This is a genomic window from Candidatus Amarolinea dominans, assembly GCF_016704685.1.
Taxonomy (GTDB): Bacteria; Chloroflexota; Anaerolineae; order SSC4; family Amarolineaceae; genus Amarolinea; species Amarolinea dominans.
Genome location: NZ_JADIZS010000042.1, coordinates 1 through 44,977 on the forward strand (window position 1 = coordinate 1; position 44,977 = coordinate 44,977).

The 44,977-nt window shown below is 64.4% G+C and carries 30 protein-coding genes and 2 pseudogenes; 13 read left to right on the forward strand and 19 right to left on the reverse strand.

Translation table 11 applies throughout. The features are described from left to right. Positions 1-1,453 precede the first annotated feature (1,453 nt). Positions 1,454-1,945 (forward strand): hypothetical protein, encoded by a 492-nt coding sequence (locus tag IPF85_RS20945; RefSeq protein ID WP_343410007.1) that lies wholly within the window; start codon positions 1,454-1,456, stop codon positions 1,943-1,945. 85 nt (positions 1,946-2,030) lie between these two features. Here IPF85_RS20945 and rsmI read toward each other — a convergent pair whose 3' ends face one another. Both rsmI and IPF85_RS20955 read right to left on the reverse strand, forming a co-directional pair. Then, entirely contained in the window at positions 2,031-2,900 is an 870-nt protein-coding gene (rsmI, locus tag IPF85_RS20950; protein WP_343410008.1) for a 16S rRNA (cytidine(1402)-2'-O)-methyltransferase, read from the reverse strand. Positions 2,901-2,911: 11 nt separating this feature from the next. Then, positions 2,912-4,045, reverse strand: coding sequence for a hypothetical protein (locus tag IPF85_RS20955; protein ID WP_343410009.1), 1,134 nt, complete (start codon positions 4,043-4,045; stop codon positions 2,912-2,914). A gap of 718 nt (positions 4,046-4,763) precedes the next feature. On the opposite strand from IPF85_RS20955, the gene IPF85_RS20960 reads away from it, so the two are divergent. From IPF85_RS20960 to IPF85_RS20970, 3 genes are all read left to right on the forward strand, one after another. Next, a complete protein-coding gene (locus IPF85_RS20960; protein WP_343410010.1) occupies positions 4,764-7,709 on the forward strand; it encodes a hypothetical protein in 2,946 nt (981 codons plus the stop codon). 155 nt (positions 7,710-7,864) lie between these two features. Next, positions 7,865-9,286 carry an SH3 domain-containing protein gene (locus IPF85_RS20965; protein WP_343410011.1) on the forward strand — a complete coding sequence of 474 codons (1,422 nt, stop codon included), beginning with the start codon at positions 7,865-7,867 and terminating at the stop codon, positions 9,284-9,286. A gap of 9 nt (positions 9,287-9,295) precedes the next feature. Further along, positions 9,296-10,702, forward strand: a complete 1,407-nt coding sequence (locus tag IPF85_RS20970) for a cellulase family glycosylhydrolase (RefSeq protein ID WP_343410012.1) — start codon at positions 9,296-9,298, stop codon at positions 10,700-10,702. Positions 10,703-10,918: 216 nt separating this feature from the next. On the opposite strand, the gene IPF85_RS20975 is transcribed toward IPF85_RS20970, so the two are convergent. Further along, positions 10,919-11,749: a hypothetical protein gene (locus tag IPF85_RS20975; RefSeq protein WP_343410013.1), complete on the reverse strand. Its 831-nt coding sequence runs from the start codon at positions 11,747-11,749 to the stop codon at positions 10,919-10,921. Positions 11,750-11,861: 112 nt separating this feature from the next. On the opposite strand from IPF85_RS20975, the gene IPF85_RS20980 reads away from it, so the two are divergent. Then, entirely contained in the window at positions 11,862-13,778 is a 1,917-nt protein-coding gene (locus IPF85_RS20980) for a hypothetical protein (protein WP_343410014.1), read from the forward strand. A 178-nt stretch (positions 13,779-13,956) separates the two neighbouring features. Here the strand turns inward: IPF85_RS20980 and IPF85_RS20985 are convergent, their stop codons facing one another. Then, positions 13,957-14,100, reverse strand: coding sequence for a hypothetical protein (locus IPF85_RS20985; protein WP_343410015.1), 144 nt, complete (start codon positions 14,098-14,100; stop codon positions 13,957-13,959). A 564-nt stretch (positions 14,101-14,664) separates the two neighbouring features. On the opposite strand from IPF85_RS20985, the gene IPF85_RS20990 reads away from it, so the two are divergent. The 4 genes from IPF85_RS20990 to IPF85_RS21005 all read left to right on the forward strand — a co-directional run bounded on the left by IPF85_RS20990 (position 14,665) and on the right by IPF85_RS21005 (position 18,742). Further along, complete coding sequence (locus IPF85_RS20990) at positions 14,665-15,471, forward strand: hypothetical protein (protein WP_343410016.1); 807 nt, start codon at positions 14,665-14,667, stop codon at positions 15,469-15,471. A 75-nt stretch (positions 15,472-15,546) separates the two neighbouring features. Next, a complete protein-coding gene (locus IPF85_RS20995; RefSeq protein WP_343410017.1) occupies positions 15,547-17,619 on the forward strand; it encodes an SPFH domain-containing protein in 2,073 nt (690 codons plus the stop codon). Positions 17,620-17,645: 26 nt separating this feature from the next. Continuing rightward, on the forward strand, positions 17,646-18,302 hold the full coding sequence (locus IPF85_RS21000) for a hypothetical protein (RefSeq protein WP_343410018.1): 657 nt from the start codon (positions 17,646-17,648) through the stop codon (positions 18,300-18,302). Beyond that, positions 18,293-18,742 carry an ion channel gene (locus tag IPF85_RS21005; RefSeq protein WP_343410019.1) on the forward strand — a complete coding sequence of 150 codons (450 nt, stop codon included), beginning with the start codon at positions 18,293-18,295 and terminating at the stop codon, positions 18,740-18,742. The genes IPF85_RS21000 and IPF85_RS21005 overlap by 10 nt, the downstream gene beginning before the upstream one ends. A gap of 363 nt (positions 18,743-19,105) precedes the next feature. Here the strand turns inward: IPF85_RS21005 and IPF85_RS21010 are convergent, their stop codons facing one another. From IPF85_RS21010 to IPF85_RS21025, 4 genes are all read right to left on the reverse strand, one after another. After that, on the reverse strand, positions 19,106-19,387 hold the full coding sequence (locus tag IPF85_RS21010; protein WP_343410020.1) for a hypothetical protein: 282 nt from the start codon (positions 19,385-19,387) through the stop codon (positions 19,106-19,108). A gap of 15 nt (positions 19,388-19,402) precedes the next feature. Further along, positions 19,403-20,017: a hypothetical protein gene (locus IPF85_RS21015; RefSeq protein ID WP_343410021.1), complete on the reverse strand. Its 615-nt coding sequence runs from the start codon at positions 20,015-20,017 to the stop codon at positions 19,403-19,405. A gap of 89 nt (positions 20,018-20,106) precedes the next feature. Further along, on the reverse strand, positions 20,107-20,694 hold the full coding sequence (locus tag IPF85_RS21020) for an SRPBCC family protein (RefSeq protein WP_343410022.1): 588 nt from the start codon (positions 20,692-20,694) through the stop codon (positions 20,107-20,109). A 250-nt stretch (positions 20,695-20,944) separates the two neighbouring features. Continuing rightward, positions 20,945-21,160, reverse strand: coding sequence for a hypothetical protein (locus tag IPF85_RS21025; protein ID WP_343410023.1), 216 nt, complete (start codon positions 21,158-21,160; stop codon positions 20,945-20,947). Positions 21,161-21,505: 345 nt separating this feature from the next. Here IPF85_RS21025 and IPF85_RS21030 point away from each other — a divergent pair, with 345 nt between their 5' ends. The 3 genes from IPF85_RS21030 (at position 21,506) to IPF85_RS21040 (ending at position 31,790) form a co-directional block, all read left to right on the forward strand. Next, positions 21,506-29,110, forward strand: coding sequence for a NosD domain-containing protein (locus IPF85_RS21030; RefSeq protein WP_343410024.1), 7,605 nt, complete (start codon positions 21,506-21,508; stop codon positions 29,108-29,110). Positions 29,111-29,217: 107 nt separating this feature from the next. Next, positions 29,218-30,852, forward strand: a complete 1,635-nt coding sequence (locus IPF85_RS21035; RefSeq protein WP_343410025.1) for an ATP-binding protein — start codon at positions 29,218-29,220, stop codon at positions 30,850-30,852. Then, a complete protein-coding gene (locus tag IPF85_RS21040) occupies positions 30,849-31,790 on the forward strand; it encodes an NAD(P)H-binding protein (protein ID WP_343410026.1) in 942 nt (313 codons plus the stop codon). The genes IPF85_RS21035 and IPF85_RS21040 overlap by 4 nt, the downstream gene beginning before the upstream one ends. Positions 31,791-31,834: 44 nt before the next feature. On the opposite strand, the gene IPF85_RS21045 is transcribed toward IPF85_RS21040, so the two are convergent. From IPF85_RS21045 to IPF85_RS21060, 4 genes are all read right to left on the reverse strand, one after another. Beyond that, complete coding sequence (locus IPF85_RS21045; protein ID WP_343410027.1) at positions 31,835-33,148, reverse strand: M1 family metallopeptidase; 1,314 nt, start codon at positions 33,146-33,148, stop codon at positions 31,835-31,837. A 246-nt stretch (positions 33,149-33,394) separates the two neighbouring features. Continuing rightward, entirely contained in the window at positions 33,395-33,724 is a 330-nt protein-coding gene (locus IPF85_RS21050; protein WP_343410028.1) for a cupin domain-containing protein, read from the reverse strand. 124 nt (positions 33,725-33,848) lie between these two features. Continuing rightward, the gene (locus IPF85_RS21055) at positions 33,849-34,235 is read right to left on the reverse strand and encodes a DoxX family protein (RefSeq protein ID WP_343410029.1); all 387 of its coding nucleotides are present in this window, start codon (positions 34,233-34,235) and stop codon (positions 33,849-33,851) included. A 332-nt stretch (positions 34,236-34,567) separates the two neighbouring features. Next, positions 34,568-36,028, reverse strand: coding sequence for a hypothetical protein (locus IPF85_RS21060; RefSeq protein WP_343410030.1), 1,461 nt, complete (start codon positions 36,026-36,028; stop codon positions 34,568-34,570). A gap of 118 nt (positions 36,029-36,146) precedes the next feature. Between IPF85_RS21060 and IPF85_RS21065 the strand changes: the two genes are divergently transcribed. Then, a complete protein-coding gene (locus tag IPF85_RS21065; protein ID WP_343410031.1) occupies positions 36,147-36,317 on the forward strand; it encodes a hypothetical protein in 171 nt (56 codons plus the stop codon). On the opposite strand, the gene IPF85_RS21070 is transcribed toward IPF85_RS21065, so the two are convergent. From IPF85_RS21070 to IPF85_RS21100, 7 genes and pseudogenes are all read right to left on the reverse strand, one after another. Beyond that, the gene (locus IPF85_RS21070; protein WP_343410032.1) at positions 36,256-37,020 is read right to left on the reverse strand and encodes a methyltransferase domain-containing protein; all 765 of its coding nucleotides are present in this window, start codon (positions 37,018-37,020) and stop codon (positions 36,256-36,258) included. The two genes, IPF85_RS21065 and IPF85_RS21070, sit on opposite strands and share 62 nt — an antisense overlap. A 257-nt stretch (positions 37,021-37,277) precedes the next feature. Next, a complete protein-coding gene (locus IPF85_RS21075) occupies positions 37,278-38,540 on the reverse strand; it encodes an MBL fold metallo-hydrolase (RefSeq protein WP_343410033.1) in 1,263 nt (420 codons plus the stop codon). 54 nt (positions 38,541-38,594) lie between these two features. After that, entirely contained in the window at positions 38,595-39,500 is a 906-nt protein-coding gene (locus IPF85_RS21080; RefSeq protein ID WP_343410034.1) for a DinB family protein, read from the reverse strand. A 39-nt stretch (positions 39,501-39,539) separates the two neighbouring features. Continuing rightward, a pseudogene (locus IPF85_RS21085) lies at positions 39,540-39,634 on the reverse strand (alpha/beta hydrolase); the annotation flags it as partial. Between the two features lie 17 nt (positions 39,635-39,651). Continuing rightward, a complete protein-coding gene (locus IPF85_RS21090) occupies positions 39,652-41,607 on the reverse strand; it encodes a hypothetical protein (RefSeq protein WP_343410035.1) in 1,956 nt (651 codons plus the stop codon). A gap of 254 nt (positions 41,608-41,861) precedes the next feature. Next, a complete protein-coding gene (locus IPF85_RS21095) occupies positions 41,862-44,375 on the reverse strand; it encodes a hypothetical protein (protein ID WP_343410036.1) in 2,514 nt (837 codons plus the stop codon). 41 nt (positions 44,376-44,416) lie between these two features. Continuing rightward, positions 44,417-44,977, reverse strand: a pseudogene (locus IPF85_RS21100) (hypothetical protein); the annotation flags it as partial.

Sequence of the window (44,977 nt, forward strand, 5' to 3'; positions counted from 1 at the left end):
ACCTCTCAGGTTCCAAGTGAATCCGACAGGACATTGCATTGATGGCATCTCGACGATAGCATGCGTAGCAGTGGCGGGTTTCATCGCCGGTGGCGTTGTCGACTGGGGCAGCCATTGATCGTGGATCGAAAGGACATTCGGGATGTCAACTGGGCTAGAGTAGGGGAGCGGCTGTTGGGGGTCTTGTGGCGGGGCAACATTGGGCTTAGGCTCCAGCAGGTGCTTCTCTGCTTGGAGTGGCTCTCGGTGGCGTTGGCCGCTGCCGGAGGTCAAGTTCAAGCACTCCACTCAAGCTGGCATTGAGCAGCTTATGGGCAAGAACCACAAAAATCGGTCGTGGAGCAAGCACGGCAGCTAGGACTAGTTGATACGGGGCCATAGCAGCAGATATGACTGCAGGTGTGGTTATGGGCGGCTTGAGGTGGCAAGTTCGCAGGATGGCTAGTGCCAACTCCTTTACGCCAGGGTCAGCAAGTGCGATAACGCTCGAAGCGACATGCCTATGGCTCGTTGGCAGTTGCGCCTTGATCAACCCGGTATATGGACCGTCAAGATGGAAGGCGAGTTCTCAATATAGACCGGATGTCTTTGAGAAATCGTACGTAGTATTGCAATAGGCGGCTGTGATGCCTGGAGAACAAGATCTTGCAGGAGGCGATACAGCAAGGCTTGGTGGATGGTTGAGTAGACTGCCCAACCATGAGGGATCATATCTGGCGGTCTATGAGGTCATTTGTCTAGTACAAGGGATTGCTAACCGCTTTGAGTCCTTATGCAGGTATGGTGGCGGGATTGTTCGTAGCGATTTACTTGAGTCGCTTTTGGTTTTGTTGATCATCCCGTGATCTTGGTGTACGATTTAGTGTTCTATGTCGTATTATTGGTGGTAGCTTTCTGGGAGCGGTAGTATATACTGGAATTTGCTATGCCTTGCCGACACTGAGTAAGACACAGGACTTGTTTAGTCCCTAGATTTCACGCACGTACTATGCTTGCATGCCTTCTGGATACTAGGATCTCTCATCGGAGGGCTCCTATGGCTCTCGCTTCGCACCTAGGTCCAGTGGAAACTCAGATATCGCTAAATAATTGCACCCCATTGTGCCGATGAAGCCTGAGATACTTCCGTGGCCGAATCTAATGTGCAGTCCAGGCAGGGTGAATGCCGACGGCGAGTAAGTCCAGTGTGTGGGGAGTTATGTGTACGGTGCTTCGTCGCCGGGAATTGCGCCGGGCAGGGACGCCGGCGACGAAGCTGCATGCGGTGGCAGGCTGGCAGCAGCAACGTCTCAGCTGTGATTGCAACGGCACAGCATGACCGGGCGCACGGTGGGCGGCGTGACCTACACGCCGCCGGTCTACGATGTGGAGAACCTAGCGATGCAGCGCAGGTGGAAGCAGGAAGCACGGGTGCTACGCAGCTACACCTATGACGCGGACGGGAACCGGGTGAATGGCCGACTCCCCGCGGCGCGTGACGGTCTATATCGGCGCCAATTACGAGAAGATGACGAGCGGCAGCAGCACGACGATCACGAAGTACTACCAGGCCGGCGGTCAGCGCATTGCGCTGCGGGTCAACGGGGCGGTGCGCTGGCTGGCGACCGATCATCTCGGCAGCACGGCGCTGACAGTCAGCGAGACCGGCGGCCGGCTGTCGGAGATTCGCTACAAGCCGTGGGGCGAGAGCCGCTACACCTTCGGCGCGACGCCGACGCAGCGCCGCTTCACCGGGCAGGTGCAGGACGACGTGGCAGGCGGCACGGTGGGCTTCAACCTGACGGGGCTGGCGCAGGAGTGGATGCGTAGCTACGTCGGCAACCGGGGCGAGGAACACAAGGGAGCGGCAGGAGCCATCGCGTCGTCGCGTCTACTCCAACCGCCCCTTGCCAGCCGCCGCCTCGCTTTCACTGGGGAGACAGTGTGCGGCTACTGCGTCGTGTAACGGGTAAACCAGCGCTGCAGGTCGGCCGGCTCGGCGAAATCCAGCAAGTCGTCGGCCAGCCGGTCGAGCGTATAGCGGTCAGGCGTCACCCCTGGGGGTCAGCGGCATCCCTGTCTGCCACCAGCAGGCGGTAGACGTCCTTTTTGCGCCAGCCGGCCAGCCGCGCGACCAGCCGCGGCGCTGTCTGGGTGTCAATCCCTTCCTGCGCCAGGATGGCGAGCGCCTCGCGCACCTGACCAACCGGCCAGGCGCCGCTCTCCGCGGCCGGCGCGGGCGGCGCGCCTTCGATGACGATCACATATTCCCCACGCGGGGCCTGGGTTTGCGACCGTGCCAGCGCCTCGCCCAAGCGACCGTGCCAGATCTCCTCATGCTCCTTGGTCAATTCACGCGCCAGGGTCACGCGGCGGTCGCCCAACACCGCAACCAGGTCTTGCAGGCAGTCCAGCAGGCGATGCGGCGCCTCGAAGCAGACCAGCGCGCCCGGCTCGTCCGCGGCCTGACGCAGCAGCTGCTGCCGTTCGCCGCGCTGACGGGGCAGGAAGCCCAGGAAGAGGAAACGTTCGCCGGGTAAACCCGACGCCGCCAGGGCAGTTACCGGCGCCGAGGGACCGGGCACCGGCACGATCCGATGCCCGGCCGCGATGGCCGCCTGCACCAGTTCGGAACCGGGATCGGCAATGCCCGGCATCCCGGCGTCCGACACCAGCGCGACATCGCCTGCCTGCAGGGCCGCCAGCACTTCGGCCTGGCGCTGCGCCTTCTTGGGCGCAAAGGCGTCGGTGTAGGTGAGCAGCCGCGGCCCGCTGATGCCGCAGTGGGCCAGCAGCCGCGCGGTGACGCGCGTGTCCTCGGCCGCAATGACCGGCGTTGCCGCCAGCACCTGCTGCGCTCGCAGCGACCAATCGGCCGCGTTGCCCAGCGGCGTGCCCACAATGTACAATGTATGTGGCATTCTCTTGGGTCCTACCGGGTTGCCAGTGTGAAGATCAGGTGTTCATCCACCTTGCGCAGGGCGACGTGCGGGCCGAGGCCTGGCTCCAATCCCGCCTGCGCCTCATTCAGTCGCGCGACCAGCTCATCCAATGGATAATCGGGATACAGCCCCAGGCGCCCGCGCAAAATTTCGGCGCGCAGCACCTCCAACCGCGCCCGGCTGACGGTATCGCTGTCGGGCAGCGCGCTGGCCAGGTCGCGGTAGAGGGCAAACAGGTTGGCGTTGGCCTCCACCAGTTGCGCCTCGATCTCATCCCGCTGCGCCTCCCAGGCGGGCGCCAGGCTGACCTGCAGATCCAGCCGCGCCACCCGCCACTTGAAGGTCAGCCAGTTGGTCAGTGCCAATTGCGCCGCGGCCTGGGTTTCCGGCGTCTGCGCGGCATCGCTTGCGATCTGCCGATAGAACGCCGTGCGCTGCTCGTCTTCTGCCACCAACTGCGGCTCCAGGCGGATGACATCCGCATCGGTCAGTTGACGGCCCGCCAGCAGCCCGTTGATGAGGCCATCCACGGTCGCGCGCCGCGCCTCGATGGTGGCGGTCAGGGTCTCGGAAATCGCCAGCGGCGCGCGCCAGCGGTCAAGCGCCAGGTCAGGCGGACGCTGGGGCGGGGCGCTGCGCGGGGGTAGTTTGCTCGCCAGTTGGCGCAGCGCCTGCGCCTGCGGCTGGTCTTCCATTTTAATGTACGCGGCAGCCAGACGCGTCAGGATGTCCACACGCTGCGGGTCGAGCAGATAGGTGCTGCTGATGGCGAGGGTTTCGGCCAAATCCAGGCTAACCCGTGCCAGGCTCGGCTGCTGCAATTTGCGCCAGCCCTCCGCGACCTGCAGGGCGGTCTCCGCGCGTGCGATGTCGGGCAGCGCGGGGCTGAGCGCAATCACCTCCTGGGTCAGGCGCAAGCAGAGCGCTGACTTGGCGGGCTGCTGGCTGGTCATGAAAGACCTGCTCAGGAGCAGGAGATGGCCGGCGCGCTGAGCATCGGTCAGTTCAGGCGACTGCACCACCAGGGCGTAGCCAGCATCGAGTTCATTAGCCGCGAGCGCCCGGCGCACGGCGTCATCCACCGCATCGCCGGCCAGGGGCAGCAGTCCCAGGTCTGGCGGCACGAACGCGCCATCCACCCGCGCCACGGTTCCTCCCAGGTCAGGTCCGGTGCGTTGGCGGGCGTCGTATCAAGGCTGAAATAAGCATAGAGCGAGATCAAGCCCAGGCCAAGCAAGAAAACCAGGCCCACACCCAGGCCGATGAACGTCCAATCGAATTTACGCGGCATGCACAACATCCTGTAGCGGTATCATCTCAAAAAGCGTACCTACTGCTCAACCTGCCCCCCGGCATCGGATGAATCCGGCGGAAACCCCGCGAAGCGGGTGCGGCGGTTCGATCGCGGTTCCGTTTCGGATTTCGGGTTTCCATCGTTTCTGATTTCCATCGGATTTCCATCGGTGGCTGCCGGATCCCAAGTATACTGCAAAACGGGCGAAATCTGGAATTGGGGCGGCGCCGTCACATTCGTCTGTCACTTTGCCAAATCCCAATCGCTATGCTAGAATGTCAACCATGTTGGAGTACGCCGATGTGAGACGTACAAGTAGGCGCCCAGTTCCCTGTGTTGCTCTGCCGAGAGGGCTGTGCGCCGAACCTATTCAAACGTGGACGGGCAGTCATCGTCCTTCGTCTGATGAGCGCCTCGACCAGAGACCGCTGTTCGTCACGCCGGCCGCGTCGTACCCTATGGAGTGCGCCGGGGTGTTGGCACACGCACTGGTATGAGGCATTTTTCATATCTGACTACAAATTTACGAAAGGAGTGGCGTTTTGTCAATGCAGCAAACCGCGAACTCGTCTGACCTCTATCCAAACCTGACCCGGTGGTTCAACAGCCGCAACGGAAGCTGGTTGTTGAATCTCGCTATTGCCGGGCTGGTCATTTTCAGCCTGATTCTCCCCCCTGTTTCTCTCATCGAGCGCACCCAGACCCGAGGCTTCACCCGCGTGGGCGAGCAGGGTGGCTCGGTGGTTGACTCCGATGGCACCTCGGTCACGGTGCCTGCCGAGGCCATGACGCAAGGCACGACGCAGATACGCCTGACCAGCATCTCGCGCCAGCCCTTCATGGCCGGTGAGGGTGGTGCGGAACTGCGCAAAGCGGCCGAGCAACTGCCAAACACGGTCAACCCGCGCAGTCCGCTTTATCAGACCAGCGTGCGCGGCGCCAAGCCGCCCCAGGCTGTCATTCACGTACCGATCCCCAACGACTCCGAACCTTATGAAACGCTCGACCTCTACGGTTACGACCCGAAGGCTGCTGCCTGGTCTTACATCCCCAGCCAGATTGTGCCGCAGGATGACGCGATCGAGTCGAAGCTGACGGCCGTCCCCGCGGCCTTCATGGTGATGCAGACCACCGCGCAGCCGCCGGTTGCCGCCGCACTGGTCACCGCGGACAATCCGCTGCCAGACGCCGGCAAGGGCGCGCTGGTGGAGGTCAACCCGGTGGGCCTGCGCCTGGCCGGTGACGGTGGCATCGAGGGCAGCATACAGGGCCTGCCCGCCGACGCAGCCAGTTCCTTTGCGGTGGTCCCCACCCTGCGTAACTTTGGCGATGACGGCTCCATCCGCACCGATTTGATCGCCAACTTGCTGGTCAGCGCGGAGCAGCAGGAAAAGCAGATCAGCGCCATCGAGCAGTTGCTGGTGAGCAACCTGTACAAGGGCATTGACCTGGACTACCGCGGGATCAACGCCGAACTGGCGGGGGACTATGTCGCCTTTGTGACCAAACTGGCCGCAAGGCTGCACGCCCAGGACAAGAAGGTCTCTGTGCGGGTGGAGGAGCCGCGCCAGGTGGCGGCGGATCGCTGGGAAACCGGGCCGTACCTCTGGCGTGAGCTGGGCGCGGTGGTGGACACCTTCCGCATCCCGGCCATCAGCAATCCGCAGGCCTATGCGCCAGACGGCCAGATGCACACCCTGCTCAAATGGGCCGTGGGCGAAGTCAACCGCAGCAAGATTCAGATCGTGCTGCCCGGCCGCAGCATCGAGCGTTCGGGCAACTACTATCTGCTCAAGGCTTACGATGAAGCCCTGCAGCCGCTGGTCGGCCAGGTGCAGGCCACCAAAGGCGTGGCCGCGCCGGGCGAACAGATTGATCTCAAGGTCATTGCCGAGCGCGCCACCAGCCAGTTGACTTTCGATGACGCCATCGGCGCCTACACCTATCGCTATCGCGACGATCAGGGCTATGAGCGGACGGTCTGGCTGGAAAATGCCGCCAGCCTGAGCCACAAGTTTGCGCTGGTCAATCAGTATCACCTGCAAGGCGCTACCCTGGACTATCTGCCTGCAACCGATCCGGAACTGTGGCGCATGCTGACCACCTTCCAGCAGGGCGCGCCATCGGCGCAGCAGAGCGAATTCGGCATCAGTTGGACCGTCAAGGGCGCTGATGGACAGGTGACCGATGTTTCCAGCCAACCGCTGAGCGAAAACAGCGTCTACGCGTTCAAGGCGCCGGATAGCCCAGGCGCGCAGTATCAGATCAATGCAGTCATTGTGGAAAACGGTCGCCCCGTCAGCCCGGCCGGTGAAGTCGCGCTGCTGGTCGCCACCTACACCCCGGTGGCAACCGACACGCCGGAACCGACCGCGACCCCCACGCCGGCCCCGACCGCGACGCCCGCGCCCACCCGGCCGCCTGCGCCCGCGGCGCCGCCGGCGGCCAACAACCCGCCCGCGCCGCGCCCTAGTGGCGGCGCCGGGTTTGGCTACGGCGTGCAGGCGCAGGTCTACGGCGGCGCCGACCTGGGTTATGTGGTCAACGCCACCCGCAACATGGGCTTCGACTGGGTCAAGTTCCAGGCGCCCTGGAAGGACTTCGAAGGCGGCGGCAAGGGCGACTACGGTTGGGGCGGTATGGACGACATCGTCAACACCCTGGCGGGCGGCGGCATGAAGATCCTGGCCAGCATCGTCAAGGCGCCCAACTGGTCGCGCAACCCGGCCTACGGCTATTCGGATGAAGGCCCGCCGCAGAACTTGCAGGACTACGCCGATTTCGTGGGCGCGTACGCGGGGCGCTACTGCGGCCGCGTGCAGGCCATCGAGGTGTGGAACGAGCAAAATCTGCACTACGAGTGGGGCAACGAGCCGCTCGACGCCGGCCGCTATGTGGAGATGTTGAAACTGGCCTACCGCGCCATCAAGGGAGCGTGTCCGGGCATGATCGTGGTCAGCGGCGCGCCAACGCCCACGGGCGGCGGCGGCGGCAAGGCCATTGATGACATCGAGTACCTGCAGGCGATGTACCGCGCCGGCATGAAGAATTACGCCGACGCCATCGGCGCCCACCCAAGCGGCTACAACTGCCCGGCTGACGGCGACTGGCGCACGGTGCAAGACCCGAGCGCCTCCTTCCGCGGCCCGTTCGACAACCATCATCATTCCTGGTGCTTCCGCGGCACCATGGAAGGCTACCGCAACGTGATGATCGCCAACGGCGACGGCGGCAAGCGCATCTGGCCCACCGAGTTTGGCTGGGCGATCGGCCCGGCCTTCAACAACAACTACGGCTATGCCAACGACAACACCCCCGAAGAGCAGGCCGCCTGGCTGGTGCAAGCCTACCAAATGGCGCGTGGCTGGGGCTGGGTTGGCCCCATGTTCCTCTGGAATATCAATTTTGGCATCACCAACCCGGGCACGGAGCTGGCGCAGTTCGGCATCGCCGGGCGGCCAGCCTACGATGCCCTGGCCCGCATGCCCAAGTGAATCCGAGCAGGAGAGGCGCTGATCCGATGCGCCTCTCCTGCTGCTCGTGTACTAATCTATGGCCTGGCCGTCACGCCCTTCAGGTGCGATCTCAATCTCTCAATCTCTCAGTCTCTCAGTCTCTCAGTCTCTCAGTCTCTCGTGAGGAGGACCCTATGTCTCGTCTGTTCGTGCTGCGTCGTGCCCTGTTTCTCACACTGATTCTGCTCACCGCGCTCCCGGCCGTGTCATTGGCCGCGCTTCCCCAACCGGCGCCGGTCGCCCGCCCCGCCCTTGCCCCTGGCCCCACCGCCACCGTCACCGGCGATCTGGTCAATATACGCTCTGGTCCCTCCACCGCCTACACGATCCTGGGCCGCGTCACGCTCGGCCGTTCGCTGGAAGTGATCGGTAAGAACAAGGGCGCCACCTGGCTCAAGGTCTGCTGCACCACCGGCGACAAGCAGGGCTGGGTCAGCGCCTCCCTGGTGAAAGCCAACAGCAGCCTGAGCGCCGTACCCGAGGTAGCTGCGCCCGCGCCGCCGCCACAGACGACGGTCAAACGCACCAACGTGTCCGCGCCCGCGCCCAACGTGCGCGCGGCCGGCTTCTTTGGCTATGGCATCCAGGTAGAGACCAGCGCAGACAAGGGCTTCATCATCGGCGCGGTCAAGAACATGGGCTTCAACTGGATCAACTTCCAGCTTCCCTGGAAGGATTTCGAGGGACAGCCGGGCCAGGTGGACTTCGGCGGCCTGGACGACATGATCGGCCAGTTCAACGGTAACGGGCTGAGCATCCTCGCCAGCATCGTCAAGGCGCCGCAGTGGGCGCGGGCTGGCAACAGCAACTTCGATGTCGAAGGCCCGCCGGCCGACCCGGGCACCTATGCCAACTTCGTGCGCGGCTTTGCCAGCCGCTACTGCGGTCGCGTGCAGGCCATCGAGGTCTGGAACGAACAAAACCTGTGGTACGAATGGGGCGGGGAACCGCTTGACCCAGGCCGTTACGTGCAGCTCCTGGCCGCGGCCTACCGCGCCATCAAGGGCGCATGCCCGGGCATGATCGTGGTCAGCGGTGCGCTGACGCCGACCGGCGCGCCCGCGCCGCTGGCGATGGATGATGTCGCCTACCTCTCGGCCATGTACCGCGCCGGGCTGCGCAGCTATTCCGACGCCATCGGCGCGCACCCCAGCGGGTTCAACTGCCCGCCGGACGGCGATTGGCGCTCGGTCTCCGATGCCGGCGCCATCTATCGCGGCCCCTTCGACAACCGACACCACTCCTGGTGCTTCCGCGGCACGATGGAGGGCTATCGCAATGTCATGTTGGCAAATGGCGACGGCGCCAAGCGCATCTGGCCCACCGAGTTTGGCTGGGCCGTTTCCGGCAACCCGCATCCTGGCTATGAGTATGCAGCCGACAACACGGCCGACGAACAGGCCGCCTGGACTGTGCGCGCCTACGAGCTTGCCCGCTCCTGGGGCTGGGTTGGCCCGATGTTCCTGTGGAACTTGAACTTCGAATCCGGCGAGCAAAGCGCGTTCAAGATCTATGGCAGGCCCACCTATGATGCGCTGCGCAACATGCCGAAGTAACGAGGAAAGATGAGGCAATCCAACAGGTACCGACGATTCTTGCGCCTGCTGACCGGAATCGTTGTTGTCACACTGATTTTGTCGGCCTGCGGCCCCGCGTCACCGCCGCCAACCCCCACACCAACGAAGACGCCAACCGTGGCCGCGACCAACACCCCCCTACCGCCGACCGCTACCCCTGTGCCGCCGACGGCCACGCAGGCGCCGGTCACTGCCACCCCCACCGCGGGCACGGGAGCGACAGTCACCCCGGCGCCCAATCAGGCGACCGTCACGCCCGCGCCGGTCAAACCGACGGCCACCCCGCCCCCGGCCGGCGGTGATTCCAGCCGCGGCTTCAAATCGCCCGATTACGGCGTGCAGGCGTTCCTCTGGTGGCGACCGGAGATTGCCGACCGCGACCTGGGGCTGGTCGAAGCCGCCGGGTTCACCTGGGTCAAGCAAAATTTCCCCTGGCGTGAGATCGAGGGCGCGGGCAAAGGTCAGTTCGACTGGAGTACGACCGACCGCATCGTGCAGCAGGCGATCGAGCACAATCTCAAGCTGATCGTGCGTGTGGACAGTCAGCCCAAATGGGCCGGCGGCGGTTTCCCGTGCAATGGGCCGCCCGACAACTACAAGGACTTCGAGGATTTTCTGTCGGCAGTGGCCAAGCGCTACACCTGGAAAATTCAGGCCTATCAGATCTGGAATGAACCGAACCTGAATCGGCCCGATGGCGGCGGTGAATGGGGTTGCCGACCGCCCAACGCGGCCGAGTATACGCGGCTGCTCAAGTCAGCCTACGCGGGCGTCAAGAAGGGCGCGCCGTTGGCCCTGGTCATCTCGGCCGGTCTGACGCCCACCGGCTCCTGCTGCGATATCGCCATTCCCGATGACAAATATCTGGAGCAGATGTACCAGGCCATGGGCGGCAACAGCGCGGGTTACTTCGATGTGCTCGGCGTGCATGCGGCCGGTTTCCGGGCCGCACCCAGCATCGGCCCGGATGAGGCCGCGGGCAACAAGGCGGAGTACGGCGGCGAGCGTTTCTTCACCTTCCGCCGTGTCGAAGACCTGCGCAAGATCATGGTGAAGTACGGCGATACCAACAAGAGGGTGGCCGTGCTGGAATTTGGCTGGAGCACCGATTCGCGGCCAGACTCACCTTACCACTGGCACGCGGTGACGGAGGAGCAGCAGGGCGATTACCTGGTGCAGGCCTTCGAATGGGCCAAGACCCACTGGCAGCCCTGGATCGGTCTCATGGTCGTCGTTTACATGCCGGACGTGGATTGGACCGAGGCGCAGGAGCAATACTGGTGGTCCATCATGAAGCCAAGCCAGATTGACGAACTGCACTGGCGCCCCGCCTATGCCAAACTGCGCATCTACATCCGTCAACAGCGCGGCCTGGCCCCAAACTGGCCGCCGTAAGGGAAGTGCAAAGTGCAAAGTGCAAAGTGCAAAACGCTGAATGTGGAATGCTGAATGCTCAGAGCTGAATGCTGAATGCTCAGAGCTGAATGCTGAATGCTCAGAGCTGAATGCTGAACGTCCTATGCACTATTCAGAATTCAGCATTCATCATTGACAACAGGGCGGAACGTCGTCTGCACTTTGCACTATGTACTTTGTACTTTGCACTTTGCACTACCCCCTCACCAACGTATACACCGCCAGCGATTCTGGATGCTCGGCATCGGCGGTGACGTTGACGGCGGTGTAGCCGGCGCGGAAGGCGTTTTCGAAGAGGGCGCGGGTGCCCAGGCGCCAGTGGCTGGCAGCCTCGACATTCTCCCGCTTGACGCGCTGGAAACTGGCGGGGATTTGCACGCCGATGATGTCATCAGCAGGAAGCGGCCCGGTGGCGGCCAGGAGCGGCAGGTCGCCTTGCATGATGACCCGCGTCAGCATCTGCTCGGGCTGGCCGGCGACCGGCGCCATCACGCGCTGACCCGTATTCACACAGTGCAGCGCGCGGTCGCTGCTTACTTCCCAGCGCACATGAAAGCGGTCCGTGGGCAAGGCCGCATTGAGACCGCCCAGGCGCTGGCCGTAGATGTTACGCTTGTAGATGCGCGCCGTGGCCCCTAACTTAGCGATGTTGAGCACCGCGTTGCGCGCCTCCAACGGATCGTAGGTCCACGTGCAGATCTCCAACCCCTGTTCCAGCATCAAGCTGCGCTGAGCCAGTTTCAGGCGGTAGCCCAGGTTATGATCGCGATAATACGGATGGACCGCGGCCATGTGCGAGCAGTGCTTGAGCACATCGCCTTCACGGCCCAGGAAACCGAAGACAAAACCGATCAATTCGCCCTGCGGCGTGAATGCGCCCAGTACCAGCCCGGCCTCGTTCTGAATGGTCAAGAGCAGATGGGCCGGCACCGCGTCGATCGGGTCGGTCTGCCAGCAGACCTGCTGCAGCTCCTCGGCCGCGATATACTCCTCGAACGTCGAAAGACGGCGAATCGTGATCTCCATGCGTATCCGTGCTCCCTATCCTGCAGAGTGAGGTTCGATTTCGGAATTGATCACCATTTTACACCCGTCAGCCCGACACAAGAAATCTACGAATTTGGAGAAGCGTTTTCAGATGCGTCGTAATTTTCTCGTTCCCTGGGCCATCGTTGCCCTCTTGATGGTTGGCGCATGGACCAGCCGTGGATTGGCTTCCCCTCTCACTCAGCCAACATCCCCGCCGTCCGGCCCCCTGCTGCCGCCGGTTGCCACCGAGTTGATCGGCCAGATCGGCGGCGCCACCTATGCCCTCGATTCCTCCGGCCCCTACGTGTACCTCGGCGTAGGGCCGCGCGTGCTGGTGTTGGATGTCACCGACCCGGCCGCACCGCAGCAGGTCGGCCAGAGCGCCGCGCTGCCGACCGTGGTGCAGGACGTGCAGCTCAGCGGCAGTCTGTTGATCGTCGCCCTGGGCGAGGCTGGAGTGCAGGTGCTGGATGTCAGCACACCCGCGGCCCCTACGCTGGCCGGCAGACTCGACACCAGCGGTGATATTCGCCGGCTGGCCCTGGCGCCCGGCCGTATCTACGCCACCGACAGCACGGGCAGCCTGCAAATCATCGGCCTGACTGATGCCGATCACCTGACCTGGTTGGGCGCCTATCCAGGCCAGGCGCGCCAGGTGGCAGCGGTCGGGACGATGGTCTACCTGCTGCGCGGGACAAGCATGCTGCTGCTCGACGCGGCCAATCCGGCCAACCCTGTCCTTATGGGCGCCTACCAATCCACGGCCTACCTGGAAGCGGTCACGGTGATCAATGGCCTGGCCTACCTGGCCGCGGGCGCGGACGGCATGGAGATCGTCAGCGTGACCGACCCGGCCGCGCCGGCGCAGATCGGCCACCTGCTGACTCCCGGCGCCAGCAAGGGAATTGCCGTGGACGGCGCGTTCGCCTACCTGGCCGCGGATCAAGATGGGCTGCAAGTGGTTGACATCCAGGACGCCGCCGCGCCGACGCTGGCAGGCAGCTACGCCTATGCCGCCATCGGCAGCGCGCTGCGGGTGAGCAGCGGTCACGCCTTCGTCGCAGGCAAGGATCAAAACCTGGTGATCGTGGATGTGTCGCAGCCGGCCGCGCCGGTGCGCGAGAGTTCCTTCGATCTACCGGCCGCGGTCCGGCGCACGCGTGTTGACGGAACTCGCGCCTACCTGGCCGATGCCGATGACGGCCTGTGGATCATGGACATCACCGATCCGGCCAACCCGGCGCCGCTCGGCCTCTATCGCACGCCCGAATCGCCGCTCAATGTCACGCTGGATGGATCTCTTGCCTATGTCGCGGTCGGCGACAGCGGTCTGCAGATTCTCGATGTCACCGACCCCGGCCAGCCAACCCTGCTCGGCAGTTACGACACGATCGGCTATGCCTTCGACGTGGCGATCAGCAACACCCTGGCCTATGTGGCCGACGGGCCGCGCCTCTCGGTCATCAACGTCAGCCAACCGGCCACGCCGACCCTCGTCACCGTGCTCGGTCTGCGCGATGCGCGCAGCGTGGACATCGTTGGCGATCTGATGTACGTGGCCGATTTTCGCTCCCCGCGCGGGCTGCGCATCTTCAGCCTGGCGAATCCGGCGGCGCCTCTGCTGCTGGCAACCTACCCGTATGACGGCGCCGCGGGCGAAGCGCGTGTGCGCGATGGCGTCGCGTACATCGCCCAGACGGTCGGTCTGGAGACAGCCACGGTCATCAGCCCCACCGCGCCCGCGCGCCTGGCGAGCATGCCGCTGCCGGGCAATTCCTACAGCCTGGCTCTGGCGCAGTCCTGGGCCTTTGTGGCCTGCGGCAGCGGCGGCCTGCAGATCGTGGACGTGAGTGATCCGGCGCAGCCGTTGGTTGCCGGCCTGTTTGCTGCGCCCGGTTCTGCGCGCGGCGTGGACGTGCAGAACGATCTGGCCTATGTGGCGGCTGACACCGGCGGCCTGATCGTCGTGCGCATCACGCCGCTGGTGCAGGCATCGCCCTGGTTCTTCCCGTTCATGCGGCGCTGAGCAGCCCGTTTCCGCAACAGCAACCACCAGTCAGGTCCCAGCCACGTTGGCGGGTGGTTCGCCAGGCACGCTTGTTGAGATACCATGAACCTAACTCTAACCGGGAGAACACTGGCCGTCCAATCTGGCCCTATGTTAAAAGTGCAAAACTACTGAGGAATGAAATGAAGAAGGAATTTCACTGTAACTGCAAATCCGGCTGCCGCAACAGGCGCTGCGCGTGCTTGAAAAACAACGAGCCATGCGACGAGAACTGCACCGGCGCCGACTGCCACAATCCGTTGAACGGCGTGGACGTTGACGCCCTTTCTGTTTGCGCCATCCAGAATATCGAGGAGTTCCAAGAGCTGTCGGAGGAGGAGCTGGCAGAGGAACACGAACTGCCGTGCGGGTGTGAGCGCGTACCGCTCAGGTCGCTGCTCGATGACTATACCTGCCAGGGGTGCAGCGAGGTGTACTGGTACTCTTTTTGCTGGCAGAGTGTCGTCCAGGATAGCTGCACCTGGCACTGTGAGGTCTGCGGCCAGTGTCGGGATTGGCGGGAATGGCACTGCGAACGCTGCAACAAATGCACCTATGGCGTCTCGCTACCCTGCAAGCACTGCGGGGCCGGAGGGCCTTACCAGGGGATGTTTGAAAGGGGACTGAGTTGAACTAAAACGGAGCGTCTACAACCGAACTCATCAACGTGCTGTGCAAACAGGAACGCCGGCGGTCTGCGCACGTATGCCACGGCACGCGGGGACATCGTCCGCTGGCTCAACTCCGCGCTCGTTCTCAACTTGCCTTGACGGCTGCGGTGACCTGGTGGTAAAATGCGGTCTGTAATCGGCGTCGAAACTCTGTCAGTCGGCGCGGACGGGGTCTGCTGTGCCTGAGGTGTGCAATGCTGCGTGATCTTCTCGCTTTTGCCTTTGCCTGGTATAACCTGCCTTTCACGGTGCTGTTCGCCATGGGGATTCTGCTCGCCGGCCTGCAGTTGACCGGGCTGGGCGCGGGCGATGACGCGCACGGGGATGCAGACCACGACGCGGACGTCGATCAGGGCGCGGACCTCGATCACGATGCCGGCCTGGACCATGACGTTCATCTCGATCATGATGCCGGCCTGGATCACGACGCTCACCTCGATCATGGCGCAGACCTCGATCACGCGGCGGATGGCGGCCACGCGGCCGAGCATGAGAGCGGCGCCGGCGCGTCCGGCAGTTTTTCGCTGCTGGCTTTCCTGGGCGCGGGTAAGGCGCCGCTGCTGGTGGTCTTACTGATCCTGTTCGAATCGGTGGCCCTGCTGGGTTGGCTGTTGAACGGCCTGCTGGCTGGCGCCATCGGGGTGTACCCCGGCCCCGCGCTGTTCGCGGTGCTGCCGACCGCGCTGGTCATAGGCAGCCTGGTGACCGCACGCATGGCGCGCTGGGTGGGCCACGCGCTGCCGCCCATCAGCACCACGGCCAGTCGCGCGCAGACTCTGGTGGGTACCCACGGCACGGTCATCAGCCCGTTCGTGGACGAGCAGTATGGCATGGTGCATCTGCGCGACGCGGGCAACACGTTGATCACCATTTTCGCGGTCGTGCAGGGCGAAGCAGCCATCAAGCGCGGCTCTGAGGTGATCCTGTTGACTTACGACCCGGTTCACCGCCGCTACATCGTCACGCTGGCGCAACCCCCGCTGCGCGACGCGGGTCGCTGAACGTTTTTCTTTGACAGCTTCCGCCAGGCCGGCGCACCTCACCCCACCGGCCCCAGTTTCAGGGAGATTCCGACGATGCAGATAGCCGTTGTCTATGGTTCCGTGATTCTTGCAGTTGTGCTCCTGCTGCTCTTGGTCCTCGTGCGCTCCATCATGCGCTCTTATGTCAAAACGCCGGCCAATCGTTCGTTCGTGCGCACGGGCGGCCTGTCGCAAAAGGTCAATAACCCGCCCAAGGTGGTGATGAACGGCGGCGCCTGGGTGTTCCGGGCCATCCATGAAATCACCTGGGTTGACCTGGGCACGATGGCGATTGACATCGAACGCACCGAAAACAACGCCCTTCTCACCAAAGACCCGCAGTACGCGGACATCAAGGCCATCTTTTACGTCAAGGTCAACCCCACCGTCGAAGGTATCATTGACGCCGCGCGCACCATCGGCAGTAAGCAGGTGGATGTCAACGCGGTCAAGCAGCTGGTCGAAGCCAAGCTGGATGGCGCGCTGCGCGACGTGGCGGCCTCCTTCACGCTGATGAGCCTGCACCAGGAACGCGAGAAGTTCATCCAGGAGGTGCAGAATCGGCTCAAGACCGACCTGGAGGAAAACGGCCTGGTGCTCGAATCGGTGTCGGTGCTGACCCTGCGCGCCGCGCGGCAGGGATCGTTCGGCACCGATGATGTCTTTGGCGCCCAGGTGGCGCGCGCCAACGCCCAGGTCATTCAGCAGGCGCTGCGCGAGCGTAACGACATCGAACGCACCGCGGAGATCGAGATCAAGCAGCGCGATACCGACACCGCGCGGCTGCGACTCAACCTGGATCGTGAACTGGCCCTGGCGTCCGCCACCCAGTCACGCGAGGTGCGGACAAGCCAGGCGGTGGAAAAGGCGCAGGCCGAGCTACGCGAGTACGAGGAAATACAAAAATCGGAAGCGGCGCGCGTGGCCAAGGAACGGGCCGTGGCGCTGATGGAAATCGAGCGCGACCAACAGCTTGCCATCCAGAATGAGCGCAAACAGCAAGAGGTGATGGGGGCCGAGGTGACGCGACGCCAGGCCATCGAAATGGCAGAACAGCAGCGCCAGATCATCGTTCTGACCGAGCAGCAAAAACGCGAGGGCGCCGAGAAGGATCGCCTGCTGGTCTCGGCCGCGCGCGAAGAGGCGGCGCAGGCGGTGGTGACGGTGCAGGCCACGCAGACAGCGCAGCGCGAAGCCAGAATCCGTGTGATCGAGGCCGAGCGCGAGGCGCAGAAAGCGGTCATCGAACAGAAGAATCGCATCGAGCTGGATGCGCTGCGCAAGCAGCGCGAGGCCGAAGCGCAGGCCAAAGCCTTGAAAGAGATCGCCGCGGCCGAGGCCGAAGCGGCGCTCAAACAGGCCGACACGCTGCGCACCCAAGCCCAGGCCGAGGCGGAGGCGTCGAAGTTGCGCGCGGAGGGCACGAAGGCGACCTCATCGGCGGTCGGCCTGGCGGAGGCCGACGTCTTGAAGGCCAAGGCCGATGCGGCCATGCGCGAGGCCGAGGCGGTACGCGCCCGCGGCCTGGCCGAAGCCGAGAGTGCCAAGGCCAAGGCCGAGGCGCTGGCCGCGTTCGACGGGGTGGCGCAGCGCGTGGAAATGCTGAAGCTGCAACTGGATGCCCAAGTACGCATCGAGATCGCCAAGGCCCAGGCGCTGGGCTCGGCCCTGGCGTCCATGAATATCAAGCTGATCGGCGATCCGAATGCGGCCGCTTCCCTGCTGCGCCTGGTGACGCTGGCCGACGGCATCGGTGAAGTGATCAGGGCCGCGCCCGAGCCGGTGCGGGAGATTGGCCAGCAGTTGATCAACCGGGCGACTGGCGACCCAGCCGGCGATAGCCTGGTGCGCATGGCGGCTACGGATGGCGGCAAGACCGCAGCGTCGGGCACCAGCATCGAAGAACTGGCGGCCCTGGTGCCTGAGGTGATGCGTGTGGCCGAGAAGAGCGTGGACTTGAACAAGGTCAAGGGCAAGAGCCTGGGTGAGATTCTAGCCCTGGTGGGTCAGAAGGTGTCCGGCGACGAACGCACGCTGGTTGAGAAGGCGCAGCGGGCGTTGGCGCAGCTGCCGGTGCTCAACGACCTGCCCTTCGAGGACCTCTATCTGCGCATGGCAACCCATTGACCGGTCGCTGCAGGAGGTCATGAGCGATGAAGTTGAGGGCATGGCTGGCCGCGTGGTGGCAAACGATCCTGCGGGACCTGTTCGGCGAGGGCGATGAGGCCGGGGCGGACAGGCCGCGGGGATCAACGTCGCGCGAGCGGGCGGCTGACGATCGCCTGAACGCCCTGCTCGCTGAGGCGCAAACCCGGCTGGATGACCTGCAGACGCAGCGCCGCGCGGCCGTGGCCCGGCGCAAGCGCGTGGAGTTAGCCTGGCAAGCCGCCCTGGCCGAGGTCAACCGCCTGGATGCGGCCGTGGATGCTGCGCTGCTGGCGGGCGAGGAGGACCAGGCGCGCCGGCACCTGGCCGCACGGCAACAAAGTCAGGCCCGCGTACAGGAGTGGGCAGAGCTGCAGCGGGCCTGCACCCAGGTTCTGGACGAGCTGACCGCGACGGCCCAAACTCAGGAGGCCCGCCTGCTTGAGGCGCGGCGACAGCGCTCTGCCCTGGAAACGTGGGAACGCACGGCCGGCGCCGTGGAAACGCTGACGCGGGCACAGCGCGAGCAGGATCATCGGACCGCGGAAATCCAGGTCGAGCTGCGCCGGCGTCAGGAGCAGATCGCCCAGGCTGAGGACCGCATTGCAGCCCGCCGCGAAGTGGCGCAGACGCGACCGAGGACCGAGGAATCATCATGGCGCTGACCCCAGAACAAGAGCAAGCGCTGACCGATTTACTGCGCCGGCTGCCGGCCGCGCCCGCCAGCACGCCATCGCCGGCGCCAGACCTGCTGCAGACCTGGCTGGGCGTGTCGGGCGCTGATCTCGGCGCCGGCTTACAGGCTCTGCTGGCGCGCAAGGCGCAGGTCGAGGCGCGCGTCTTGGACTGGGCCGAGAAAAACCCACTCGATGCAGCCGTGCAATTCCTCGGCGCGGCCGCGTGGGCCTTTTACCGCGCCGAACAGAACGCCAACCCCAGAATCGCCACCTACACCGATGCCTTCTATTACATCGCCACCTGCGCCTCGGTGGGCTACGCCGACATCTTCGCGGTGACTCAGACCGGCCGGGCCATTGCTGCGCTGGTCATGATCATCGGCCCCGCGCTGACCAACCGCCTGCTCGACCGGCCGCGGCGCGATTGAGGCGCGTCGGCCAGCGCACGGTTGGCGCTGTGCGCGGACAGGCGAGGTATACTGCAAGTGGGAATAGACTTCACTCTTCTGCCGGCGGAAACAGGCGCAATTCGTGCCCGCTTGCAGCATAGTTCAGCACTCTTTCGGTCAATCAATGGCTGATGCTCATCGTGCGCTCGCCTGCGGCCGCCGCCGGCTGAGCAGTTGCGTTCTGTCAGTCCCAGCGCGCGGCGATGTGTTCGGCGATGAACGCCGCATCGTCCCCGACACCCAACAGCAAAGCCAGTAGCTGGTTGCCAGCCCGGCCTGTCCACCGCCCACGATGACGGTTTCTATCGTCTGATGGGCCATACCCCTCCCCCAATCCATTCGTCAAGCCACGCTGACGATCGCACCGTCGTGCCATTCGGGGTCAGCCAGCAGCAAGGCGCTCAACTGCATGAAGCGCTCGCTCTGCTCCGGGCTTTGCGCGTTGGCCCAATAGGCTTCCTTGCTCTCGAACACCGCCACCAGGAACAGCTCGCCGGGGTCGGCGTCCATCTGGTAAACGTAGCGCGTGACCTGACCGGGCGCCACGCCCATGCTGTCACCCAACGCCTTCAATTCCTCGATCCTGGTCGGGTCAATTTTGATCCGTGCAATCGTGCCGTACATGGTTTCTTGCTCCTATCAATTTGGTTTTTCGAGGCGAGATGCTCGTAGGCTCAGGCCCAAGAGCAGGTACCACAGCGGGTTGACGACGAAGCCGGTCAGCGCGGCCGGCAGCAGCACCAGCGGGCTGGTGGGCGTCAGCACGATCAACCGGCCCAGGTAGACCACGATCAGCAGCGCGCCGAGCAGGAATGTCAACGCGCCAAAGCCAGGGGAGAAGCTCAGATGACGGCGCATGAGGCTGCCGGCGATCAGCACGGCCAGGCCGGCCACGCCGAAGGTGAGCAGGCCGCGCGGGTCAATCTGGCTGGGCAGGGCGGCCACAGCGGCCGGCAGCTCTCCCGGTGGATTGAGGACATTCGCCAGGTCGTAGCCGCCGTGAATGGTGGCCCCCACGGCCGAGATGGCGCCCAGCATCAGGCCGAGCATGGCAACCTGCGCATCGGCCTCGCCCAGCCGCTCGAACAAGGCCACCAGGGCCACGAGCGACAACAGGCCGCCAATGAGCAGGCACAGCGAGTAGAGCAGCGCGTTCTGGAGGACGACGAACGCCACAGAGTACAGCAGCCCGATCAGCGCGGCCGCGATGGCCGCCAGGCCGGCGGCGCGGTCGAAAGCGGACGATGCGTTCATAGATGATACCTCGTTACCAGGATATTGAAGATGGCGCTTGCGGCCATTCGACAGGTCTTGCGCGGGAGGCGCCGCCCTGACTGCGCACCTCAGGCCTGGCTGGCCGTCGAGGCCAGGCTTGCAGGGGGCGCAGTCAGTAAGGCGGACAGCCCTTCGCGGCCCCACGCCATGACGATGTCGTGGTTCCAGGCGAAGAACGGTCGCGCGAGCGGCGCCAGGAGATTCATCCAGCGCTTGGTGGTCGTCACGTTCCAATCGTAGCGCGCAGTCGTGATGCCATTGGCTTCGCTGAAGGTCCAGTAACCGGTCCCTTCCAACTCGCCTGTGGCGCGGCCCTCGATGCGCCGGAACGGTTCGATGCAGGTTGTCTCCATCACGAAGGTGAGACGATAAGGCAGCTTGCTCTTCCAGGTGTAGTGGTGGGCGGCGCCGATCCCGCGGCTGTCCCCGCGGCGCAGGCGGACGACCGCCTCGACCCCCCGCCACCACTGCGGCCATCGCTCAACCTCGGTAATCGCCGTCCAGATGGGGGCAACCGGTGCGGCGAGTTGCCAGATGGTGGTAAAAGAATAGTGTACGCGGGCAGTCAACAGGCCGGGCTGGCTGGCGTCGAGAACGGCGGCATGAGTGTTGGGATTGGAATTGGAAAGCGGTCTCTCGGCGCCTGGGTTCGTCATGATTGCATCTCCTGCCGGTGATTGACATCGGCCTCGTACCGATCATCAGTGACCCCAGGATACACGCGAATGATGCTCTGTGAACAGATCGAACAGTGCTCACTTCTTGTTCATTTTTCGGAAAGCGCGCGCTTTCCTGCGCCGCGCCCTTGTGTAAAAATCGTTATTCAACCCAAAGTCGCAAGGACACGAAGGGCGCTATCGAGACCATTCTCACTGCCTGGCTGAGCAGTTACGGCGGCACGCATACTCAGGTCTCAGCGGCAGGAGCCTGCATGGCCTCCAGCGCGCATTCCCAGGCGCCTTCATGGCACAGGCCATCGGCTCGAGCGCGTTCGTAGGCCGCCAACCCCGCCTGCAAGCGCGCCTCGCTCAAGACGACAGCCAGCGCGCTGTCACCCGTTGTCAACTGGTCGCTGACCAGGGCTAATCGCTCTCTGATCGTCGCTCGTCTCTCGTTATCCATGGTGTATCGCCTTCGAGCGCGAGTAGTTCATTTTTTCCTCCTTCTTGCACCGGTCCGGATCGTGGGAGTCACCCGAACTGCGCCGATTCTGCCCAAAACCCACATTTGGGGTTGCTGTCCATCTCCAACCCGACTTGACTTAATTCGGTATTAGTGCTATACAAGTCCGTAAATTATCTCTCACACAGAATGCTCCTTTCCGCCTGCCGCCATGAGGCAGTCAGATTTCTTCATCGCTCTGTCAAACAACTCCAAAATACGCGGCAACTACCGACGGCGGATTGTGCAGTGAGTGTAGCATAAGCCCTGGGAAAGATGGTGATCATGAACACGATGATAAGATACATGCCGCTGCGATACACCTTGCTGCGCCTGGCTGCCCGCGCCGGGCACATTGCCTTTACTCTGGCGATCTCCCTCATGTTGACATTCACCGCAGGTTCGCAGTCTGCGGCGGAAGGGCCGCGTCGAACCGCACCCATCCCGGCTCCCGCTGGCCTGCAGACGACCTTCGTCGTCCGCGGCGCTTCAGCGCCGGCGTCGAAGAAGACCGCGCCCGGCGCGGTTGTCGTCTCCTCGTCGGCGCCCCTCGCCTACGCCTCAACCTGGGCCGATGGCGTTCGGGCCGCGACGGTCGTTGGCGGCATTCCCGCGACCGCGCGACCACTGCCCACGCAGCCAGCGGCCGCCCAATCTGCCGCGCCCCAGGGCTACATCGTGCGCAACGCCAACCCCGACGGGCCAGACTCGCTCTACGCCGCCATTTATCTTGCCAACGCCAACCCCGGCCACGACGACATCACCTTTGCCATTGATCCGCCTGGGCCGCACACGATTTTCATGCAGGGGCCGGGGCTGCCGGTCATCACCGATCCGGTGACCATTGACGCGACCACGCAGCCCGGCTGGAACGGCGCCCCGGTCATCGAGCTGGACGGCACCCCGTCCTACCAGGCCAATGGGCTTGAGATCCGGGCAGGTTCCACCACGGTGAAGGGGCTGGCGATCAACCGCTTCCAGGTTGGAATCTTCATTCTGGACGGCGGCGGCAGCATCATTACCGGCAACTATATCGGCGTTGGTCTGAGCGGCACGCAAGCGAAGGGCAACGCGCTTTCGGGCATCGAGATTCGCGGCTCCCCCAACAACCGCGTAGAGGGGAATGTCATCAGCGCCAACCATACCGGCGTGTTCATCAACGGCGCGACGACCGGCAACCGGATCTATGGCAACTACGTGGGGACGAACGAGACGGGCGATCAAGCCCTGGGCAACAGCCCTGGCGCGGGGGTCAGCATTCAAGCCGCGAATGAGAACTACGTAGGGGGGGCCGCGGAGGGACAGGGAAACCTGATCTCCGGCAACACCAATGGCGTTTTGCTCTACAACGGGACCGCGGGCGTCTCTATTCAGAACAACGGGATCGGCTTGACGAGCTCGGGCCTCGCCGCCCTGCCGAACACGAGCTACGGCATCGTGTTCCAGGGCGCCAACGGCAACGACATCGGCGGCGATACGGAGGAGGAAGGCAACGTGGTCTCCGGCAACGGGAACGTTGGCATCTATCTGTATGCCGGCGCCAACGGGAACCGCATCCAGGGCAATAGAGTTGGGCTGCAATGGGGCGCAGGGCTTCTGGGCAACGGCAGCGCCGGCATCGCCATCGCGAATAGCTTCGACAACCAGGTTGGCGGCACGGCCGACGGCGCGGAGAACGTGATCGCGGGCAACGCCGGCAGCGGCGTGCATATTTCGGGCACATCGGCGGGCAATCACGTGCTCGGCAACCTGATCGGCGCCGTGCCGTTCGCCCACCCTGATCCGGGCAACGCCGGCCATGGGGTCGAGATCAACGGCGCCAGGGAAAACACGATCGGCGGGACGACCGCGGCCGAAGGCAACGTCATCTCCGGCAACAAGTTGGATGGCGTGTGGATCGGCAACGGCGCCAGAGATAATCGTATCCAGGGCAACTTCATCGGCCTGACCGGCGCCGGGGGGGCGCTGGGCAACTATTTGCACGGCATCGAGGTGGCGGACGCCGGGGTCAACTTCATCGGCGGGCGCAGCGCCACGCCGGGCGCGCCGCCCGGCAACGTGATTGCGGCCAACGGCAGCGCCGCGGCCGGCAGCGGGGTCGGCATTGTTCTACACGGGACCACGACCGGCGTCGAAATCAAGGGCAACCTGATTGGCACGAACAGCGCGGGCAACCCCAACCTGGGCAACCGCAACGCGGGCGTCGCGCTGGTTGGCTCCGGCACGGCCGCCAACCTGATCGGCGGCGAGGATCGCGAGTCACGCAACGTGATTGCGGGCAACGGTCGCAGCGGTGTGCTGCTGAGCGATCGCGCGGTCAGCAACCGCATCTACGGCAACTTCATCGGCCTGACCGCGGATGGCGCCACGGTGGTGCGTAACGGCCAGCACGGCGTCTCGCTCGAGAACGCGTCCAGCAACTTAATCGGCGCGCCGGCCAACCCCGCCGGCAGCGCGCCCGGCAACGTCATCGCGGGCAACGGCGATGGCAGCCAGGGCAACGGCGTGGGCGTGTTCGTCAGCGCCGGCTCGACGCTGAACAAAATCGAAGGCAACGTCATCGGCGCGGACGCCACCGCCACGCTGGCGCGGCCCAACCGGCTCAGCGGCGTGATTTTGGACGGCGCGGGCACGCGCACCAACCAGGTGGGGCGGGTTGCGGTTGATGGGGGCAACATCATCGTCGGCAACGGGCTGGATGGCGTGACGATCCAGAACGGCGCGGCAGAGAACATCATTTACGGCAACGCCATCGGCGTCAATACCGCCAACGCCCGACTGGGCAACGGGCGCCACGGCGTGGCAGTTTACAGCACGGGCAGCGATCTCAATCTCATCGGCGGGTCGGCCGCGTTCCAGGGCAACATCATCGCGGCCAACAGTCAGGACGGCGTGCGTCTGGCGGAGGCTGCAGCGCGCAACAAGGTGCAGGGCAACAGGATTGGCATGGACGCGGCCGGGACGACGGCATTGGGCAACGGCCAGAGCGGCGTGGTCGTGGACGCGGCAAATACGAACACCATCGGCGGGCCAGGCGTCGGCGAAGGCAATGTGCTTTCCGGGAACGGCCAATACGGCATCAGCCTGCAGAACGGCGCCACCCAAAATACCGTGGCCGGCAATCGTATCGGCACGGATGCGGCCGGCGCGACGGCCAGGGGCAACGGACTCAGCGGGGTGCAGATCAACGCGGCGAACGACAACACGGTTGGCGGGGCTACGGCAACCCGCGGCGCGGCGCCCGGCAATCTGATCTCCGGCAACGTGCAGGACGGCGTGATTCTGGCGGGCGGCGCCACGCGCAACAGGCTGTTGGGGAACATCATCGGCGCGGACGCGACCGGCGCCAGACGGCTGCCCAACGGCTTTCACGGCGTCGAGATCACCGGTGCGCCCGGCAACACAGTCGGCGGGTCGAACAACCCGCCGGCCGCGCTCGCGGGCAATCTGATCTCCGGCAACGGCGACGGCGCTGAAGGCCGCGGGGTGGGTGTGCTCATCTCGTTGGCTGCCGCCAACAACACGGTGCAGGGCAACCTGATCGGCACGGACCTAGCCGGTGAGAACGCCCTGCCCAATCTGCTCAGCGGCGTGCTGCTGACGAACGCGGGAACGAACACCAATCAGATCGGCGGAACGGGGTTCGACGTCGAGAACATCATTTCGGGCAACATGCTCGACGGCGTCGCCATCCAGAGCGGCGCCGCGGAAAACCGGGTGCAGGGCAACATGATCGGGCCGAATCGAACCGGAGCGCGGGTGCTGGGCAATGGGGCCAACGGCGTGAAGATCTTCGACGCGCCGCGCAATTCGATTGGCGGCGAGACGACCGTGATAGGGACGGCGCCGGGCAACACCATCTCCGGCAACGGGCTGGTCGGCGCGCAAGGACATGGCATCGCTATCTCCGGCCCCAATGCCATGGGCAATGTCGTGCGGGGCAACCTGGTTGGCACGGACGCGACGGGCACACGGGCCCTGGGCAACGGTCTGGACGGCGTCTTCATTCAAGGCGCGCCGGGCAACACCATCGGCGGCGAAACGTTGGTCGGCATCGCCTCGCCGCGCAACGTGATTGCAGCCAACGGCCGTGCGGGCGTGAAGATCGAAGGCGCGGGCGCCAGCGGCAACAAGGTGCTGGGCAATTCCATCGGCGTGAACGCGGCGGGCACGGTCGCCTTGAGCAACGGGAGCGATGGCATCATCGTGCAGGGTGCGCCGGGTAACATCATTGGCGGAGCGACGGCGCCAGCGGGCGCGCTGCCCGGCAATGTCATCTCTGGCAACAGCGGCAACGGCGTGGGCATCTATGGCACGGCCGCCAGCGGCAACAAGGTGCTGGGCAACCTGATCGGCCCGGACGCGGTGGGCGCGGCCAGTTTGGGCAACACCCGTGCGGGCGTGGTCATTGACAGCGCCAGTGGCAACACCATCGGCGGGCCGCGCACGAGCGCAGGCCCTCAGCCGGGCAACGTCATCTCCGGCAACGGCGAGGACGGCATCCAACTGACGCGGCCGGGCGCAACCACAAATACCGTGCAAGGCAATTTCATCGGCGCCGCGGCGGACGGAACGAGCGCGCTGGGGAATGATGGTCATGGCGTTTTCTTCACCCTGGGCGCGAGTGAGAACGACATCGGCGGCGCGGGAGCGGGCGAAGGCAATGTCATCGCCCATAACGCCGGGGCAGGCGTCTTCGCCGATTCTGGCCGGACCAACACCTTCGCGGTCAACAGCATCTTCGCCAACGGCAGCCTGGGCCTCGACCTGGCGCCGGCCGGGGCGACGGCCAACGACAGTGGCGACGCGGACGATGGCCCTAACCGCCTGCAAAACTTCCCGCTGCTGCTGACCCTCTCCGCCAACCGCAAGACCCTGACCGGCTCCATCAACAGCCAGCCCTCGCAGAGCTATCGGCTGGAATTCTTCACCAGCCCCACCTGCGATCCTTCGGGTTACGGCGAGGGTGGGACGTTCCTGGGCGCAACCACGGCCACCACCAACGCCTCGGGCAATGCCGCGTTCTCGGCCACCTTCGTCAATGCGGTGCCGGCCGGACACCAGATGACGGCCACCGCCACGGACCCCAACGGCAACACCTCGGAGTTCTCGCGCTGTTTCGACGGCGCGACCCCGATCGTAGACGCCATCGAACCGGCGTCAGCCAGCGCGGGCATCAACGTCGAAGTCACCATCCTGGGCTACTTCTTCCAGCCCGGCTTGCAGGCGGCGGTGGGGTCGAGCATCGTGCAGGGCCTTCAGCACTTGCCCGACGAGACAGCGCCGCCCTTCCGCGCGCGCGTGCGCGGAACGCTGGTCGCGGGCCTGGCGCCAGGCGCGTACGATGTAACCGTGACCAATCCCAACGGCCGGGCAGGCGTACTCGCCCAGGGATTCACCGTGCGGTCGGATGTCAGCCGCGGGCTGGGCGCGGCCACCGTCACCTACGGCCCCTACACCTGGCGCGGGGTGACTTCAGCCAACTATCCCTTCGTGGTCTCATGTGTACCACACGCAAGCATCACAGTCGAGGAGCCGATCTACGGCGACCCGCCGAGCAGCGTCACCCTGGTGGACAGCCAGGGCAACCTGCTGGGCGTCATGACCCGTGTGTCCAATTTTTCCGGCGGCGGACTCTACCGCGGCGCGGCGAGCGTCCCCAACACGGCCCTGGGCAGCGTCGTGACCAAGCGGGTCGTCTGGTCCGATGGCGTCACCATGACCGAGACTGTGCTGAGCGGCCGGCTGGCCTGCATTGATCCGGCCGGCAAGGTCTTCGATGCCAGCACGAGCGCCCCCTTGCCAGGCGCGGTGGTGACGCTCTACCAGCGCGACCCGGTCACGGGCGACGCGATCTGGAACCCGGCCCTTTCCGGGCAGCTCAACCCGCAGGCCACGAACAGCGATGGTCGCTACGGCTGGCAGACGTCAGCGGGCAGCTTCTACGTGCTGGCCGCCAAGCCCTGCTTCGCCGACGCGCAGAGCCGCACCGTGACCGTACCGCCGCCGGTGACGGACCTGGACATCGGCCTGACCCCGCGCGCCTGCTCGCCTGTGCAGATGGCCGCGGTCGAGGCGACGGACGGCGCGGGCAATCCAGCGGTTACGCTGGCGCCCGGCGCGTCCATCCGTCTGCGCGCGGTGATCAGCAATACCACGAGCAGCGCCGGCCGCGTGGGGCAGGATGTGACCGCGACCTACAGCCTGATCCTGGTGGATGCGCGCGGCCAGGCGATCCCGGCGCTCTCCGAGAGCGGCACGCGCACGCTGGCGCCCGGCGCCAACACGCTGACGCTGGAAGGGCGACTGCCCACCTCACCGGAAGGCGAGTACACCTTCGGCGTCCGCGTGAGCTTCGACCAGCAGACCAGCTTCCAGGCGGCCCGGTTCCGGATGCAGTCGTCACGCCTGTATCTGCCGCTGCTGCGGCGCGCGGGCGGGGGCGGCCCCACGCCAACGCCCACGCGCACGCCCACGGCCACGCCAACCACGACCAGCAACGATTTTGTGCGCCGGGTCATCGAGCTGAGTAACGCTGCGCGCAGCCAAAACGGCCTGCCGCCGCTGCAAACACAGGCCAACCTGGGCAATGCGGCCGCCTGGTTCGCCGGGGACATGGCGGCGTATAACTACATCAGCGCCAACCATATTGATCGCCTGGGCCGTGACATGACCACGAGATTGGTCGGCTTCGGTTACTCGCCGCACTACACGATTGCTGAGAATATCGCCTGGGGGCAGGACTCAGCCGAAGCAGTGGTGAATGCCTGGCTGAACAGCCCGCCCCATCGCGCCAATCTCCTCAATCCCCTGGTCTGCGAGATTGGCGTCGGCTACGGCTACAACGCAGCAAGCACTTACAAACATTACTGGGCGCAGGACTTCGGCTGCCGTTCTGGCGCGGCCACCGCGACCGTCACGCCGACCTCCGCCGCTTCCAGCACGCCCACGCGCACACCGACCGCGACGCGTACCCCGACGCGCACGCCCACCGCGTCCGTAGGCACACCGACCGCCACGCCCACGCGCACGCCCACCGCGTCCGCAGGCACACCGACCAACACACCGACCGCCACGCGCACCCGCACGCCCACCGTCACGCCCACGCGCACGCCCACCGCGTCTGCGGGCACGCCGACCAACACACCGACCGCCACGCGCACCCGCACGCCCACCGTCACGCCCACGCGCACGCCAACCGCTACCCCCACAGCCACAGCGTCTGCCAATGGCATCTACGGTCGGGTCACCTCGCACGGCACGGCCGCGGGCGGTTTACGGCTGGACCTCCAGCGCTGGAACGGCGCTGATTGGAGCACACAGGCCACGACGATGACGGCCGCAAACGGCAATTATCTCTTCGTCGGCGCGCCGGCGCTGGCCGCGGGCGAGTTCTATGCGGTGCGCTACCTGAACACCCCCGACGACCCCAACCCTGGTGAGGGGTATCTGTGGAGCTGGTGGGGCAACCGGCTGGCCGCCTACACCGCAGGCGCGACGGCCTGGGGCGGAGACTTCGACGTGGCCGATGTCGCACTGGTCTCGCCAGAGGATGGAGCCGAGGTCACGCTGCCGGCGCAGTTCTGCTGGACTCCGCGCGGCGTAGCTACCGACACCTACCGGCTGGCGCTCTACAACTGGCTGACCGGCGAAACCGCCACGACGGCCTTCCTGGGTAACGTAGCTTGCGTCAACCTGACGGGCATTCCCGCCGGCTGGCCGTCAGGCGAAGTCTACATGTGGTGGGTAGAGGTGGGGCAAGGCGCGGACCCGAATGCGACGCCGTACAACGTCGGCGCCTCGCAGGGCGACCGCCTGGTGACCATCAACCACAGCGGGCTGGCGGGCCGCGGGGCCATTCCGACGCCGTCCTGGTGGCCGGCGTCGGTGGCGAGCGCCGGGCGACCCTAATTCACTCGGCGGCGGCAGTCAGTGCCGGCTGCCTGCTTGATGACCTGTTTTCTGTGGATGGAATACTTTTCTGTGGATGGAATACCCGCACGATACAGATCATAACGATGCGAATCAACCCCGATCGTGAGGGTGATTTCCAACTTCTGACGCAATTGTGCTACAATAACGCCATGCAAAAGCTGCCGATCGGTATCCAGTTCTTCGACTCGCTGCGCGAAGGCAATTTCCTCTACGTTGACAAGACTGAACTGATCCATCGGCTGATCAACACAGGAACCTTCGTCTTCTTATCGCGGCCGCGGCGTTTTGGCAAGTCGCTGCTGGTCTCCACGCTGCAGCATCTCTTCCAGGGACATCGTGAGCTTTTCCGCGGGCTTTGGATCGAAGACAAGGTTGACTGGCGGCCGCGCCCGGTGCTGGTGATCAACTTCAACGATCTGGACTATCACGAACAGCCGTTGGAGCTGGCGTTGACCAATCACCTGGATCGCCTGGCCGCCGAGCATCAAATTCAACTGCAGGCTGAACACTACAAAGAGAAATTCCAGGAACTGATCGTTCACCTGTCCGCAGAACAAAAAATCGTGCTACTGATTGACGAGTACGACCGGGCTATCACCGACCTGTTGGAGAATGAGCAGAAGGTGGCCGAGCATATCGCCACCCTCAAAAATTTCTATTCGGTGCTGAAGACCACCGCGTCCAACCACATCCACTGGACTTTCCTGACCGGTATCTCCAAGTACGGCAAGCTGTCGCTCTTTTCCGATCTGAACAACCTGCTCGACATCACCCTGGACGAGCGTTTTGCCACCCTGGTGGGCTACACGCAGGAGGAACTGGAGCGCTACTTCCCCGACCGCATCGAAGCCCTGGCCGCACGCTTCGAAGTCAGCCGGCCGGAGATGGTGGAAGCGATCCGCTTCTGGTACAACGGTTTTTCCTGGGATGGCAAGCAGACGCTCTATGTGCCCTTCTCCACGCTGGTCTTCTTCGAACTGCAGAGCTTCGAGAATCACTGGTTCGCCACCGCCACGCCCAGTTTCTTGATCAAACTCCTGCGCAGCAACCAGGTGGCCGCCTATGAACTGGACGAAATCTATGCCGACAACCGGTTGCTCGATTCGGCCGACGTGAATCACATAGATGCGGTCTCCCTGCTATTTCAGACCGGCTATCTCACCATTCGAGAGAGACTGCCCTCTGTCGCTGGCACCGAATACCGGCTTGGCTACCCCAATCACGAAGTGGCACAGGCTTTCAGGCAATACTTGCTGGCGGATTATCTGGGGCCACGGGTAGGCGCCCTTCCATCTTCCTTGACAGGCAGGCTGCAGAAGGCGCTGCGCCGCGATTCCATCGCAGAATTTGTGCTGATCCTCAATTCGGTCTTTGCCAGCATTCCTCACACCATTCATCTTCCGCTGGAAGCCTACTACCATTCACTGGTCTATCTGATCCTCAGCGTACTTGGCTTCGAGGTGAACGCCGAAGAGGTCATGGCGCATGGCCGTATAGACGCGGTGCTGGAACTGCCCAACAGAATCTACATCATCGAATTCAAGATGACCAGCGCGCAGGTTGCGCTCGATCAGATTCGGGCGCGCGGTTACGACCGGCCCTACCGCGCCAGCGGCAAACCGGTGGTGCTGATCGGCATTGCCTTCGACAAGGAAAAACGCGCCATCGGCGACTGGAAGTCAGAGCCGGTTACTGAACAGAGTCAGAGGAATCAATGACAGAAGCTCCCATCCACGCCGTCACCGGCGCGTTCGGCTATTCCGGCAAGTACATTGCGCAACGTCTGCTTGCCCAGGGCCAGCCGACGATTACCCTCACCAACTCGACCGACCGCGCCAACGCGTTCGGAGGCCGGCTGCGGATTTACCCGTTCCACTTCGACCGGCCTGACGAGCTGGCGCGCTCGCTGCAGGGGGTCGAGGTGCTCTACAACACCTATTGGGTACGTTTCAACCACCCGCTCTTTCGCCACGCGGACGCAGTGCGCAATACACTCGTGCTCTTCGAGGCGGCCAAACGCGCCGGCGTGGCGCGGATCGTGCAAGTGAGCATCACCAACCCCTCGGAGGACTCGCCGCTGGAGTACTTCAGCGGCAAGGCCCAGTTGGAGCGGGCGCTGATCGAGTCAGGTCTGTCGTATGCCATCCTGCGGCCCACGGTGCTTTTCGGTAAGGAGGACATCCTTATCAACAACATCGCCTGGCTGCTGCGCCGCCTGCCCATCTTCGGCGTCTTCGGCGACGGCGCCTACAAGCTGCAACCGATCTACGTGGATGACCTGGCTGCCCTGGCCGTGGTGCAGGGCGCGGCGCGGGAGAACGCGATCATTAACGCCATCGGCCCCGAAACGTTCACCTACCGGGAGATGGTGGGGACCATCGGCCGCTTGATCGGCGCACGGCGGCCGGTGATCGGCATGCCGCCGGCCGTGGGCTACTGGGTCGGTCGTGCGGTCGGCGCGCTGGTCGGCGATGTGACCATCACGCACGAGGAGATCGCCGGACTGATGGCGAATCTACTCTATGTGGATGCCCAACCGGCCGGCGCAACCGCGCTCAGCGCGTGGATCGCGACCCATGCTGACACCTTGGGCCGGCGCTACACGAGCGAATTGGCGCGGCGTCAGGATCGCGTGGCCGCGTATCGAAGCAATTGAGATGCGACTCGTGAAAGGTTTTACCGCCTTGATCAGTGGTGTACCTACTTCAGCCCCAGCGCAGGCATAGGGGCAATTTCCTCGCTATACAACCAGCTATCGAAGAACGCCCCTAATTCCTGTCCGCTGACATCTTCCGCCACGGCGATAAAATCGGCAGTCCTGACATTGCCACCCTCGAAGCGGCCAAAATAGGTCCTCAGAATAGCGAAGAAGGCCTCATCGCCAACCTCGAGCCGCAGCGCGTGCAGTCCCAGCGCCCCCCAGGCGTACACCCCGCCGTTGAACAGGCTGTCAGCCGCGGGTTTGCCCGGCGGGGTCATCTTCTCTCGGGAATCAACGACATGCTCGTATTGGTCTCTGACCCACGCATCAAGAGCTTCGCGCCCCTCTGTGTGTTCAACCCACAACCCCTCCGCATAAGCCGCAAAGCTTTCATTCAGCCAGATGTCGCTCCAATCCGCCAGACTGACGCTGTTGCCAATCCATTGATGCGCGACTTCGTGGGCAATGATCCGCTCAGCGGACGAGATGTCCTCAAGATTGATCATGTCAACGCCGAAGATCGCCATCGTCTGCGCTTCCAGGGCGGTGCCAACCTCCGTATTCATCACCACCGAACCATACACCGCGAAGGGGTACGGGCCGAAAATTTCGCCAAAGAAGGCGAGCATCTCCGCCTGGCGGGCGAAAGGTGCGCGTATCGCTGCGTCCAATCCCACCGCATAGTAGTTGCGAATTGGTATCCCATTCGGGCCTTCCTCGGTTTCGACTTCGAACTCGCTGATGTTCACCGTGGTCAGATAACTTGCCATCGGATCACGGGCTTCCCACACAAAGGTGGTGGAATCGCCGTGATCAATCGTGTCAGCCAGCACTCCATTCGCCGCAACCGCGAAGGGTTTGGGCACGGTGACGCGGAAGGTGTAGGTCGCTTTGTCCAGGGGATGGTCGTTGACCGGGTAGTAATTGGCAGCGCCGTCGGGTTCGCTCAACACGAAGCTTCCCCGACCAAAATTCACCCAGCCGGTCGGCACAGGGATCGCAACCGATTCAATCGCTTCAGGTGCGCCGTGGTAGGTTACCTCGACCGTGAAGAGCTCGTTTGCGTCAAGTGGCGTTGCCGGCGTGATCGTCAATTCTTGCCCGCTGCGGCTGAACTCGGCTGGCTGACCATCCACGGTGATGCCCGCGATGGTGAAACCGATGAAGTCCAGGTTGAAAGCGATCAGATCTTGCGTCGCCTTTGCTTCGATGGTAGCGACGCCGTTTAGGGTACTGGCGCCAACATCACTGACGGTCAAGTCAAGGCGATAATGCTGGACATCATAGCCGCCATTACCGAAGCCGGGATACAAGGAGTCGCCGAGGCCAGACGCCCCGGACTTTGGTCCAGAGCCAGGTGTTGGCGGAGCGGATGGTGGGGTCGGCGCTGGCGGCTCTGGTGTTTGAGCCGGAGCTTCGACGACCGAAGTGGGTATGGCGCTTCCACATCCAGCCAAGAACAACATCACCAGGGTCACTGCCATAGCCTGCTGCAAAACCTGTTTCCAGTTCATGGTTGTCTCATTTCATTCCTATTCTTTCCTGTTCTACAGAGAGACCTAAACCAGGTACAACAGCATCACGACCGTCGTCTCGGCAAACACGCTGTGCGACAGGCCGGGCTGCATGTGAACCCAGGCGCCCGGATCAGCCGTCGTCGCGTGGCTGCCCAGCGTCAGGCGGGCGTGACCCTGTAGGAAATGCAGGATGGCGGGTCTGGCGGCCGTGTGTTCTGACAGTTCCTGGCCGGCCGCGAAACCGAAGAGGATAGCCTTGACGCGATCGTCTCCATAGAAGGTGCGGCTGACGATGCTGTCTGGCGGGATGTCCGGCAGTTGGGCCAGCAAGTCGTCAATGCAGATGAAGGGGGTATCGGCGGCAGTGGTCATGATGATATGCTCCTTGCGTTCGTTAGGGTTATCGGCAGTGTAACACACACGCCGAAAAGCGCACAGCGACATTAGTCACACCCTGAACGATGTCCAATAGAACCATTTCATGGCGACACTTCGGCTACGATGCGGCTCTATCCTTGAGCGGGCGGAGCTTCCAGCGGCCGTAGGCCACGAAGCCCATCAGCGCCGCCACGACGATGTTCATGATCACGTTCGGGAATTCGCCGCGCGTGATGTGCCAGGCTGCCGCGCCGACCATGACGATGGCGAGGCCGAGCGCGGCGAGTGGTGTCAGCCGGGCCTGGATGCGAGTCAGGCCGGGCAGGATCAGGCCGAGACCGCCCAGTATCTCGGCCGTTCCGCTGAAGAGGTGCAGGCCACCGGGGAGGTCGTACATCCAGGCCATCTGCGCGGGCAGGCCCGGCGGCAGAGTGAAGTGTTCGATCCCATTAAAAAGGAAGAAAACACCGAGAAGGACTTGCAGGACCCATAGGAAAATGTTCATAGTGATCGTCTCCTTATCATGATTGGCAGTACCGCAAAGCTCGCTATCGCTACGGATGTCATTCTGAGATTGAATGCTCCTTGTGAGACCGTGATGTCACTGGGTCAACTGACGGGCGGATCGTAGACGTCGTACTTCGCCCGCACCGCGAGGAACTTGCTCATATCCGCCGGCGGCCACGACTCTTGGCTGAGATGGACTAAAAGTTGATGTCTGGCACTCTGCTTGCGCCAGTCTTATCACATTATAGCACACAATAGCGTGTTACGCTCGCGGGAGCGGTTCGACATGATTCTGTATCTTCTGCCTCCAACCGCTCCGCACGGCTGACGTTAACGCTGGTAATCCAGCCCCAACTCCGCCGGCTGCCCCAACTCCAGCGGGTGCAGGTACAGCCCGGCCTCCTCGGCCGGCTTCGCCTCCTCCACTAGGATGCGATGCGCGTTGGCGTAGGCGTCCTGGCGGATGCCCGTCACCTGCCAGGAGACCTTCATGCCTGGCTGGCCGCCCGCGATGCGGAAAAGATTGCCCTGGATCTCTTGCGCGATGTAGAGCGGCGCCCAGCCGCCGATGGGCGTCAACTGATAGCGAAAGTCCTTGTTCAACGCCTCGAACCAGGCCGGCAGCGTCACCGCGGCCTCGCCGTTGGCGTCCAGAACTGCCACGCCGTCGTAGATGTTCTTCATGTCGGGCGATTCGACGAACGAGTGGGAAAGATACTGGTTGGCCGGATCAAGCGGGTGATCAATCTTGAACGAGCCGGCCGATTTGCTCAGCGTGCCGTTGACATGCACGGCGCCGATGAAATAGCCTGCGTAGCCCAAGGCAGAATTGGTCACCCCGTACACGCCATAGTTCGTGCCGCTGCTCGTTGTGGCATAACCGTACACCCCGCGACCACTGGTGCTGGCGGTCGTGCCGTACACCCCGAACGTCAGGCCGCTGGTGGCCGAAGCTGAGCCATACACCCCACGCCCGGCCGTGCTTTGCGCAGTACCATGCATGCCATAGGTGGCGCCGCTGGCGGCCGTGGCCCAACCGCTCACCCCGCGTCCTTCGGTGCTGTCGGTCTTGGCAAGCAGACCATAGGTTTCTCCGCTGGCAGCCGTGGCATATCCGTACAAAGCACGGCCGGATGAGCTATCCGACTGGCCGTACACCCCGTAGGTGAAGCCGCTGGCGGCGGTGGCATAACCAAATACACCGTTGCCAGACGGGCTGTCAGACTGGCCATGCACTCCATAGGTTTCGCCGCTGCCGCCCGAGGCCCAGCCAGACACACCGGTGCCAGACGTGCTGACAGACTGGCCGCGCACCCCGTAGGTTGTGCCGCTGGCAGCGGCAGCATAACCGAACACCCCGCGGCCACCGGTGCTGTCGGACTGGCCGCGCACCCCGTAGGTTGGGCCGCTGGCCGCGCTGGCATAGCCGTAAACGCCGCGGCCGTCGCTGCTGGCGCTCTGACCCACGATGCCGCTCGTGGAGCCGCTGGCGGCCGTGTGCTCCAGCCGCAGACCGTGACTGCCCGTCGCGCCGGTCCACGTCTCCCCCCAGTGGTTGTGACCCGGGGCGTACGCCCCGCTGGAATTCCAGCGCCCGGCCGTCAACTGCACATCCAGGATGTCAACGTCGCTATCCTGGTCCACATCACAGCCCGAGGCATAGCCGGCCCCCGCGGCGCACGCGCCTACGGTGGGGCCATCCGGCGCCTCCTGCGCACTGGTCGGCCCAATGCTCAGCGCCAGCGTCGCCAGCGTCACCACACACATCACGAAACGAACCCTCGAATTCATCACAAGCTCCTTTCACTTTGTCGTGACGTTGATCGGCGTAGTATATCACAGGCTCGAAATCCCAACATCTTTGTCAAGACGGCTGGGGGGCCTTGCTGGCGACATCTATGAGGTCGAGATGACCTTCGATCCTACCGCACGGCGCTCCCTGGTTGGCATCGAACCGGAGCTGATGAACGATCTGCACCGCATCGCCAGGCAACGCCAGGTCAGCACACAGACCCTGGTCAACGTCTGGCTGCAACAGCGGGTGGATCAGATGCGCGCAACGGTGGCGCCAGCCAATTAGAGACAATCCATGAGGCTCTACCGATTGGTAGAGCCTCTTTTTTCGCGACTTGGACCGCCTTTACCAATTCGTCATTCATCAGTGAACTCAACCGGACGACAAAGACGCCGGTACACCAGGAAAACGGCCGAAAAGCGATCTCCAGCCCGCTTCCGGCGCAGGCGGCCATCGTTTCATCGGCCGCCCAGTAAAACTCATCCTCGTCCCACGTCTCTGCGCCCGACTGTTGGCGTGATTCGGCCGTGGCAAAGGCCACATCGCCGACGACGATCAGCCCCTGCGCCATCAGATGATGGGTCGCCAGCCGCTGTAACAGGCTGATTTTTGTCGCCAGGTCGAACTCGTGCAGCACGAAGTTGGCGACAATGCGGTCGAAGCGCTGCTGCAGGGCTTCCGGCCACTCGGCCGTCAGATCCATCTGGATCAGCGTGACCTGCGGAACCTTCTCCCGCGCAATCGCCAGCATCGCCGGCGAGAAGTCCGTCCCCCAGACTTCGCAGCCCAACGTCACGAAGCGCTGGGCCAGGTTGCCGGTGCCGATGCCCAGTTCCAGCACGCGCATGCCCGGCGCGACCGTCGCGGCGCGGACGACCGCGTCCAGCACCTCATCGTAGCTGGCGAAGATGCCCTGGTCGGTGCGCACCGATTGATCGTAGCGCGCAGCCCAGCGTTCGAAGATGGGGAGACGGGTGTTTTCAGGCATAATCCGTAACTCCACGGACGGTGCGCGGCCAACAGCGGCAAGAGCGGCTCCAGCCCCTGGAACTGCCAGGCCCGGCCGATCTGGATGGACTCCAGCTCGCCCATCCAGACCGGCGCTTCGCGGTTCACGGCTTCCCCGGCCGGCTCGCGCCACAGGCGGACCATGAATGAGGCGTAGGTAAGCTCAGGCATTGTCCCTCACGACCGTGCTGCACAGGGTGATGGCGACGGTCTCGACGAGCATGGATGACCAGCTACTCACGTTGGCTGCCACTGCCACGCATCGCCCCACTGCACGATTCGCCCAAGATTGGGGAACGGCCCGAGGTGATGGCCGAAAACGAGCGCGTTCTCAGCGGCGGCGCGTGCGAAGAACCGGCGTCGCACTGCATCGGCCTGCCCGGCATCCATGTCAATGGCCGGCGCCCATTGCGGGTGTTCGATGAAAAGCGGATGCACCACCAGGTCGCTGATGTTGTAGACTGTCTGGCCGCCCGCTGCAATCGTGACCATCATGTGGCCGAGCGTGTGCCCAGGCGTGGATTCCAGGCGAATGCCGGGCGCTACTTCTTCGTCGCCTTGCACGAGGGTGACGCGCCCGGCAATCGCATCGAGTGCCTTTCTGGCCGTTGCGATCAGTTGCTCGAGATGCCCGCGCAGGGCGGCTGCTCCGGCCGTCGCAGGATCGGCCGCCATCCAGTAGTCCCACTCCCTTTGCGCGATGGTGTAGTGGGCATTGGGGAAGACCAGCCGGTCCTCAGCGTCAAGCATCCCCCCGACGTGATCGGGGTGAGCATGTGTGATGAGGACGATATTGATCTCGCCCGGATCGATCCCCGCCGCCAACAGGCTGGGGACCAGCAGGTTGGTGCGCGACGTCCTGTGGTCGAGACCGGGGAATGCCTGATCGCCCGGGTTGCCGAGATCGCCGGCGCCAACGTCGCACAGCGTCAGGCTGCGTCCCCTTCTGATGAGGAGTAGCGTGTAGGGGAGAAACAGTTGACGCCCTGGCAGGTCGTAACGCGTTGCGCCTTCCGGCGGCACGTTCCCGAAGATCATGGCCGCCGGGTAGTTGATCCCGCCGTCGCTCAGCGCAATCAGCTCGACCTCGCCGATGACCTGCCTATGGAATTGAGCCGCGGGTGGTTTCACTTGCTGATTGACCGTTTTCATCATCCCTCGATCGCAGCACAGTAACGCCTGGCCATGCCAAGATGCCGGCGCACCGTGTACAGATGGTAGGCGTAGAATCCTGGCGTCTACGCTCGTCGCCGTCAGCCTCCGGGACGGATCGGCTGCGGCACGATGGGCGACGGCCCCCACAGCTCCAGCGTGACATCGGTTGCCAGCGTCCGCAGCTCGGCAACCACTCGCTGCACGTCGTCGTGGTCGTACCAGGCCGCCGAGCACACCCAGATCGCCTTCCACGGCTGCGTCACCGCCGATGAGCGCGCCGGCTGGCCCGACGCTCAATCCGCCCTGCACCAGCACATTGTTACCCACGCGCACGTTATCGCGCACCGGCAAACCTCCGGCCTGCAGGTGGCCGCTGGCCAGCGCGGGCGCTTCCAGACATTACGCCGGGCCATTCGACGGCCAGGTGCGGCGCAGCACGCCGATCTGCGAGAGATGGGTCAGCTCGTGCGCGGCGAAGTAGCTGGCCTGCTGGCGCAGCGTCACTTGGCCGAACTCCTGATGCCGGCCCGTGCGCCACCAGTGCGTCAGCGGCATCTGTTCCAGCTTGTGCAACGTTTCCGTGCGCGCAGCCCGGTAGGTTCGGAAGATCTCCAGCGCGGTGGGCGGACGCTCCCCCTCGTTGGCCGCCCAGGTCCAAACCGCCTTCGCTTCCAGCAGGGGGTGTTCTTCCTGCAGGAAGAGGTCGAGCCGGAAAGCGAGCACATCTTGCGCGTCGCGCAGGTGCGTCAGGACGTTGCGAATCGCCCAACCGCCGCCGGCCGGCGCCTGGTTCAACTGCGCCTCCGTGAGTCCTTCCAGCAGCGTTGCCACGTCGAGCGGCGTCTGGCGCAGACGTTCGATGGCCGCCAACGGCTCGAACGCGTCGAGCCAGTAGTTGGGCATGAAGCGTTGGTAGGTGCCGGGCCAGGCGCCGCAGGTCGGGCAGTTCGTCTCCGGCGCGCCGAGCAGCAGATGCCCGCAGGTGCGGCAGACATGGGGGTGCGGGATGGTGGTAATCAGGGGCATGCTCCCGCCGGCCATCACGTCGGCGCCTTGTTCGAGGGCCGACCGCGCCGCGGCGCTCACATTCAGGCTGGCAAGCGCGGCCGCGGTCTGCTTGAGGTCGGCGGCGAGTTCATCCGTAGCGATGGGCGCGGCCATCCGATAGGCGGCCTGGCGGCTCAGCGAATCGGCGATCGCGCGCGTCAGCTTGGCGAGGTTGTACTGCCCTTCGTCCTCCAGCCGGGAAGCCAGCGCAAGGAGATGGACGAGGGTATCGGCCCAGGTTGGTGAATTGGTTGTCATCTTGTGCTCCTCTGATTGCTTGCGAGTCGGAGGGAATTATACCACATGCCCTGCTGCGCGCAGCAGGGGCAGCACCTTCTTCCAGCGCCAGCCGCCATGAAACATACCATGTGAATGAGAACGAACGTGCTCATGATAAGAGCCTCTCCATCTACGGCTGTTCCAACCGCTCCCGGCTGCGCTGGTAATCCAGGCCAAGCTCCGCTGGCTTTCCAAGCTCGACGGGGTGCAGGTAAAGACCGCGCTCGTCGGTCGGCTTTTCCTCCTCCACCGGGATGCGGTGCGCGTTGGCGTAGGCGTCCTGGCGGATGCCCGTCACCTGCCAGGAAACCCGCAGCCCCGCGCTGCCGCCCGCGATCTGGAAGCGGTTGCCCTTCACCTCCTGGGCAATGTAGAGATTCGGCCCCGGCCCGCCGATGGGCGTCAACTGGTAGCGGAAGTCCCGGTTCAGCGCCTCGAACCAGGCCGGCAGTTCCACCCAGGCTTCGCCGTCGCCGTCCAGCGTCGCGTTGCCGTTGTAGATGTTCATCATGTCGGGCGACTCGACGAAGGAGTGGTAGAGGTACTGGTTGGCCGGGTCCAGGGGATGATCAATCTTGAAGGAGCCGGCCGACTTACTGAGCGTGCCGCTGACATGCACGCGTCCGCTGAAGTACCCGGCATAGCCGCTGGCAGATTCGGTCGCGCCGTACACGCCATAGTTGGTGCCGCTGCTGGCGACCGCATAGCCGTACACACCGCGGCCGGTGGTGCTCTCGGACGTGCCACGCACCCCGTAGTTGGTGCCGTTGGCGGCTGAAGCATAACCATACACGCCGCGGCCATTGCCGCTGTCGGACCAGCCGTACACCCCGGTGGTAGTGCCGCTGGTGGCTGTCGTGACCCCATAAACGCCGCGGCCATCGGTGCTGGCGGACTGGCCGTAGACACCAAAGGTGCTGCCGCTGGTGGATGGGGCGTAGCCATAAACGCCGCGGCCATCGGGACTGCTGGCCTGGCCATGTACCCCATAGGTTGTGCCGCTGGCAGATGAGGCCAGACCATATACCCCGCGGCCTCCGCTGCTGGCCGACAGGCCGAACATCCCATAGGTGGCGCCGCTGGTGGCGGTGGCCCGGCCATACACCCCGCGGCCATCGGTGCTGGCGGACTGGCCGTACATCCCGTGGGTCGTGCCGCTGGCGGCTGTGGCAGCGCCATACACGCCGATACCGCCGGTGCTGCTGGACGTGCCGTACACCCCATAGGTTGGTCCGCTGGCGGCTAATGCGGAGCCAGACACACCGTGGCCATCCGTGCTGCTGGACTGGCCAAGGACCCCATAGGCCTGACCGCTCGTACTGGTTGTAACGCCGAAGACGCCGCGACCAGATGAACTGTCAGACGCACCAAGCACTCCATAGGTTTGACCGCTGGTGCTGGTTGCAACGCCGTATACACCACGGCCAGTCGTGCTGACGGATTCGCCGTATACACCATAGGTTGCGCCGCTGGCGGCGACGGCAGACCCATATAGGCCACGGCCGTTGCTACTGGTGGACACGCCGCCCACGCCGTTCGTCGTGCCGGTGTAGGATGAGGCGTAGCCGAACACACCGCTGCCGGAGTTGCCGTTGGACTCGCCGTAGATGCCAAAGGTCGTACCGCTGGTGGACGTCGCCAGGCCGCGCACACCGCGACCCCCATTGCTCTCGCTGATGCCAAGCACGCCGTCGTTCTGGCCGTTTGTATTGGATGCATAGCCAAAGACGCCGCGGCCTGCCATGCTGGCGGACACACCCACCAGTCCGGAGGTGTCGCCGCTGGCGGCAGTGTGCTCAACTCGCAGGCCGTGCGCGCCGGAGGCCCCCGTCCACGTCTCGCCCCAGTGGTTGTGACCCGAGGTGTAGCTGCCGCTGGTGCTCCAGCGGCCGGCGGTCAACTGAATATCAAAGACGTCAATGTCGCCATCCTGATCAACGTCGCAGCCCGAGGCATAGCCGCCGCCCGCCAGGCAGACGCCCACTTCAGGGCTTTCCGGCGGCTCCTGCGCGCTGGCCGGCCCCATCGCCAGCGCCAGGAACATCAACACGACTGCCAGGGCAGTCACACGAACGATGGGAATCATGACTCATACCTCCTGAATGTTGTTCTATGCCTGTTTTCGGCATAGAACAGATGTTTCTACACAACAGTTTGTGGTCATTGGCAAATCGCACACAACCTGTAGGAACTCCGTTTCCGCCAAACGTTCTGCGGCGGGGCGGGCAAGTGCCTGACCTACCCATTAGGGTGTCGAAAACAGGCTATGCTGCAAGCGGGCACGAATTGCGCCTGTTTCCGTGGACGGAAAAGTGACGTCTATTCCCGCTTGCAGTAGGGCTAACGACTTTGTCCCAGCGCTTGCTCGAGCGCGGCGAGCCGGCTGCTCAGCTTGTCGAGCTGAGCCTGTTGGCCGGCGTTCTGGGCAGCCAGCGCCTGGTTTGTGTTCTGCGCTTCCTGCAGCATCTGATACAGCCCCTGGATCGCGGCGAATGCGATCCCGTTCATGTCGAGCGCGTTGAGGGACTGTTCATCCTCGCCCAGCCCAAACGCCGCGTAGAGATCTGGCGCCTGCGGACCAATGTGGCGCACTGTGCGGTCGTCGTGCGTGGTGCTCCAGGTTGAGATGGGCACCTGGCTCAGGCGCTGCAACACCTCTGATCCGTTGACTGTCGTCAGGTTGTCCGGCCTGGGTCGAATATCACTGCAGACCCAACCGTTGGAATCTGCGTATAGCTGGCAAAACACCGTGGAGCCGCCGGTGCCGTTGACGGCTACGCTAAATAGCACACCACCGGTGGCTCGTACATCCCACCCGTCAGGGTCAAAAATCGCCCAATTGTAGGGCTGGGAGTCGGCCCAGACAAAGGTCCCAACCGTAAGCGCTCGGGCGCGCTGGCCGGCTGCAAAGCTGTAATTGCCAATCGCCTCGTTGTACGCACCGCCGGGGACCACGGCATTCGTCCCGCTGGCCGTGTTGAACGCGCCGCCGCCCACGACCGAACCGATGCCCGAGGCGGTGTTGCCCTCCCCGCCGCCTACGAAGGACTTGTCACCGGTCGCATCGTTGTGAACACCACCGGCCACCGTGGCCTGGGTCGCAGTTGCGTCGTTCCCGTAGCCACCAGCCACCGCGGCATAACTACCGCTGGCCACGTTGCCGTACCCACCAGCCACCGTCGCGTAGGGGCGGTCATCGCTGGTTCCGCCGGCGTTGCCGGCGCGGTTGTTGCCGCCGCCGCCCACGCTCCCGTAATCGTCGGTGACGCGGTTGCCGGTGGCCGGATCGGCCGGGTTGCTGCGTCCGCCGCCGGCGATCGTCGTGTACGCCGCGGTCGTCGTATTGCCAAAACCGCCGCCAACACTGGCGAAGCTGCCGCTGGCCGTATTCGACGAGCCGCCCAACACGCCCGCCGCCAGGCCGCTGGCGATGTTGCCGGTGCCGCCACCCACCACGGCCCAGCCTCCGCTGGCTAGGTTCTGCTCGCCGCCGCCAACGATGGCTGTGCCGCCGCTCGCCGTATTCTGCGACCCCCCACCCACGCTGGCGAACGCGCCGCTGGCGGTGTTGCTTTCGCCGCCGCTGACCGTGGCATACGTCCGGTCGCCGGTCGTGCCGGCATTGTCACCGGCCTGGTTGTTGCCACCGCCGCTCACCGTGCCGTAATCGTCCGTAACGCGGTTGGCCGTCGCCGAGTTGAGCGCGTCGGTCCGTCCGCCGCCACCGATCGTGGCATAGCCGGCGTTGGTGATATTACCCAGGCCGCCGCCGATCGTCGCATAGGCTCCGCCCGCGGTGTTTTGGCCACCGCCAACGGCTGTTGCTGCATGGCCGCTGGCCTGGTTGTATGCCCCACCGCCAATCGTGCTGTAATCGCCGTAGGCCGCATTGTCTACGCCGCCGCCAACGGCGGCATAATGGCCGGCCGCGTTGGCAGACCCACCCGCAATGGTGGCATACTGGCCGTTGGCCACGTTGCTCTCGCCGCCGCCCACGGTGGCCGCGATGTGAAGAGCCTGGTTACCAGCCCCGCCGGCCACTGTGCTGCCCCAGGCGTCCTCGACGTTGCCGTTGTTGGTACCGGCCTGATTGCCAGCCCCGCCGCCTACGCTGCTCCACTTGTCGGTCGCCAGGTTACCCGTGGCTGGGTTGCCCGGGTCTCGCCGGCCGCCACCGCTGACCGTGGCCGAGGGGCCGCTGGCCGTGTTGCCGAATCCCCCACTGACCGTGGCATACGTCCCGCTCGCTGTGTTGATCGAGCCACCGCCAATCGTGGTCCAGGCGACCGGCGCCAGGTTGACGTAGCCGCCGCCCACAGTGGCATAAGGCCCGCCGGCGCTGTTGGCGTACCCGCCGCTGACCGTGCCGTGGGCGCCACCGACCGCATTGGGGCCGGCCGTCGCGCCACCGCCGCTGATCGTGGCGCCATAGACGCCAGGGGTGATGCTGTTGCTGCTGTGGCCGCCCACCAGGTTGGGGCTGGTTGTGTGCGGCTCCAGGCGCAGGGCACGCTGGTTGTTGACCTTCAGCTCGAGGGGTTGGTTATCCGTGGTGCCGACGAAGTGCGTGCCGGGTGCCGTTGCCGCATTGCCGGTCAGGTCCCAACTGCCGCTGCTCCACGGCCCCGCCTGTCCCCAATGGCCGGCCGCGAGCTGGATGTCAAAGATGTCCACGTCGCCGTCGTGGTCTGCGTCGCAGGCGGGGTCGTAGGACGCACCTGGCGCGCAGGGGCCGGCCAGCACCCGCGCGGGCGTCAGCCCGCTCAGGGACGCGGCCCCTGCATGGATGCTCACGGTCGCCAGCAGGGCTGCGGCCAACGCCATCAGCAGTTTCTGTCTCATTGTGCCAGACATGTTGACTCCTTCGTTGACTGCGCCACCCCGCCCGGCTCGGATTACTCCGGCGGGTCGAGGTTGCGCTGGTAGTCCAGGCCCAGTTCTGCGTCCAGGCCCAGCTCGACAGGGTGCAGGTAGAGGCCAAGCTCCCCGGCCGGCTTCTCTTCCTCCACCGGGATGCGATGGGCATTGGCATAGGCGTCCTGGCGGATGCCCGTCACTTGCCAGGAGACCTTGACCTGCGGCTTATCCGTGCGGATGACAAAGCGATTGTTCTTGATCTCCTGGGCCACGATGGCCTGGGCGAACTGGCCGATCACGGTGAGCTGGTAGCGGAAGTCCCGGTTCAAGGCCTGGAACCACTCGGGAAGCATGACCACCGCCAGCCCCTCTGCATCTGTAGTCACATTGCCGTTGTAGATGTTCATCATGTCCGGCGACTCGACGAAGGAGTGGGAGAGGTACTGGTTGGCCGGATCGAGCGGGTGGTCAATCTTGAAGGACCCCGCGGACTTGCTCAGCGCACCGAGCACATGCACCCGGCCAACGAAGTACCCGGCATAGCCGCTGTCGGAACCGGTCACGCCGTACACCCCGATGGCATGCCGCTGGTGGCTGTG

Excerpts from the sequence above, each read along its gene's own strand:
- IPF85_RS20945 (WP_343410007.1), top strand. The coding sequence starts at position 1,454 with ATGGCCGACTCCCCGCGGCGCGTGACGGTCTATATCGGCGCCAATTAC.
- rsmI (WP_343410008.1), bottom strand. The coding sequence starts at position 2,900 with ATGCCACATACATTGTACATTGTGGGCACGCCGCTGGGCAACGCGGCC.
- IPF85_RS20960 (WP_343410010.1), top strand. The coding sequence starts at position 4,764 with ATGCAGCAAACCGCGAACTCGTCTGACCTCTATCCAAACCTGACCCGG.
- IPF85_RS20965 (WP_343410011.1), top strand. The coding sequence starts at position 7,865 with ATGTCTCGTCTGTTCGTGCTGCGTCGTGCCCTGTTTCTCACACTGATT.
- IPF85_RS20970 (WP_343410012.1), top strand. The coding sequence starts at position 9,296 with ATGAGGCAATCCAACAGGTACCGACGATTCTTGCGCCTGCTGACCGGA.
- IPF85_RS20975 (WP_343410013.1), bottom strand. The coding sequence starts at position 11,749 with ATGGAGATCACGATTCGCCGTCTTTCGACGTTCGAGGAGTATATCGCG.
- IPF85_RS20980 (WP_343410014.1), top strand. The coding sequence starts at position 11,862 with ATGCGTCGTAATTTTCTCGTTCCCTGGGCCATCGTTGCCCTCTTGATG.
- IPF85_RS20985 (WP_343410015.1), bottom strand. The coding sequence starts at position 14,100 with ATGGCGCAAACAGAAAGGGCGTCAACGTCCACGCCGTTCAACGGATTG.
- IPF85_RS20990 (WP_343410016.1), top strand. The coding sequence starts at position 14,665 with ATGCTGCGTGATCTTCTCGCTTTTGCCTTTGCCTGGTATAACCTGCCT.
- IPF85_RS20995 (WP_343410017.1), top strand. The coding sequence starts at position 15,547 with ATGCAGATAGCCGTTGTCTATGGTTCCGTGATTCTTGCAGTTGTGCTC.
- IPF85_RS21000 (WP_343410018.1), top strand. The coding sequence starts at position 17,646 with ATGAAGTTGAGGGCATGGCTGGCCGCGTGGTGGCAAACGATCCTGCGG.
- IPF85_RS21005 (WP_343410019.1), top strand. The coding sequence starts at position 18,293 with ATGGCGCTGACCCCAGAACAAGAGCAAGCGCTGACCGATTTACTGCGC.
- IPF85_RS21010 (WP_343410020.1), bottom strand. The coding sequence starts at position 19,387 with ATGTACGGCACGATTGCACGGATCAAAATTGACCCGACCAGGATCGAG.
- IPF85_RS21015 (WP_343410021.1), bottom strand. The coding sequence starts at position 20,017 with ATGAACGCATCGTCCGCTTTCGACCGCGCCGCCGGCCTGGCGGCCATC.
- IPF85_RS21020 (WP_343410022.1), bottom strand. The coding sequence starts at position 20,694 with ATGACGAACCCAGGCGCCGAGAGACCGCTTTCCAATTCCAATCCCAAC.
- IPF85_RS21025 (WP_343410023.1), bottom strand. The coding sequence starts at position 21,160 with ATGGATAACGAGAGACGAGCGACGATCAGAGAGCGATTAGCCCTGGTC.
- IPF85_RS21030 (WP_343410024.1), top strand. The coding sequence starts at position 21,506 with ATGCCGCTGCGATACACCTTGCTGCGCCTGGCTGCCCGCGCCGGGCAC.
- IPF85_RS21035 (WP_343410025.1), top strand. The coding sequence starts at position 29,218 with ATGCGAATCAACCCCGATCGTGAGGGTGATTTCCAACTTCTGACGCAA.
- IPF85_RS21040 (WP_343410026.1), top strand. The coding sequence starts at position 30,849 with ATGACAGAAGCTCCCATCCACGCCGTCACCGGCGCGTTCGGCTATTCC.
- IPF85_RS21050 (WP_343410028.1), bottom strand. The coding sequence starts at position 33,724 with ATGACCACTGCCGCCGATACCCCCTTCATCTGCATTGACGACTTGCTG.
- IPF85_RS21055 (WP_343410029.1), bottom strand. The coding sequence starts at position 34,235 with ATGAACATTTTCCTATGGGTCCTGCAAGTCCTTCTCGGTGTTTTCTTC.
- IPF85_RS21060 (WP_343410030.1), bottom strand. The coding sequence starts at position 36,028 with ATGAATTCGAGGGTTCGTTTCGTGATGTGTGTGGTGACGCTGGCGACG.
- IPF85_RS21065 (WP_343410031.1), top strand. The coding sequence starts at position 36,147 with ATGACCTTCGATCCTACCGCACGGCGCTCCCTGGTTGGCATCGAACCG.
- IPF85_RS21070 (WP_343410032.1), bottom strand. The coding sequence starts at position 37,020 with ATGCCTGAAAACACCCGTCTCCCCATCTTCGAACGCTGGGCTGCGCGC.
- IPF85_RS21080 (WP_343410034.1), bottom strand. The coding sequence starts at position 39,500 with ATGACAACCAATTCACCAACCTGGGCCGATACCCTCGTCCATCTCCTT.
- IPF85_RS21090 (WP_343410035.1), bottom strand. The coding sequence starts at position 41,607 with ATGATTCCCATCGTTCGTGTGACTGCCCTGGCAGTCGTGTTGATGTTC.
- IPF85_RS21095 (WP_343410036.1), bottom strand. The coding sequence starts at position 44,375 with ATGTCTGGCACAATGAGACAGAAACTGCTGATGGCGTTGGCCGCAGCC.